This is a genomic window from Neisseria sp. P0024.S006 (genome assembly GCF_051956595.1).
In the GTDB taxonomy this organism is placed as follows: Bacteria; Pseudomonadota; Gammaproteobacteria; order Burkholderiales; family Neisseriaceae; genus Neisseria.
This window is the reverse complement of sequence record NZ_JBQCXH010000001.1, coordinates 687,396-745,066: the sequence shown is the minus strand read 5'-3', so window position 1 is coordinate 745,066 and position 57,671 is coordinate 687,396. Positions and strand designations below refer to the sequence as shown.

The window sequence follows — 57,671 nt, the reverse complement described above, 5'->3', positions numbered from 1 at the left end:
GACGGTTTGTACGAATGTATTTTGTGTGCCTGCTGCTCGACTGCTTGCCCGTCATTCTGGTGGAATCCTGATAAATTCGTCGGTCCGTCTGGTTTGCTGAATGCTTACCGCTTCATTGCGGACAGCCGCGATACCATTACTAATGAACGTTTGGATAATTTGAACGACCCATACCGTTTGTTCCGCTGTCACACCATTATGAACTGCGTAGACGTATGTCCTAAACACTTGAATCCGACCCGAGCCATCGGTAAGATTAAAGAGATTATGTTGAAACGAGCCGTTTAAGAAATGATGGTTTTTGACGATATTGCCAAACGGAAAATCCGTTTTCAAACCCGCCGGGGATTATTGGAATTAGATTTAATCTTCGGTAGGTTCATGGAAAAAGAATTCGAGCACCTGAGTGATCAGGAATTGTCCGAATTTTCCGAAATCCTCGAATTTCAAGACCAAGAGTTGCTTGCCTTGATTAACGGACATTCGGCGACGGACAAGAAGCACCTGATTCCCATGCTTGAAAAAATCAGACAGGCATGATGTGTTATAGAGCTTGTTTGCGATACCGATCCGAACAAGCTCTTTCCATACGGAGGCCGTCTGAAAAAAAGACCATGCCGCTTAGACGGCAACGAAAGCCCCAACCTACAAAGGAGTTTAAGAATGTCTAAATCAGTCAAGCTCACCACCCCAAATCAAGAGACCTTGGAACTGCCAGTATTGGAAGCAAGTATCGGCCATGATGTGGTTGATATCCGTACTTTGACTAAAAATACAGGTCTGTTTTCCTTCGACCCCGGATTCGTATCAACCGCAAGTTGCGAATCCAAAATCACTTATATTGATGGCGATGAAGGTCTGTTGTATTACCGTGGTTATCCTATCGAGCAGCTGGCCGAAAAATCTGATTACTTGGAAGTTTGCTACCTGTTGATTTACGGCGAACTGCCTACCCCTGAACAGAAAAAAGAATTTGATGCCACAGTCAGCCGTCACACTATGGTACATGAACAGCTGACTTGGTTCTTCCGCGGGTTCCGTCGCGATGCGCATCCGATGGCGATGATGGTGGGTGTGGTTGGCGCGCTGTCTGCGTTCTATCAAGACAGCTTGGATATTACCAATCCTGAACACCGCAAAATCGCGATTTACCGCTTAATCTCCAAAATTCCGACCATTGCGGCAATGTGTTACCGTTATTCCAACGGTTTGCCGTTCAATTATCCCAAAAATAACCTTTCCTATGCTGAAAACTTCTTGCACATGATGTTTGCCACACCATGTGAAGAATATAAACCTAATCCAGTATTGGCCCGCGCGCTCGACCGCATCTTTATTTTGCATGCCGATCACGAGCAAAATGCGTCAACTTCAACCGTGCGTTTGGCCGGTTCTTCCGGTGCGAACCCGTTTGCCTGTATCGCAGCCGGTATCGCTTGCCTGTGGGGTGCTTCACACGGCGGTGCAAACGAAGCCGTGTTGAAAATGCTGGATGAAATCGGCGATGTTTCGAATGTAGCCGAATACATGGAAGGTGTGAAACAACGCAAATACCGCCTGATGGGCTTCGGTCACCGCGTATACCGCAATATGGACCCGCGCGCCAGCATCATGCGCGAAACCTGCTATGAAGTCTTGAAAGAGTTGGGTTTGGAAGACAGTCCGAAATTCAAACTGGCAATGGAATTGGAACAAATTGCACTGAAAGACCCATTCTTTGTCGAACGCAAACTGTATCCAAACGTCGATTTCTACTCCGGCATCGTTTTGTCCGCATTAGGTATTCCAACTGAAATGTTTACCGTTATCTTTGCGTTGTCCCGCAGTGTAGGCTGGATTTCACATTGGCATGAAATGATTAGCGATCCGACACTGAAAATCGGCCGCCCACGTCAACTGTATACCGGTGCGGAACGTCGTGATTATGTTCCGGTGGATAAGCGCTAATAGACAATATATTAATATATTGTTGAAAAGTCGTTTGAAAAAATCGAATTGTTGTTTTCAATAAGGTTGACCCGTAATTAATTAAGTTGATAACAGGTAATTTGATTTAAAATAGGGTAGAATAAAGTGTCATTTCAGACGGCCTGAATTCCGTTCGGAGAACACGGGATTCTACCCTTTGTTTATATTTTAAAGAAAAGAGCTCACGCCATGATGGACGAAAAACTCAATTTCTCTTATCTGTTTGGTTCTAATGCGCCATACATCGAGGAGTTGTATGAAAAGTTTCTGGAAAACCCGGAATCTGTCGATGAAAAATGGAAACAGTATTTTACAGATTTGAGTAAACAGCCGGGCGCAGTCGCTGTCGATGTTGCCCACACACCGATTCGTGAATCATTTGCCACTTTGGCTAAAAAGAAAATTGCATCTGCTGTTGCAGGCGGTGTGGATGAGGCAATGATGAAAAAGCAAGTCAGCGTTTTGCGACTGATTTCTGCCTATCGTATTCAAGGCGTGGGTGCGGCCCAACTTGATCCGCTCAAACGTATTCCCCCTCAAAACATCGAAGCACTCGACCCTAAATTCCACGGTCTGTCTGATGCCGACATGGCGCTTCAATTCAATATGGGCGAGGGCGACTTTTCCGGTCAAGGCAAATTGCCCCTTTCCCAAATCATCAGCAATCTAAAACAAACCTACTGCGGCCACATCGCATTGGAATATATCTATATTCCCAATACTGAAGAGCGTCGTTGGGTGCGCAATTATTTTGAAAGCGTATTGTCCACACCGCATTACAATGCCGATCAAAAACGCCGCATTTTGAAAGAAATGACTGCCGCCGAAACTTTGGAACGTTATCTGCATACCAAATATGTCGGTCAAAAACGTTTCGGTGTCGAAGGTGGTGAAAGCGCGATTGCCGGTTTGAACTACCTGATTCAAAACGCCGGTAAAGACGGCGTGGAAGAAGTCATCATCGGTATGGCACACCGTGGCCGTCTGAATGTTTTGGTTAACATCTTGGGCAAAAAACCGGCCGATCTGTTTGCCGAATTTGAAGGCCGTGCCGAAATCAAATTGCCTAGCGGCGACGTGAAATACCACATGGGCTTCAGCTCCGACATTGCTACGCCACACGGTCCAATGCACGTTTCTTTGGCATTTAACCCGTCACACTTGGAAATTGTGAACCCGGTAGTGGAAGGTTCTGCGCGCGCCAAACAAAAACGTTTGGGCGAAAACGGCCGCGACAAAGTTTTGCCGGTATTGATTCACGGTGACTCCGCATTTATCGGTTTGGGTGTTAACCAAGCAACATTCAACCTGTCTAAAACACGCGGTTATACCACTGGCGGTACTGTTCACATCGTGATCAACAACCAAATCGGCTTTACTACTTCCGATACCCGTGATACCCGTTCTACCGTACACTGTACCGATATTGCGAAAATGGTTTCCGCTCCGGTTATCCACGTGAACGGCGATGATCCGGAACGCGTTTGCTTTGCCATTCAAGCCGCTTTGGATTACCGCAAAAAATTCCATAAAGACATCGTGATCGACGTTGTCTGCTACCGTAAATGGGGCCACAACGAGGGCGATGATCCGACCTTGACCCAACCGATGATGTACAAAAAAGTATCGCAACACCCGGGTGCGCGTGCTTTGTACACCGAACAACTGATTGCCGAAGGCGTGGTCACCCAAGCTGAGGCTGACGGTTACATCCAAGCCTACCGTGATGCTTTGGACAAAGGCGAACATGTTGAACAAACAACTTTGAGCAACTTCCAACGCACACAAATCGACTGGAGCAAATACCAAGGCAAAGATTGGCGCGAAAAAATCGAAACCGGTTTGCCTGCTGCCGACATCGAGCGTCTTACCGAGAAATTCACCGCCGTACCGGAAGGCTTTGCCCTGCATCCGACTGCAAAACGTGTGATCGAAGCGCGTAAAGCCATGGCATCCGGCAAACAGCCTATCGACTGGGGTATGGCCGAAACCCTCGCATACGCAAGCCTGCTGACCAAAGGTCATGGTGTGCGTATCTCCGGTGAGGACTCCGGCCGCGGTACATTCTCACACCGTCATGCCGTTCTGCACGATCAAAAACGCGAAAAATGGGACGACGGTACTTATGTTCCTCTGCGCAACATGGGCGAAGGCTTGGGCGAGTTCCTGGTTATCGACTCTATCTTGAACGAAGAAGCCGTGATGGCGTTCGAGTACGGCTTTGCCTGCTCCGCTCCTGACAAGCTGACCATTTGGGAAGCGCAATTCGGTGACTTCGCCAACGGCGCACAAGTAACTATCGACCAATTCCTGTCTTCAGGCGAAACCAAATGGGGTCGTTTGTGCGGCCTGACTACCATCCTGCCGCACGGTTACGACGGTCAAGGCCCTGAGCACTCTTCTGCACGCGTAGAACGTTGGTTGCAACTGTGTTCTGAAAACAATATGCAAGTCATCATGCCGTCTGAAGCGTCGCAAATGTTCCACCTCTTGCAACGCCAAGTCTTGGGTTCATACCGCAAACCGCTGGTGATTTTCATGTCCAAACGCCTGTTGCGCTTCAAAGGTGCAATGAGCCCGTTGGAAAATTTCACCGAAGGTTCGACTTTCCGTCCGGTTATCGGCGATACTGCCGAACGCGCAAGCAACGACAGCGTGAAACGCGTAGTCTTGTGTGCCGGTCAGGTTTACTATGACTTGGAAGCTGGCCGTGTCGAGCGTAAACTGGAAGATGATGTTGCTATCGTCCGCGTTGAGCAGCTGTATCCGTTCCCATACGAAGAGGTTAAAGCTGAACTGGCGAAATATCCGAACGCAAAATCTGTGGTTTGGGCACAAGAAGAGCCGAAAAACCAAGGCGCGTTCTACCAAATCCGCCACCGCATCGAAGGCGTTATCAGCGAAGAGCAAAAACTGTCTTATGCCGGTCGTCCAAGCAGCGCATCGCCTGCAGTGGGCTACTCAAGCAAACACATTGCTCAATTGAAACAATTGGTTGAAGACGCTTTGGCGTTGTAAGCCTGGCGGCATTCCGTTTGAAATTGTTCAGGCGGAATGCCCATATGCAGAATTAAAAACACACAACAGGCCGTCTGAAAGGGCCATTGGAGACACAAAATGATTATTGATGTAAAAGTACCTATGCTGTCTGAAAGCGTATCTGAAGGCACGCTCTTGGAATGGAAGAAAAAAGTTGGCGAAGCAGTTGCCCGTGACGAAATCCTGATCGATATCGAAACTGACAAAGTGGTTTTGGAAGTACCTTCTCCACAAGCCGGCGTATTGGTTGAAATCGTAGCGCAAGACGGTGAAACCGTTGTTGCCGACCAAGTTTTGGCTCGTATCGATACAGCCGCTACCGCCACTGCTGAAGCACCTGCCGCCGCGCCTGCAGAAGCTGCCCCAGCAGCCGCTCCAGCTGCCGCACAAAACAACGCCGCTATGCCTGCCGCTGCCAAACTGGCTGCCGAGACCGGTGTTGACGTGAACGCATTGCAAGGCTCCGGCCGTGACGGTCGCGTCTTGAAAGAAGACGTACAAAATGCCGCTGCCAAACCTGCCGCAGCCGCTGCTCCTGCCGTTGCACTTCCTGCCGGCGCACGTCCTGAAGAACGCGTACCGATGAGTCGCCTGCGTGCCCGTGTTGCAGAACGCCTCTTGGCTTCTCAACAAGAAAACGCTATTCTGACTACATTCAACGAAGTCAACATGAAACCAATCATGGACTTGCGTGCGAAGTACAAAGAAAAATTCGAGAAAGAACACGGAGTAAAACTGGGCTTCATGTCCTTCTTCGTTAAAGCCGCTGTTGCCGCCCTGAAAAAATATCCGGTTGTGAATGCTTCTGTTGACGGCAAAGACATCGTGTACCACGGCTACTTCGACATCGGTATCGCGATTGGCAGCCCACGCGGTTTGGTTGTGCCTATCTTGCGCGATGCCGACCAAATGAGCATTGCCGACATCGAACAAGCAATTGTTGATTACGCGAAAAAAGCTAAAGACGGCAAAATCGCTATCGAAGATCTGACCGGCGGTACATTCAGTATTACCAACGGCGGTACTTTCGGTTCTATGATGTCCACCCCGATCATCAACCCGCCTCAATCTGCGATTTTGGGTATGCACGCCACTAAAGAGCGCGCTGTGGTTGAAAACGGCCAAGTTGTTGTCCGTCCAATGATGTATCTGGCTCTGTCTTACGACCACCGTATCATTGATGGCCGCGAAGCCGTATTGACTTTGGTAGCCATTAAAGACGCGTTGGAAGACCCAGCCCGCCTGTTGTTGGATCTGTAATCGTTTCAGACGGCCTTTTATTTATTAATGAAAAGGCCGTCTGAATTTTTATTTAGATGTAGCGTAATGTAGTATCGTGCTACAATAGGCTCAACGAACGATTGAGGCCGTCTGAAACATTTGATTCGAATGAATCGGCAGATATGGACTTTCAGACGGCCTTTTCTTAAAACCATCAAAACGCAGTCATTCAAAATAAAAAAGAAACAAAAAGTATCGTTTTTATTTTGAGATTCTGCCGAAAGCAAAGGATGACACGATGTCTCAATATGATGTAGTAGTGATTGGTGCAGGCCCGGGCGGATACGTTGCCGCCATCCGTGCCGCGCAACTGGGTTTCAAAACCGCTTGCGTCGATGCAGGCGTCAACAAAGCTGGCGATGCCCCTGCCTTGGGCGGTACTTGTTTGAACGTAGGCTGTATCCCTTCTAAAGCCCTGTTGCAATCCAGCGAACATTTCCACGCAGCGCAACACGAGTTTGCCGAACACGGTATCACTGTCGGCGACGTAAAATTCGACGCGGCCAAAATGATTGAGCGCAAAGATGCCATCGTGACCAAACTGACCGGCGGCGTGAAATTCCTGTTCCAAAAAAACAAAGTAACCAGCCTGTTCGGTACTGCTTCCTTTGCCGGTAAAAATGGCGATGCTTACCAAATCGAAGTCGATAACAAAGGTGAGAAAACCGTTATCGAAGCCAAACACGTCATCGTAGCGACCGGTTCCGTACCGCGTCCGCTGCCACAAGTCTCTATCGACAACGTAAACGTATTGGACAACGAAGGTGCATTAAACCTGATCGAAGTGCCCGCCAAACTCGGCGTGATTGGTTCCGGCGTGATTGGTTTGGAAATGGGTTCCGTATGGAACCGCGTGGGTGCAGAAGTTACCATTCTTGAAGCTGCGCCGACCTTCCTGGCTGCAGCAGACCAACAAATCGCCAAAGAAGCCTTCAAATACTTCACCAAAGAGCAAGGCTTGAGTATCGAATTGGGCGTGAAAATCGGCGACATCAAATCTGAAGGCAAAGGCGTTTCTGTTGCTTACGAAACTGCTGCCGGCGAAGCCAAAACCAAAGTATTCGACAAACTGATCGTTGCCATCGGCCGTATTCCAAACACCAAAGGCCTGAACGCCGAAGCCGTCGGCTTGGAAAAAGACGAACGCGGCTTTATCAAAGTGGACGGCGAATGCCGTACCAACCTGCCTAACGTATGGGCAATCGGCGACGTGGTCCGCGGCCCGATGTTGGCACACAAAGCCAGCGACGAAGGCGTTGCCGTTGCCGAGCGCATTGCCGGTCAAAAACCGCATATCGACTTCAACAACGTTCCGTTTGTTATTTACACCGACCCTGAAATCGCTTGGGTGGGTAAAACCGAAGAGCAACTCAAAGCCGAGGGCGTGGAGTACAAAAAAGGTACTTCAGGTTTCGGCGCAAATGGTCGCGCATTGGCCATGGGCAAAGCCAAAGGTACGGTTAAAGTATTGGCAGATGCCAAAACCGACCGCATCTTGGGCGTGCACATGATCGGCCCGGTTGTCAGCGAATTGGTTACCGAAGGCGTGACTGCGCTCGAATTCTTCGCCAGCAGCGAAGACATCGCCCGCATTATCCATGCCCACCCAACCTTGTCCGAAGTGGTTCACGAAGCTGCCTTGGCGGCCGACAAACGCGCTTTGCACGGTTGATAGACATTAAGGCCGTCTGAAACTTTTCAGACGGCCTTAAGGCCTTCGACAAATTGAATGTTTCGATAGCTTCGTTTTCTGATTTATAATTCCGTCAGACAAACACACAGCATTTACATTCATTATGAACAAAGAAATAGTCGGTATTTTCTTTATACCGGCGGGCATCATCAGCATGTGTATGGCCGCATTGTGGCAGATGTATGTGATGATGACCGAAACTTATACGCTCAACCGTTTCAAAGATAAAGAATTGGTTTGGCGCGTGGCATTGTTGTTTATCAGTTTCAGCCTTGCCGTTTATCTGCTCTGCCCGAATTCGCGTAAAAAAGGCATTGTCTTTTTTATTCTCGGAGGAGGTGGCGCAACCATGTATCTGCTGGCGCGGATGTGGTTGCCCTTCAGTAAATAGTAGGGCCGTCTGAAAATATGGGATTGGCCGCAGGGCGATTCCTAAAACCCACTCACCTTAAGGAGAAATCCATGAATTTACACGAGTATCAGGCTAAAGAACTGCTGGCTAGCTACGGTTTGCCCGTACAAGGCGGTATTTTGGCACACAACGGCGAAGAAGCCGCTGCAGCTTACGACAAATTGGGCGGCAAATTCGCTGTTGTCAAAGCACAAGTACACGCCGGCGGCCGCGGTAAAGCGGGCGGCGTAAAAGTCGTTAAAAGCCGCGAAGAAGCTAAAGAAGTGGCTGAAAGCCTGATTGGCACCAACTTGGTAACTTACCAAACCGATGCCAACGGCCAACCTGTCAACAGCGTTTTGGTTTGCGAAGACATGTATCCGGTTCAAACCGAGCTGTACTTGGGCGCAGTGGTTGACCGTTCTACCCGCCGCGTTACATTCATGGCTTCTACCGAAGGCGGCGTGGAAATCGAAAAAGTTGCTGCCGAAACTCCAGAAAAAATCTTCAAAGTAACCGTTGATCCGCTGGTCGGCCTGCAACCTTGCCAAGCTCGCGAAGTTGCCTTCCAACTGGGCTTGAAAGACAAACAAATCAACGAGTTCGTCAAACTGATGACCGGAGCGTACAAAGCGTTTGTCGAAAACGACTTCGCCCTGTTTGAAGTAAACCCATTGGCAGTTCGCGAAAACGGCGACTTGGCCTGTGTGGACGGCAAAATCGGCATCGACAGCAACGCGCTCTACCGTCTGCCGAAAATTGCCGCTTTGCGCGACAAATCTCAAGAAAACGAACGCGAGCTGAAAGCTTCCGAATTCGACCTGAACTATGTTGCCCTGGAAGGTAACATCGGCTGTATGGTGAACGGTGCCGGTTTGGCGATGGCCACTATGGACATCATCAAACTGAAAGGCGGCCAACCTGCCAACTTCTTGGACGTTGGCGGCGGCGCAACCAAAGACCGCGTGGTTGAAGCGTTCAAACTGATTCTGGAAGACAAATCCGTTAAAGGCGTATTGATCAACATCTTCGGCGGTATCGTACGTTGCGACATGATTGCGGAAGCCATCGTGGCAGCCGTTAAAGAAATCAACGTCAACGTGCCTGTCGTTGTTCGTTTGGAAGGTAACAACGCCGAACTCGGCGCGAAAATCCTGAACGAATCAGGTCTGAAACTGACTTCTGCAGACGGCCTGAATGACGCAGCCGAAAAAATTGTTGCAGCCGTAAACGCCTAAGGAGAAAAGAATGAGCGTATTGATTAATAAAGACACCAAAGTATTGGTTCAAGGTTTCACCGGTAAAAACGGTACTTTCCACTCCGAACAAGCTCTGGCTTACGGCACTAAAGTTGTCGGCGGCGTTACCCCGGGTAAAGGCGGTCAAACCCACCTGAACCTGCCTGTGTTCAACACCATGAAAGAAGCGGTTAAAGAAACCGGCGCGGACGCGTCTGTAATTTACGTTCCAGCTCCGTTTGTTTTGGATTCTATCGTTGAAGCAGTTGATTCAGGCGTAGGCTTGGTCGTTGTGATTACCGAAGGCGTGCCAACTCTGGACATGCTCAAAGCCAAACGTTACTTGGAAACCAACGGCAACGGTACCCGCTTGGTCGGCCCTAACTGCCCTGGCGTGATTACTCCGGGTGAGTGCAAAATCGGTATTATGCCGGGCCACATCCACACTCCGGGCCGCATCGGTATTATTTCCCGTTCCGGTACATTGACTTACGAAGCTGTAGCACAAACCACCAAACTGGGCTTGGGTCAATCAACCTGTATCGGTATCGGCGGCGACCCGATTCCTGGTATGAACCAAATCGACGCACTGAAACTCTTCCAAGAAGACCCAGATACCGACGCCATCATCATGATCGGTGAAATCGGCGGTACTGCGGAAGAAGAAGCAGCCGAATACATCCAATCCAACGTAACCAAACCTGTTGTAGGTTACATCGCTGGTGTTACCGCTCCTAAAGGCAAACGTATGGGCCACGCCGGTGCGATTATCTCCGGTGGTAAAGGTACTGCCGAAGAAAAATTCGCCGCTTTCGAAAAAGCCGGTATCGCTTACACCCGCAGCCCTGCCGAGTTGGGTACTACTATGCTGGAAGTGTTGAAAGCAAAAGGTTTGGCATAAGACTTAAGTCTTTAAGCTGAATTGAAAAGGCCGTCTGAAGTTTTCAGACGGCCTTTAATTTAAGGGATAAATGGCAGATAAGAATTTCTACAAATCAAACCAATATTGGTAAGGACAATGCCGAAAGGGCATATGGATAGAATCCCCTAATTATTAAACTGTTTTACTTCATCAGTTTTTGAACGATTTTCCCAGTTGTATTGTCCATTCGGTATTGGTTAATTGTACCGTTGACAATATATTCAGCGGCTTTTTCAATGACATCCAATCCGACATCAAACCATTCGTTTGGAATGTAACTTTTCCCGTCTTTTCCCATCAAACGGATATTCAGTTTTTGCGCAGCAAAGAAAGCGTGCAATAAACGCTCGAACGTATGCGGATTGATATTGCGACATTCAAAAGACAATACAGGGACAACTTTGCTTTCCAAGAAAGCAGTATCGTTTTCCGCATTAGCGATTCTGTTTTCCACCGTATCCGTCGTGAGGCCTATTTTATAGAGATTTTTATAGGCGGCAAGCTGCGGTTTGGGTTGAAGCAGTTTGACGATGTAAAGATGTCCAGTTACCAAATCCGGTTGATTATCGGCAGTCAAAATATCCGGCAGGGCTTCAGTATCGGCCAGCATGACTTTTTTACCGTTTTCATCTTTATAGACAGCGCGGGCGAGCGAACGGGTCAGGATGTTTGATTCCGTCCCGTTTTCATAAATAACGCGCAACCGTCTGTTTCCTCTTGTACTTTTTCTATCTTCTGTCTCCGCAAAATCAGCGACGTAACACAAAGCCCCGTGTAATAGGAACACATCGCCCGGCTGAAGGAAGGTTTCAGTTTTGAGGCGTTCAAAATGGGCTTTACCGTGTTTGAGCATGTGGTGGATTTGTTTGAACCAAGCTTCAAACCGCCAAAAGTCCGCACAGGGTTGCCGTACCGCATTGTCTTCGTCCGTATAGGGAGCACCATTTATCGTCTTCTGCTGTATGTGTTCTATCCTGAAAATATCCGTATTGCCCACGTCGAGCAGGTTTAAATCATCATTGTTGAAGATATCCTCCAGCGTAACCACATTTTCTGCTTTAGAGCGTTCCGTTTTTTCAGACGGCCTTAGCAGATTGAGCGTATCGTATTGTCGGAGGGTTTCACAATGCTGTTTGTTGTTCAGCAAGGCTTGCCATTTTCTGTCTAAAATTTTCTCATCCAAATTACCGTCTTTATTCGGTAAACGCCCATGCCGTCTGAAAAACGCTTCGACTTCGCCGAATGTTTGTAAAACCATTGCATCGGCATTGGCTTTGGCGGCAATCGGTTTGACATCGGCAAGCAGGCCTAAATCGTCATGATTGAAAATATCGTCCAAGCTGTTGATTTTAGAATCAATGCGCATACCTTTTAGCAACATATTCAGCCCCTTGCCATGCGTTCCGCTTTTTTGTTGCGGATATAGATTAAGGCCTCGCCCATGCGTTTTTCCAAGGGGTCGTCTGAATCTTTGTCAGGTATCCGATTGTTGGTGCGGACAAATTCATTGATACGCGGCCACAGCATAGCGGCCTCATCTTCCGTCATTTGGATGCGGTCAGCCTGTACATAATCCTGAATCGCTTTCAACAGCGGCGCGTCCACATTTTTGGACAAGACTTCATATGCGTCCCTGAAAGGATTGACTTCGCGGATTAAATCCACATTCAACCTATCCACATTGATAAATTTTTCGCCGACTTTGACAAAACGGTTGTCAGCAGTTTTGACTTCGCCTGTTTGCAGATTTTTGATTTTCGCATTGTCAGGCAAATCTCGTTCCCTGACGGTTTCTTCAACAGAATAACTCTGCCCGGCTTCTTGCAACTTAACCGTATCGACAAAAAAATCTCCCTGCCTGATATAGGTTTTTTCGCCTTCGATAAGCGCGTTATCGGGCAAATCCTTGCCGTCTTTGATACCGCCGCCCTGGGTTACTGCCATTTTAGTCAGCGTCCCTTGCACGATTTGGTCTTGCTCTTCTACCGACAGATCGGGATAACGGCAGGCAACAATTTTCGGCAGCGCAGTTTCATTGACGGCAGAAGCAGGCGTGTCTTCCTGAATATAGCGTTTGGCATTTTGCGTATCCTGTACCAACGCAGCGATAAGGTCGTCTGAATCCTTATTCAGAATATCGACGACTTTTTTAGAGGCAGGCAGCGTCGTATCGTCGATAATCACATCGCCCGGATTGGGCTGTTCCTCCGGCCTCATATCAGAGCGGCGGCGGAAAGTGATATTGGGCGCCAACACCTGCTCCATCAGCAGCGACAGCGTAATCGCCTTTAAAAGATTATTAACTGACACTTTGACATCTTCATCTGCCGCATCAGGCTGCGCAATCAGATTGGTAAATTGAGCATGGGTTTTCCCCTCGCAATCCCGGGTGGTGCGACCGATGATTTGGACGACTTCCGTCATCGAGCTGCGATAGCCTATGGTCAGTACATGTTCGCAATAAGGCCAGTCGAAACCCTCCTTCGCCATACCCAGCGCAACAATAATATCCATATCATCGCGCGATTTGATATTGCGTAAATATGCCTGGATTAAAGAACGGTCGGATGTTTTACGGTCGTCCACCAAGTCTGCCAGTTTCAGCAGCCTGCCGTCATGCGCTTTGACCGTGATGATGCCTGTTTCGCGGTCTTTTTTCACAAAATCGCCCAAGGTGCCGATGATGTGGTCGACTGCCGAATATTTATCGACCGCCGCTTCGCCCGAATTGACGTTGGGAATATGGATAATCGTCTTTTTCGACGGATCGAGCACTTCACCCAAAGCATTGAGATAGCGGCCTTGGTAGAAATGGTAGCCCAATCCCAAAGATTTCAAATATCGGTAGCCGTTGAGTTGTTCATAGTAGGTGTAGGTTACTTTTTCAAACTTGGCTTCATCTTCTTCGCTCAAAATCGGTACGGCATCGCCTCGGAAGTACGAGCCGGTCATGGCGATAATATGAGCCGAGGAGTTGCGCATGATTTCGTCCAAGACTGCGCCCAAACGATTGTTTTCTTCCGCCGACACATGATGGAACTCGTCAATCGCCACCAGCGTGTCATTAAATGCCCCGACATCTGCGAGTTTGTCGAAAGCAAAGCGGAAAGTCGCATGGGTGCAGACCAAAACTTGGTCATTGCCGCGCATAAAGCGGATAAAGGCATCCACTTTGCCTTGGTCTTTATCGTCGCCGCTGCCGGTGCAGAGATTGTTTTCCGGCTTGACGCGCCAATCGGCAAAAAAGCCGTGTTTCGCCAATTCGGTATCGGCAAACGAGCCGCCGATGGACATTTCGGGTACGGCGATAATCGCTTTTTTGATGCCTTGATGGGCCAGCTTGTCCAAAGCCAAAAACATCAGCGCGCGGGATTTGCCTGAGGCGGGCGGCGCTTTGAGCAGCAGATATTGCGCGTCGCGTTTGGCAAACGCTTTGGCCTGCATTTCGCGCATACCCATATTGTTTGGTTTGGTGCTGTTGCCGGTTTGTCCGTATTCGACGTGGAGCAGGGGGATAGTCAAGATATTTTCCTTTTAAAGACGGTAATGTCGGGGCAAAGATGCCGTTTTACGGCGTTTTTTGGCCGTTGACGGCTTTTTCGTATAAATCAAACAAAAATTCTACGCGCTCCATGCCGTCTGAAAAGGGTTTGGCGCGGTAGAGGCGGTCAACGGCGACATCAAGGCAGAGATGGGCTTCTTTAAGCGGCAGCGGCATTTTGTCGGGGTCGTAGAGCTGCGCGAGGGTTTGGTCGGGGTAGTCGGCGCGGATAAGCAGGATGTCTTCGGCAAGCGCGGCTATGTGAGATTTTTCAGCTTCGTCGGCTTCGGGCCAAGGAAAATTGTTGTACACAATCGTGCCGGAATAGCGATAACGGCTTTCCAGACGGCCTGCGACGGTACGCATCCAGTCGTTGTGCATGGCTGAAGTGAGGATGCCGAATTCGTAGAGGGTGGCATTGGGGATAGTTTGGTTTAGATTTGTGCTGATAGTTTCGCCATTTAAAAAACCAATAGGGACATATTTTCGGCGTTCGGAGGATACGCTGGGAACAAGGATGTAGTTCGCCGGATTGTTGGTGTCGCGGAACAAATGCGGTGTACCAACCAGTTTGAGGCGGTCTGAGTTTTTATCACCAGCGGCGCGGTAGGCTCGGTTGCGTTCTACTCTTTCTGCAACGAGGGGATGTTTTTCAGGCAGGCTGTCGAGGTCTTCTTGGGTCAGGTCAGTCAGCCAGAGACACCAGCGTTGTTTGCCGTTGAGGAATTCGTCGGAGCCGAGCAGTTTTTTAATCCATTTGGCAGACTGAGGCTCGCGGGCGATGAGGCTGTCTTTTTCTTCTGTGGTCAGGATGAGGTTGCCACCTTCAGTCGGCTGATTACCTCGAATAATTTTGGGAACGTCCCCTAGGGGCTGCTCACGGGCAGCAACCGCAAGATTGTTGCCTGTAATCAGGTAGGGGCTGATGTTGGCAACGCTTTGGCTGTGCCATTCTTTATCGAGAAGCTTGTAGAGCTTGGGCTGCGCGCTATTGGGGCTGAGGCCGTCTGAAAGATGCGTGGCTTCCAGGCCAATGATGACGACGTGGACGGCGGCTTTGTCTTTGGCATTGTTTGCCCACGGGAAGGTTTGGTAGGCAAAGGCGATGCGGTTGCCCAATGAGAAAATAGGGGGCCAGAGGGTGGCGACCTGGTCGCCTTGGCTGATGGAATTGGTGGCGACAAGGGCGAGCCTGGCGCGGCTGGCGCGGATATATTGCGCACCTTTCCAAAACCAACAGGCAACGTAATCCAAGACGCCGTATTTTTTCCAGCCGTCAAAAACCATATCCATATCTTCGTTTTGTTCCGCGTCGCGCGAATTTGAGCCGCCAAACGGGGGATTGCCGACGATATAGACTTCGTCTTCTGTACGGTTGCCGCGGGGGCAGAAGGCCTCCCAGTCTTCGCGCAGGCTGTTGGCGGCCTTAATGTTGCCGCCGCTTTTGAGGGGCAGGGTGGGCAGACTGTTGCCCAGCTCGTTTTCGTGGGCAAGGTTCATTTGGTGTTCGGCCAACCAAAGCGAGAGCATAGCGATTTCGTGGGCGAAGTCGTCCAGCTCGATGCCGTAAAATTGGTCGAGGCGGATTTGGCTGCTGAAGATGGCGTTGCTGTCGATGTCTTTGACGGCTTTGAAGATTTCGATTTCGAGGCGGCGCAGCTCTTTGTAGGCGATAATCAGGAAATTGCCGCTGCCGCAGGCAGGGTCGAAGATTTTGATGTTGCCCAGCCGCATGGAGAGGCTGTATAGGGCTTTCAGACGGCCTTCATTGCTGGGATAGCGTTTAAAGATGTCTTGAAACGCCGTCTGAAGCTCGTCAAGAAAGAGCGGCTTGATGGCCTTCATGATGTTGGGGACGGAGGTGTAGTGCTGCCCCAATCGGCTGCGCTGTTTCGGGTCTATCACGCTTTGAAACATGGAGCCGAAAATGTCGGGATTGATTTCGGACCAGTCGAGTTTGCCGCATTCGAGCAAAAGGCGGCGGGTGCGGGTATCGAAATCGGGGACAGGCTCGTCTGCTTGGAAAAGTCCGCCGTTGACATAGGGGAAACTTGCAAGATGGACGGGCAGGGCTTCGGAACGTTTTTCAGGGGGCGTGTCGAGGGTTTGGAAAAGTGCGGTCAGGACTTCGTCTGCATTTTCGCCGGTTTTGTGCGTATGGCTTTCGATGAGTTTGGTAAAGCTGTCTTTTGGGAAGATTTTGGTGTCTTCGGCAAAAAAGCAGAAGAGCAGGCGGGTCAGGAAGACATTGAGGGCATGGATGTCTTCGGATTTTTCAAGATAGTTGGTGCGGCGGATATGGTCGAAAAGGCGTCCCATTTTTTCGGCGGCTTTGGTGTCGGCGGGATTTTCTTCAAATCCGCTGCTTTTTTCCAAGCCTGCCAGGGGAAGGAAAAAGCCGTAGTTTTGCGCTAAATCGGTGTAGGCGCATTCGAGGTAGTCGTCGGCTTGGCTATCGTAGGCGGCGATGTTTTGAAAATCGGTTACGATAAAGAAGCGGATTTTGTTTTTGTCGGCGGAAGGTGATTGTTTCAGGGTTTGCAGGATGTCGTAAATGTCTGCCCCGGTGTCGGCAGGTTTGAAATAGAGTTTGCGGCTGAGGGCAATTTCGCCATGCAGGGGCATATCGGCAATGTTGGTGCCGGGGGTTTGGTTTTGCAGTTTGGTAATGGTGGCTTTCGGGGTATCGAACAGGCGCAGGAAGCCATAGATGAAGTTTGCTTTGTCTTCCGACTGCACGAGCTTGGCCAGCCCGTCAAAAAGTTTGGTAGGATTGACTGCCATGGTTGCGATACCTTTGTTAAGAAATTGTAATGATATGAAATTATATCTTTTTTTACCAAGAAAGAATATTGGAATAGGCTGTGTAAAAGGTATTTAATAGGCCGTCTGAAGTTTTCAGACGGCCTTTTTTAATTTCATTTGGTTGTTTTCATAATAAGCACTTAATTTTATTTAAATTAACGTTTATTTTAGAATAAACGGTTATAATTTATTAACAGATAAATATTCTGTAACCATATCAACCTATATCAAGGAGAAAGGCATGAAAAAACACGATTTTGAAGCACGTCGCGAGGCTTTGCTGAAAGACATCCGAGAAGTGATGGATGATGTGGAAGAGTTGTACCGCGATGGTGTGGAAGCCGGTTCGGAAGAGGGCGGCAAAGCCCGGGCCAAATTGGAAGAGAAATTGGCCGCGGCCAAAGAGCGTTTGAGCCGTTTTGAAGAAGAGGCCGGCGAACGTTTGCGCCATCATGCCGAGCGTGCGCGTGAGAAATACGAGCAGTTTGAAGAGGCGGCTCAGGAACGTTTTAAAGAAGGCAAAGAGCGTTTTGCCGAATTTGAAGCTGATGCGGGCGAGCGTTTGAAACGCGGTGCCAAACACGCTGATGAAGTGGTGCATGAAAAACCATACTATGCGATGGGTTTTGCCGCATTGGCCGGTTTGGTTGTCGGTGTGTTGTTGAACCGCCGTTAATGTGAATATGTTAAGGCCGTCTGAACAGGTGTGTATATGAAATCATGGATTTCATTGCGCCGTGCAGACGGCCTTAGCCTTATGTTTCCTGAGAAAAAGGATAATCGAGATGGGAATTCGCCAACGTTTTGAACATGGCAAGGCTTTGTTGAATCAGGGCGCGGATTTGCTGCTGCTGCGTTTGCAGGTATTGAGCTTGGATTTGACACGTCAGGCGGAGAATGTGTTCCGGTTGGCGGTTTGGCTGGTGTTGTCCGGCGCGCTGTTGATGGTGGGCTTGGTCGGTTTGCTGTTCGGCTTGAACCGCGTGCTGTCGGATGTGGCGGCGTTGTGGGTGTTTTTCGGCATTTTCTTCTTGAGCCTGCTGATTATTGCCGTATTGTTCCGCAAAGTATCGGCAGATTATCGGGAGCAGGGCAGTCGTGTGGCTGAGACCTTGCAGGATATTCGGACGGATATTGCGTATTTGCGCGGTGAGATAGACAAGGGTGCGGACGATGAAGCAACAGGAGTATGAAGAAGCGCGTGAGCTGCTGCTTTTGGAAGCCAAGCTGGTGCGGCTGCGGATTGAGGCGGAAAATTTGAAACTGCGTAAAGTGGAAGAACGGGAGGCGCGGCAGTCCGATCGTTTGATGATGTTGGCCGATGTGGCGTTTCAGTTGAGCCAAACGCGTTTGCTGTCTCAACGCGCTTTGTTTTCTACATCGCGCCGGCGGCATTGGATTTGGTTGGTATTGGCGGTCGTATTGGGCTTGTCGAGATAATCGGGAGCGGAGGGGTAGTCTAAACATTGTCTGCGGCGCTGTGTTGGATTGTGTGAGCCGCTTGTTGAGGACGCTGCGTTATTGTGTTGCCGAGATTTAAACTTTATCTATGTTGAGTATTTTTTACAAAAGACACCGGCCGTCTGAACATTTCAGACGGCCTCAATGTTTGGAGTTTCAGATATAATGGCGGCAATTTTGAGATTGTTAAATGAAGGATAAGTGATGAACCGTTTGTATCCCCACCCGATTATCGCCCGCGAGGGCTGGCCGATTATCGGCGGCGGTTTGGCTTTGAGCCTGCTGGTGTCGATGTGCTGCGGCTGGTGGTCTTTGCCGTTTTGGGTGTTTACCGTATTTGCCCTGCAGTTTTTCCGCGACCCTGCGCGTGAGATTCCGCAAAATCCTGAAGCGGTGTTGAGCCCGGTTGACGGCCGTATTGTGGTGGTCGAGCGCGCACGCGATCCGTATCGTGATGTCGATGCTTTGAAAATCAGTATTTTTATGAACGTGTTCAACGTGCATTCGCAAAAATCGCCTGCCGATTGTACGGTAACGAAAGTGGTCTATAACAAAGGCAAATTCGTGAATGCGGATTTGGACAAAGCCAGCACGGAAAACGAACGTAACGCGGTGTTGGCGACTACGGCCTCTGGTCGTGAAATTACTTTTGTTCAAGTGGCCGGTTTGGTGGCGCGCCGTATTTTGTGCTACACCCAAGCCGGTGCGAAACTGTCCCGTGGCGAACGCTATGGCTTTATCCGCTTTGGTTCGCGCGTGGATATGTATCTGCCTGTCGATGCGCAGGCGCAAGTGGCGATTGGCGATAAAGTAACCGGCGTCAGCACTGTATTGGCACGTTTGCCGCTGAGTGCGCCGCAAACTGAATCTGAGCCTAAAACTGCAACTTCACAAGCCGCGCCTGCTTCTCAAGCAGCCCCGGTTGAAACAGTGGCAAACCCATCTACCGAACAGCAGCAAATCGAAGCGGCGGCGGCTAAGATTCAAGCGGCTGCGCAAGATGTGTTGAAAGATTAATGGCTGGTTTTAAAACTGGTTTAAAGTAAGAAAAAGGTTTTCAGACGGCCGTCTGAAAACCTTTTTTGTTTATCTATCTGATTTTAAAACTTCACGTTTACGCCGCCGGTAAAGCTGCGGCCCATTTGCGGCGTATCAGAGAGGAAGCTGCTGTGGGCGTAAACGGATTGGTTGAGCAGGTTGTCGGCTTTGACGTACCAATTCCACTCGCCATAGCGCGTATTGCGGCGGTAGTTTGCGCCGAGGTTGAGCATATGGTGTCCGGGCGTGCGCGTTTCGTAGCGGGCGAGTTTGTTTTGGGCGAACACGCGGTAGTAGTCCAAATTGGCATCGATGCGGTCGGTCAGCGCGGCTTTCAGGTGGACGCCGAGGCGAGCGGCCGGAACGCGGGGTGCGTTTTGGTCGTCCTGCGCGATGAAAGGACGGTTGCCGTAGGCATCTTCCCTGCCGGGCAGCGATGGCAGGTTTTTCAGACGACCTCTGACGTAGTCGCCGGAAAGTCCGATGCGGTAGCGCGGCGTGGGCTTGAAGTAGATTTCGCCTTCCGCGCCGTAGAAGTCGGCGCCGGATTGGTTGTAGCGCACGAGCTTCATTTCGCTGTCGTCTTCGATGGATTTGGGGCCACGTCCGTCGTTTAAGGTTTGGGCGTAGATGTAGTTGCCGAAGCGGTTGCGGTAGAGTGCCAGATTGTATTGCCAGCGGTCGCCTTCGTAGGCCAGCGCGAGTTCGATGTTGTTGGAACGCTCTTTGTTGAGGTGTTTGTTGCCGACTTCAAAGGTATTGGTGGCAACGTGTTTGCCGTGTGCGTACAGTTCTTGCGTTGACGGCAGGCGTTCCTGATGGGAGGCGGTCAGACTGAGTTTGTGATGTGGCGTGAAATACCAGTTGCCCGAAAGCGCGAACGAGCGGGCGGTTTGGCGGTGCGCGCCGAGGTCGGGCAGGGGCTGGTTGTAGTAGTTTTCCCGATCAATCAATGCTTTGTCGTATTGGATGGAGGCTTTTTGTTTTTCCACGCGTACGCCACCTTCAAGCGTGAAATTGTCCCAGTTTGCCTGTTCTACTCCGAAAAAGCTGTAATGGCGGACATTGTTGTCAATCAGCATCGGTTGTTGGACGGTTTCGGGAATGGCGGAAAGCGCGCTGGATTTTTGTCCCAAATATTGCACGCCCCAGCTGCCTTTCAGACGGCCTATGGGTTGGTGGCGCAACTCGATACGGGCGTTGTGTGTTTTGTTGTTGAAGAAGTTTTCTACTGCATCGCCTGCTTTTTCGTCGTGGTGGTAGTCGTTGCGGTTCAGGTGTACGCGCAGGGCTTCAAAACCGGGGAATGGCTGCTTCCATTCGGCGCGGAGTTCGTAGCGTTTGTTGCGCAGGTCTATCCACGGTTTGCCGTTGTGGGCATGGGCGTGTGCATTATCGTCGTCGTGGAAGCCGCAGCTCAAGCCCGGGTTGTCGTAATCGATGTCTTCTTCGGTCAGCAGGTGCGGATAAAGCTGCAAATAGCGTTTGTTAATCAAACTTTTCTGCCAGATGATGTCGGCGTGGCAGTCGTCGTAGAGATGGCTGTGGGCAGGCAGGCCGTAGCGGTCGCGACGGTCGCTGTACGCCACGCCGAGAAAACCTTTATCCCCAACCCAAGACAGGCCGATGCTGCCTGTTTTTGAATCGGCATGGCTGTCGGGCAGTCGTTTCAGACGGCCTTCTTCTTTTTGATAGCGCGGTACGGCGTAATCGCCTGATTTGCGGTACAAGTCTTCGGTATGCAGCACGAAGTTTTTGTCCAAGCCGATATTGATGCCTGCGGATGTCAGTTTTTCCAAATTGCCGCTGCTCAAACGCAATCCGGCTTCGCCCGATACGCCGTTTTCAGGCATTTTTTCGGGGATTTTGCCATCGGCAACATCGACCAAACCGGCCACATTGCCCGAGCTGTACAAGAGCGTAACCGGGCCGCGCAGGATTTCGACCTGTTGCGACAAGGCGCTGTCCACCATCAGGGCATGGTCTGGCGAGAAGTCCGCCATGTCACCCGTTTCGCCGTGATGGTTCAATACTTTAATCCGTCTGCCTGTTTGACCGCGAATGACGGGAGCGGACGCGCCGCCGCCGTATTGCGAAGCATGAATGCCCGGTACGCCGTCCAAAGCATCGCCCAAGTTGACGGCTTTTTGGCGCAAGGTATCACCGGAGATGATTTTGTCGGAGGCGGTCGAAGCGTGCAGCAGCCCCGACGTTGCACGCGGACGGCTTTTACCGACGACGGTAACCTCGTCCAAGTCAACCGACTGCTCGGTTTCATGCGCTTGGGAGAGGATGGGGGCGCTGATTAAAAGAATAGATAAAACAATGGGTTTGAGTGTGGTTTGTGTCATTTTAGTTTCTCATCATATTTCGAAAGACTGTTATTATATAACATTGCACCATTCATATGATAAGAATTTTGAGAAAAAAAGGCCGTCTGAAAACGAAGCGTGGTTTTCAGACGGCCTTTAGCTTGTATGCAGGTTTAAATGAAAACGGAACAATCTCTCTGCTGCCTGGTTTTATTAAGACAGAAAAATCACGGCAGATTATTTGTTTTCATTGAAGGTATTACTTGGTTTCGGCGGCTTTAGCGCCAGCGGTTTCTGCAATCAAATCCAAGAATACCAACGGCTTTTTGCCGATATTTTTGAGTGCATGGGACTGGCCGGGGCGGGCGATGGTAATGTCCCCTGCGCCGACTTGGGTCTGTTTGCCCGTGCTGTCAGTAAACAGGCCTTTGCCGGATACGATGATGTAAACGTCTTCATTGCCGGTATGTTTGTGTTGGCCGATGGAAGCGCCCGGCGGCAATGTGAGCCAGCCGATTTCTTTGAATGCGTCTTGGTCGGCGGTTTGATGGCGCGTGAAGGCAAAGCTGCCGAGCAACGGGCCTTGGCCTCCGGCTGCGTTTTCGCGGTTCCATTCTGCTAAGTCGGCTTTTTTGTACACTTGGATGCTGCGGTCGGTGGGGGTGGTTTGCTCGGCAGCTTGGGCGTTTAGAGATGTGCCGAGCAGAAAGGCGACAGATAATGCGGCAAATAGTGGTTTCATGGTGGTTCTCCGTTTGTCAGGTTGAGTCAGATATGCGGATTCCGTTTTCAGACGGCCTGCGGGGTTGAAACGATTAACCCCGCAGGCTTCCCCCAAGATTTATTTCACATTGCGCAGATAGTTCAACAATAAAGGAACAGGGCGGCCGGTCGCGCCTTTTTCACCGCCGGATTTCCATGCGGTACCTGCGATGTCGAGGTGTGCCCATGGATAGTCTTCGGTAAAGTAAGACAGGAATGTTGCGGCGGTAATCGTGCCTGCACCTGGCGTGCCGATGTTCGGAATGTCGGCAAAGTTGGATTTGAGTTGGTCTTTGTAAGTCTCAAAGAGCGGCAGTTGCCATGCTTTGTCGTCCACGTTGCGGGAAGCGGCCAGCAGGCTGTCGACCAAATCCTGATTGTTGCCCATCACGCCGCTGACGTCATGTCCCAAGGCGATGATGCACGCACCGGTCAGGGTGGCGACGTCGATGACGGCTTTAGGTTTGAATTGTTCGGCGTAAGTCAATGCGTCGCACAAAATCAGACGGCCTTCGGCATCGGTGTTCAACACTTCGATGGTCAAGCCTTTCATGCTTTTCACGACGTCGCCCGGTTTGTTGGCCGCGCCGGAAGGCATGTTTTCACAAGTGGCGACGATGGCGATGAGGTTGATCGGCAGTTGCAGTTTGACGGCGGCGCAGAAGGTGCTGATGACGGTTGCCGCGCCACACATGTCGAACTTCATTTCGTCCATGTTCAGGCCGGGTTTGAGGGAAATGCCGCCGGTGTCGAAGGTAATGCCTTTGCCGACCAATACCACAGGTGCGGCTTCTTTGTCGGCCGCTCCGAAATAGCTCAGTTCGACCAAATATGGGTCTTCGACGCTGCCTTTGGCGACAGACCAGAACGAACCCATGTTTTCTTTAATGTAGTCTTTTTCAATGATTTTGGCGTGTGCGCCCAGTTTTTCGGCTTCGGCTTTGGCAGTGCGTGCTAAAAATTCCGGCGTGCATTCGTTGGGCGCGGCATTACCCAAGTCACGGCAGAGGCTTTGTCCGTAAACTTGCGCTTCGGCGACGCGCAGGGCTTCTTTGACGGCGGCTTCGTGTGCGGTGTGGAACACGGCTTCTGTAAATTTGGCGGGCTTGGCTTCTTTTTTGTAGCGGTCGAAACGGTAGGCGGCGTTGCCGAACGCGATGGCAAAAGCTTCGGCAACGGCTGCTGCTTGCGCTTCTTCAAAGGCATGAACGTCCACATTGACCGTTTCTTGGTTTTGCGCCCATTTGGCGGCTTCGGCGGCGGCTTTGTTCAATGCGGCGCGGTCGGTTTTTTCGAGGCGGACGACGGCGACTGCCTGCAAACCGTTGTCCGTCGGGATTTTGGTGTCGGCGAAATTTTGACCTTCTTCAAGGGAAGCGAAGAGGGCGAGGGCAGTCGGGTTGCTCAGTTGCGATGCTTCGGCGCAGACAAATAATTGCGCACCTGCCTGTTGAGCCTGCAAAGTTTCGGCTTTTGTGCTAAATTTCACGTTTATTCTCCTGATTGGAACGGTTGTCGGTTATTCAGACGGCCTGTTGACCAACCGTCCGAACAGATGAAAATCATTGTACTCCATTTGTGTCATGCCGTCTGAAGCCTTATGAATAAATATGGGTTTCCCATAAACCGTAGACCACGCTCAATCTTATGATTTACCAAAGAAACTTTATTAAAGAACTTTCCTTTACCGCCGTCGGCATCTTTGTCGTCCTCTTGGCGGTATTGGTGTCCACGCAGGCCATTAATCTGCTTGGCCGTGCAGCCGACGGGCGTGTCGCCATCGATGCCGTGTTGGCCTTGGTCGGCTTCTGGGTCATCGGCATGACGCCGCTTTTGCTGGTGTTGACCGCATTTATCAGTACGTTGACCGTATTGACCCGTTACTGGCGAGACAGCGAAATGTCGGTTTGGCTCTCCTGCGGATTGGCATTGAAACAATGGATACGCCCGGTTATGCAGTTTGCCGTGCCGTTTGCCATTTTGATTGCCGTCATGCAGCTTTGGGTGATGCCGTGGGCAGAGTTGCGCAGCCGCGAATATGCCGAAATCCTCAAGCAGAAGCAGGAATTGTCTTTGGTGGAAGCCGGCGAGTTCAATAACTTGGGCAAGCGCAACGGCAGGGTTTATTTTGTCGAAACCTTCGATACCGAATCCGGCATCATGAAAAACCTGTTCCTGCGCGAACAGGACAAAAACGGCAACGACAACATCGTTTTTGCCAAAGAGGGCAATTTTTCGCTGACCGACAACAAACGCACGCTTGAATTGCGCGACGGCTACCGTTACAGCGGTACGCCCGGCAAAGCCGATTACAACCGCGTTTCTTTCCAACACCTCAGCCTGATTATCAGCACTACGCCCAAACTCATCGACCCTGTTTCACACCGCCGTACTATTCCGACCGCCCAACTGATTGGCAGCAGCAATCCCCAACACCAAGCGGAATTGATGTGGCGCATTTCGCTGACCGTCAGCGTTTTGTTGCTGTGCCTGCTTGCCGTGCCGCTTTCCTATTTCAATCCGCGCAGCGGCCATACCTACAATATCCTGATTGCCATCGGTTTGTTTTTGGTTTACCAAAACGGGCTGACCTTTCTGCGCAATGCCGTGGAAGACGGCAAAATCCATTTTTGGCTCGGACTGCTGCCCATGCACATCATCATGTTCGTGATTGCCGTTGTCCTGCTGCGCGTGCGCAGTATGCCCAGCCAACCTTTTTGGCAGGCGGTTGCCAAAAGTCTGACATTGAAAGGCGGAAAATGAACCTGATTTCACGTTACATCATCCGTCAAATGGCGGTTATGGCGGTTTACGCCCTTCTTGCCTTCCTCGCTTTGTACAGCTTTTTTGAAATCATCAACGAAGTCGGCGATCTTGGAAAAGGCAGCTATAACGGCGCAAAATTGGGGCAGTATGTTTTAATGCAGATGCCTGCGCGTGCATATGAATTGATGCCGCTTGCCGTTTTGATCGGCGGCCTGATTTCCCTCAGCCAACTGGCTTCCGGCAGCGAGCTGACCGTTATCAAAGCCAGCGGCATGAGCACCAAAAAGCTGCTGTTGATTCTGTCTCAGTTCGGACTGGTTTTCGCCATTGCCACCGTTGCGCTTGGCGAATGGGTTGCACCCACGCTGAGTCAAAAAGCCGAAAACATCAAAGCCGCCGCCATCAACGGCAAAATCAGTACCGGCAATACCGGCCTTTGGCTGAAAGAAAAAAACAGCATCATCAACGTGCGCGAAATGTTGCCCGACCATACGCTTTTGGGCATCAAAATTTGGCAGCGCAACGATAAAAACGAACTGACCCAAGCGGCAGAAGCCGAATCCGCCGTTTTGAATCCCGACGGCAGTTGGCAGCTGAAAAACATCCGCCGCAGCATATTGGGCGAAGATAAAGTCGAGGTTTCTACTGCCGCAGAGGAAAACTGGCCGATTTCCGTCAAGCGCAACCTGATGGACGTATTGCTCGTCAAGCCCGACCAAATGTCTGTCGGCGAATTGACTACCTACATCGACCATCTGGAAAAAAACAACCAAAATACCCAAGTCTATGCCATCGCATGGTGGCGCAAGCTGGTGTATCCCGTTGCCGCATGGGTGATGGCGCTTGTTGCCTTCGCATTTACCCCTCAAACCACGCGCCACGGCAATATGGGCTTGAAACTTTTCGGCGGTATCTGTCTCGGTTTGCTGTTCCACTTTGCCGGACGGCTCTTCGGTTTTACTAGCCAGTTGTACGGCGTGCCGCCGTTTTTGGCGGGTGCATTGCCGACGGTTTTGTTTGCACTGTTGGCGGTGTATCTGATACGCCGTCAGGAAAAAAGATAAGGCAAAATCAACTTCAGGCCGTCTGAAAGGCAATCTTCAGACGGCCTGAGTATTTTGTGTGCAAAAAACAAAATGCTAAAGTAAAATAATACCTTTCCAAACCAATATTGCTATTGAAAATGTCCCAAACCATCTGCTTGAATATGATTGTCAAAAACGAAGCGGCAATCATCGAAGAAACACTGGCCAACATCACCGACCACATCAAACTTGACTACTACGTCATCAGCGATACCGGCTCGACCGATGATACCGTCGGCGTGATCCGCCGCTTTTTCGATGCAAAGGGCGTCGCGGGCGAGATTCATCATGATGGTTGGCAAAATTTTGCATACAACCGCAATCAGGCTTTGAAACACGCAAAAGGTAAAACCGATTACGTGTTGATTTTTGATGCGGACGACCGCTTTGAAGGCAAATTGGAATTGCCCGAGCTGACCGCCGACCGTTACCGCCTCCGCATGAGAAATGCTACGGGCAGCGTGATTTATTACCGTCCGCTGTTGTTGCGCAATGACGGCACATTCTACTGGCGCGGCGTGTTGCACGAGTTTATCGAAACCGATAAACAAGATACCAGCGAAGCCACGCTTCATGGCGACTATATGGTCCTCAGCGGCCGTTTCGGCGCGCGCAGCAACATGGCGAACAAATACCTGCTTGATGCCGTTTCTTTGGAAAAAGCGTTTTACAGCCCCGAAGATGAAGACCTAAAACCGCGTTACGCCTTTTATGCGGCGCGTTCTTATTGGGACTCCGATATGCCCGAGCGCGCGAGCGAATGGTTTAAAAAACGCATCGAGTTGGGCGGTTGGGTCGAAGAAGTAACGGTTTCTTACCAACAGCTGGGCGAGTGCTACAAATTAATGGGCAAACGCGATGAAGCTTTGGCAACTTGGCTGGCAGGCTACGATTACAACCCGCGCCGTGCCGAGTGTCTCTACCTTGCGCAAACCATGCTGCGTCAGGAAGGGAAATACCGCATTTCCCATGCGATCGGCCTGATGGCGAAACGCATTCCGTTCCCGAACGACGATATTCTTTTTGTCCAAAACAATGTTTATCAGTTGGACATCGACTATGAATTGTCGGTTACCGCCTATGCGGCCGGCGATTTGCGCCAAGGCTATGAGTCTTGCCGCCACTTGCTCTTGCTGAATGTACGCGAGGCATTGACCACGGTGACCATGCAAAATATGTGGCTCTACCGCGAACATGCGCAAACCGAAACGCGCGAAGTGTTGGAGCAGCTGGTGGCCGTCATGCAGCCTTATGCCGCGCAGGGCGGACGTTTGGCGGAAGTGACCGAATATTTTGCCGATATTTTGAAAAACCGTTAATCAGGACTTTGACCCAGCCATAAGGCCGTCTGAAAGGAAATTTTTTGAGCAAGCGCAATCTGTTTTCCGTCGATAAATCTTTGGAAAAGCCCGAACGCGTCCTCTTGGTCGGCGTGATGCTGACGGCGGACTATTCCGGCGCAAACGAAACGCGCGAGCGCGGCTTTCAGACGGCCTTGGCCGAAGCGGCAGAATTGGTGGGCGCGGCCGGCGGCGATTTGGTTTCTATCGAAACTTCGCGTCGCGATAAACCGCATCCGGCTTTGTTTGTCGGTACGGGCAAGGCGGAAGAATTGGCGGCAGCAGTCAAGCAGCATGATGTCGGGTTGGTTGTGTTCAACCACGAACTCACGCCGACACAAGAGCGTAATCTGGAAAAAGAGCTTCAATGCCGCGTCCTCGACAGAGTGGGTTTGATTTTGGCGATTTTTGCCAAACGCGCCCAGTCGCAGGAAGGTAAGTTGCAGGTGGAGCTGGCCCAGCTGAACCACTTGAGCGGACGGCTGGTGCGCGGTTATGGACACCTGCAAAGTCAGAAGGGCGGCATCGGCTTGAAAGGGCCGGGCGAAACCCAGTTGGAAACCGACCGCCGTTTAATCGGACAAAAAATTACGGCATTGAAAAAACAGCTTACCGATGTCCGAAAACAACGTGCCACGCGCCGCAAATCACGCATGAGCGGCCGTCTGAAAACTTTTGCCATTGTCGGCTATACCAATGCCGGAAAATCCAGCCTGTTTAACCGTTTGACTAAAGCGGACGTATTGGCGAAAGACCAGTTGTTCGCCACTTTGGATACCACTGCGCGCAGGCTTTTCCTGTCGCATGAGGCGAGCGTGATTTTGACCGATACTGTCGGTTTCGTCCGCGATTTGCCGCACAAGCTGGTGTCGGCGTTTTCCGCTACTTTGGAAGAGACAGCGATGGCGGATGTGCTGCTGCACGTCGTTGATGCGTCCAATCCCGATTTTGAACGGCAGATGGATGATGTCAACGAAGTCTTGGAAGAAATCGGCGCGCATAAAATTCCGCAATTGGTGGTGTACAACAAAATCGATTTGCTGTCGTCGGGTATGCGTGAAGCAGGCATTTTGCGCGACAATTCCGGACAGGCTGTCGGCGTGAATATTTCCGTTGCCGAAAGTTTGGGTCTGGACGGTTTGCGCGAAGCGATGATTGAATTGGCCGTACAGCCAAATGCTTGATGTTTAAATGAAACAAGGCCGTCTGAATCTTCAGACGGCCTTACCGTAAAATTCTAAATCTGAGGATTATGCCGACAGAGGGCTTTTCTTTTTGAACACGCTTTCGTAAAGCATCCAAGCGGCGAGGCTCAGGTATACGGTGCTGGACAAAATGCCGATAACGGCAAAAATAGGCATAAGGCGATCAATCATGGTGAGGTTTCCCAATAAGTTAGTTTTATAAGTAAATGTGTGTTTTTTTGATTTCCGTCTTCGCGGAATGCCTAAAGTATGCTGCTTAAATGGATTGAGGTCAACAAAGAATGTATCGGGATTTTTAAAAAAGTTCCATTTTTACATTAAAATAATCGGAAGTTTTTAAAGACAAACGGTATTTATATATTACCGTTCATCGTTTGATAAACGGTCAATACTTTGTTTTCCATATTTTTTATAAAGTCCGACAGCCTGTTAATTCAAAATTGAATGAAAAGAGGCGGAAAAATGCTTTTTGCTAAAATGTAACACCCTGGGACGGTTGTTTCAGGCCGTCTGAAAAATAAATCGAACACATGATGACATCTCCCACACATCCCCAAAAAAACTGTTTCCATTGCGGACTTGAAGTCCCTGAACATCTGCATCTGACGGTTCGTTTTGAAGACGAAGAACACGAAACCTGCTGCGCAGGCTGTCAAGCGGTGGCGCAGAGCATTATTGATGCCGGTTTGGGTAATTATTACAAACAGCGTACCGCCGACGCAGAAAAATCCGAATTGCCGCCGCCGGAAGTGTTGTCGCAATTAAAGCTGTACGATTTGCCCGAAGTGCAGGCAGATTTTGTCGAGGTCGGCGTAGGGGATGAACGCGAGGCGGTATTGATGCTGGGCGGCATTACCTGCGCCGCGTGTGTGTGGCTGATTGAGCAGCAGTTGCTGCGCATGAAGGGCGTAGTGCGCGTGGATTTGAATTACAGCACACACCGCTGCCGCGTGGTGTGGGACAGCGCCCACATCGAATTGTCGGATATTTTGCTGAAAATCCGCCAAACCGGTTATACCGCCGCGCCTTATGATGCGCAAAAAATCGAAGCGCAGGCGCAGAAAGAGCGCAAGCAGTTTATCGTCAGATTGGCCGTGGCCGGTCTGGGCATGATGCAGACGATGATGTTTGCCCTGCCGACTTATTTTTACGGCGGCGACATCGAGCCGCTTTATTTGGAAATCCTGCATTGGGGCGGCTTTTTGATGGTGTTGCCCGTTGTGTTTTACAGCGCGTTGCCGTTTTACCGCGGCGCATGGCGCGACTGGAAAAACCGCCGTGTCGGCATGGATACGCCGATTGCCATTGCCATTGTGATGACCTTTATCGCGGGTATTTACAGCCTGGTCACCAACGCAGGGCAGGGCATGTATTTTGAATCCATCGCCATGCTGTTGTTTTTCCTGTTGGGTGGGCGTTTTATGGAACAGATTGCCCGACGCAAAGCAGGCGATGCGGCGGAGCGGTTGGTCAAACTGGTTCCGGCATTCTGCCACCGTTTGCCGTCTTATCCGGAAAGCGAAGCCATCGAGGAAGCAGCAGTTGTTCGCCTCAATATCGGCGATACGATTGTTGTGAAGCCCGGCGAAGTCATTCCGGTGGACGGTACGGTTTTGTCCGGCGAGAGCGAAGTCAACGAAGCCATGTTGACCGGCGAAAGCCTGCCCATCGTGAAAAGGCCGTCTGAAAAAGTAACCGCCGGCACGCTCAACACCAGCAGCCCTTTAATCATCCGCACCGACCATACCGGCGGCAACACGCGCCTGTCCCATATCGTCAAACTGCTCGACCGTGCGCTGGCGCAAAAACCGCGTGCCGCCGAGTTGGCCGAAAAATACGCGTCCAGTTTTGTGTTTGGCGAACTCTTGCTTGCGGTTCCCGTTTTTATCGGCTGGGCTTGGTATGCAGACGCTCATACTGCCTTGTGGATTACCGTCGCCCTGCTGGTCATTACCTGCCCGTGTGCCTTGTCGCTTGCCACTCCGACCGCGCTGGCCGCTTCGACCGGTGCGCTGGCCAAAGACGGCATTCTCATCAGCGGCAAACAAAGCCTGGAAACGCTTGCCCAAATTGACGATGTCGTGTTCGACAAAACCGGTACGCTGACCAAAGGGCAGCTTTCCGTCAGCCGGATGTTGTCCGCAGGCCGTCTGAACGAAGCCCAAGCCCTTGCCGTTGCCCAAGCATTGGAGCAGCAATCCGAACACCCCATCGCCCGTGCCATTTTAAACCATACGCTTTCAGACGGCCCTGTATCCGCGTTTGATGTGAAAGTGCAGCAACGGGTCAACCGTATCGGACACGGTGTCAGCGCGCAAATCGAATTGGATGGCGAAACCCAAGTGTGGGCTTTGGGCAAAGCGGCGTTTGTTGCGGAAATTGCCGGAAATCTGCCTGAAACATTTGCCCATATCGACCACACGGGCGGCATTATTTTCTTGGGCAATCAAAGCGGTTTTCAGACGGCCTTTTTACTGGAAGACCAAATCAAAGACAGCGCCGCTGAAATGCTGCAAAACCTGAAGCAACACGGCATCCGTCTGCACCTTTTAAGCGGCGACCGACAGGCTGCCGTCGCCCAAGTTGCGAAAGAGCTGGGCTTGGATGCCTATCGTGCCGAAGCCACGCCGGAAGACAAGCTGGCTTATGTGGAAAATCTGCAAAAACAAGGACGTAAAGTCATGATGATCGGCGACGGTATCAACGATGCCCCCGTCCTTGCCCAAGCCGACGTGTCGGCCGCCGTGGCCACAAGTGCCGATGTGGCGCGCGATGGTGCCGATGTGGTTTTGCTCAATGACGATTTGAACGTTTTGCCCGTGATGATGGAACAGGCACGCCGTACCCATCAAATCATCCGCCAAAACCTGACTTGGGCGAGCGCATACAATCTGGTTGCCGTTCCGCTGGCCGTGTTTGGTTATGTGACCCCGTGGATCGCCGCGCTCGGCATGAGTTTCAGCTCGCTGCTGGTGTTGGGCAATGCCTTGAGATTGTTGAAAACCAAAAAGGCCGTCTGAAAACGGCAGATCCATTGCCTAAACGAAAGAATACGCCATGCCTAAAGCCACTTTTTATACACACGTCGCCCGACCGGCCGCCTTTGCCTACCGCCTGATTGCGCGCGCCATACGCGATGGCGGGCAGATTTTGGTGTGGTCGGATTCTGCTGCGGCAGTGCAGCAACTAGACGTTGATTTGTGGCAGCAGATTCCCGAAAGCTTTATTCCGCATGAGGTATGGCTGCCTACCGACCCCATGCCGTCTGAAACGCCGGTATTGCTTGCATTTGGAAATGCATTGCCGAATATTCCGCAGGATTGCACGGTTTTAAACCTGTCTGCCGATTTCTGGAGCCAAGCCCCGGCCATTCCAAACCGTATCCTTGAAATTGTGGGAAATAGCTTAGAAGATTTGGTCGAAGCCCGAGACCGTTTCCGAGCTTATCGTCAGAGCGGATTTGAGATTGAGCATTTTTCGAGAGAAGGGAAGGATTGAGGATTAAAACAGCAAAGTTTTAATCAAAAGGCCGTCTGAAACAATAAAGTTTCAGACGGCCTTTTAACAGGCTGGAATTAGTTGCCCAAGTCGAATGCTTTATGCAGAACGCGGGTGGCCAGTTCCATGTATTTTTCGTCAATCAGGACGGATACTTTGATTTCGGAAGTTGAAATCATTTGGATGTTGATGCCTTCTTCTGCGAGGGTGCGGAAGATTTTGGCGGCTACGCCGACGTGTGAACGCATGCCCAAGCCGACTGCGGAGACTTTGCATACGGTGTCGTCGCCGTCGATGTAGGCTGCGCCGATGCTGTCTTGACGTTGTTGCAGGATTTCGATGGTTTGTTTGTAGTCGCTGCGCGGTACGGTGAAGGAGAAATCGGTTGTGCCTTCGCTGCCGACATTTTGGATGATCATGTCGACTTCGATGTTGGCATCGGCAACTGCGCCGAGGATTTGGTAGGCAACGCCGGGTTTGTCGGGTACGCCGCGTACGTTGATACGGGCTTGGTTTTTGTCGAATGCGATACCGGTTACGGCTGCTCTTTCCATGTTGTCGTCCTCTTCAAAGGTAATCAGGGTGCCGTCGCCGCCTTCTTGCAGGCTGCTGAGTACGCGCAGGCGCACTTTGTATTTTCCGGCGAATTCTACGGAGCGGATTTGTAAAACTTTTGAGCCGAGGCTGGCCAATTCGATCATTTCTTCGAATGTGATCGTGTCCATGCGGCGTGCTTCGGGTACGACGCGCGGATCGGTTGTGTAAACGCCGTCTACGTCGGTATAAATTTGGCATTCATCGGCTTTGAGGGCTGCGGCAAGTGCAACGGCGGAGGTATCGGAGCCGCCGCGGCCGAGGGTTGAGATATTGCCTTCGCTGCTGATGCCTTGGAAACCGGCTACGATAACGACTTTGCCCTCGGCGAGGTCGGCACGCATTCTTTCGTCGTCGATGCTTTCGATGCGGGCTTTGGTGTGGGAAGTGTCGGTTTTGAGGGCAACCTGCCAGCCGGTGTAGCTCTTGGCGTCAACGCCGATGTCTTTCAGGGCCATGGCCAGCAGGCCGATGGTTACTTGTTCGCCGGTGGCAAGGACGACGTCCAGCTCGCGCGGATCGGGATGTTCTTGCATTTCGTGCGCCAGGGCGACCAGTCGGTTGGTTTCGCCGCTCATGGCGGATACGACGACTACGATGTCGTGTCCTTCGGCGCGGGCTTTGGCGACACGTTTGGCTACGTTTTTGATGCGTTCGGGCGAGCCTACTGATGTGCCGCCGTATTTATGTACGATTAACGCCATGTTTCGTGCTTTCTTGTGGGGTTTGTCGGGCAGCTTGGTTTGCTGGAAAAAGGGTTATTATTACTATTTTTTACATGAAATTCAAGGATGGGCCGCGCTTTTTTGAGTAAATGCGCATAAATGGACGGGGTTAAAAAAGGCCGTCTGAAATTTTTCAGACGGCCTTGCTGCTTATCGGGACAAAAGGACGGCCTTTTGGTGTTGGACCAATTCGACAATGCCTTTATGCGCGAGGGCGATGAGTTTGCCCAATTCTTCGATGCTGAACGGTGCGCCTTCGGCCGTACCTTGGATTTCGATGATTTTGCCGGATGCGGTCATGATGATGTTGACGTCGCTGTCGCAGCCTGAATCTTCGGGATAGTCTAAGTCCAAAAGCGGTACGCCGCCCACCACGCCGGCGGAAACGGCGGCAACGGCTTCGCGGATGGGGTTTTCGCTGATGAGGCCGTCTGAAAGGAGTTTGTCCACGGCGATTTGCAGGGCAACGTAGGCGCCGGTAATGGAGGCGGTACGCGTGCCGCCGTCGGCTTGGATGACGTCGCAGTCAATCAGGATTTGGCGTTCGCCGAGTTTTTCCATATCGACGACGGCGCGCAGCGAGCGGCCGATCAGGCGTTGGATTTCTTGTGTGCGGCCGGACTGTTTGCCTGCGGCGGCCTCGCGGCGCATACGGGAGGCAGTGGAAGCAGGCAGCATACCGTATTCGGCCGTTACCCAGCCTTGCTCTTTACCGCGCAGGAACGGTGGAACATTTTCGTCGATGGAGGCGGTGCAAATTACTTTGGTGTTGCCGCACTCGATGAGGCAGGAGCCGTCGGCGTGGGGAAGAAAGTTTGGGGTAATTTTGATATTGCGCAGGCTGTCGGCGGCGCGGCCGGTGCGTGTGTAGTCGCTCATGATGGTCCTTTGGGGAAATAAAAAACAGGTTGCCTTGAATTATAGAGGAATTTGGCGGCAAAGGCCGTCTGAAAATCGTCGGTCGGGTGTGTTATAGTATCCGTACTTTCACTCGTATTTGGAAACGGAGTAAAACCATGGCTACAAGACGAAATATTCAAATCCACAGCATGACCGGCTTTGCCAATGCCGCAGGCGAATGCGGCGGCAAGCGGATTAATTTGGAAATCCGCGCGGTCAATCATCGTTATTTGGATGTCCAATTCCGTATGCCGGAAGAGTTGCGCTATTTGGAAGGCGCGTTGCGCGAACAGATTGCCGCGGCCGTGGCGCGCGGTAAATTGGAATGCCGCATCCAGCTGCAGGATGCCTCTTCGGGCGGACAGACTTTGGAGGTCAATCAGGATTTGGTTGCCCAACTGGCGCATTTGAACAAAGAATGGCGCAAGGAACACAATTTCGGTAAGCTGAGCGTGGCCGATGTTTTGCGTTTCCCCGGCGTTTTGGCAGGTCAGGGCGAAGACTCCGAGGCTTTGGCGAAAGGTGTCAAAGATTTATTGACCAGCGCGTTGAAAGAGTTTACAGCCGCCCGCAAACGCGAGGGCAAAAAACTGGGCGAACATTTGCTGCAACGTCTGACCGCTATGGAAGAGATTGTGGATGCTTTGAATGAGCTGTTCCCAAGCCTTTTGCAGGCGCATATGGACAAAGTCAAAGCCCGTTTGTCAGAAGCCGTCGACAATATCGACAACGACCGCCTGCAACAGGAATTTGCTTTGTTCATCCAGAAATCTGACGTTGATGAGGAATTCAGCCGTTTGCGCACCCATATCGCCGAAGTGCGCCGCATCGTTACCGAAGGCAAGGGCAGCGCAGGCAAACGCTTAGATTTCTTGATGCAAGAGTTAAACCGCGAGGCCAACACATTGGGCAGCAAAGCTATTGCCGCCGAATGCACGCAAGCGTCGGTTGAACTGAAAGTTTTGATCGAGCAAATGCGCGAACAGGTTCAAAATATCGAATAAATCGATAACTACCAGATAAATCAAGGCCGTCTGAAAAGTTTCAGACGGCCTTTGTGTTGATATTGGGTGGAATCGTTGTGGTGTGTTTTTAAACATTATTGGATGGCGGATTTCCTGTTTCGTGACTGTAATTGCACACAAGAGTTAACATGTGTTAAATTATGGCAATTATTGTCATGATAAGAACATACAAAGGAGTAAAAACATGAACTTTCTAACCGCAGTCAGTCGGCAAATGACCCGCTTCACCGCCCTGATCATCATTCTTGCCTCCATTATCGCCTTTATCGAACCTGCCACTTTTTCGTGGGTGAAAGGCGATACGCAAGTCGTCGTACTCGGCATCATCATGCTCGGCATGGGCATGACTTTGGGTAAGGAGGATTATCAAATTCTGGCGCAGCGTCCACTCGATATTTTTATCGGCGCAATCGCCCAATACACGATTATGCCCCTGCTCGCCATCGGTATTGCCAAAGCCTTCAATCTTTCGCCCGGATTGACGCTGGGTTTGGTTTTGGTCGGTACCTGCCCGGGCGGCGTTTCGTCCAATATCATGAGTTTTTTGGCTAAAGGCGATGTTGCTTTTTCAGTCGGCATGACCACGGTTTCCACCGTCCTCGCGCCTGTGATGACGCCGCTGTGGATGACTTATTTGGTTGGACAAACCGTCGAAATGGACGGCTGGGGCATGTTCAAATTTATGCTGCTTGTAACGCTTTTGCCTGTTGTCATTGGTTCGGTGGCCAATATTTTGCTGCACAAAAAACACTGGTTTGAAGACGTGCGCGCGATTATGCCGGCTGTTGCCGTTGCTGCATTCGCGTGTATTGTCGGCGGCGTTGCGGCCGTCCACGGCCACCGCTTCGCCGAATCCGCCTTGGTCATGATACTCGCCATCGCCGCACACAACATCGGCGGCTATATCCTTGGCTATTACAGCGGCGCGTTAACCGGCATGAATACTGCTAAAAAACGCACCCTTGCCATCGAAGTCGGCGTACAAAATGCCGGACTTGCCACCGGTTTGAGCGCCAAATTTTTCCCCGGCAATGCCGAGTCTGCCGTTGCCGCCGCCGTTGCCTGCGTTTGGCACTCCGTATCGGGAACGATTTTGGGCAATTTGTTTGCCTGGTGGGACAAGCGTCAGCAATAAGCCGGTAAACATTGCCAAACAATCAAAAGGCCGTCTGAAACATTTCAGACGGCCTTTTGATTGTTTTTAAAATCAATGCGCTTTATGTGTCGTGCCGTACACGATTTTGTCCGTTAACGCCATGGCGAGGGCGGAAATCAGGAAGCAGATGTGGGTAATGCACTGCCACATGATTTGTTTTTCGGTCAGGTTGGCGGCGTTGAGGAAGGTTTGCAGCAGATGGATGGAGGAAATGCTGATGATGGACATCGACAGCTTAACCTTCAAAACCGATGCGTTAACATGGCTGAGCCATTCGGGCTGGTCGGGGTGTTCGTTAACGTGGAGGCGGGAAACGAAGGTTTCGTAGCCGCCGATAATGACCATGGTCAGCAGATTGGCAATCATCACAACGTCAATCAGGTTTAACACGGCCATCATGATGGTGTTTTCATCCATGATGCCGAGATTGGTGACCAAATGCCATAAGGATTTGAGGAATTTGTAGGCGTAAATGCCTTGGGCGACAATCAAGCCCAGATAAATCGGCAGTTGCAACCAGCGGCTGGCGAAGATGAAATGCGCGAAGATGCCCATTCGGTCGCGGGGCGTGTGTTTGGTCGGGGTAGAATGTTCCATAATATGTTGTGTTTGGGAAAGACAGGGGGCGGCATTTTAATGGAAAAATTTTCAAGCTGCAATCTTATTAGTGGCTGAATTTAAAAAGAAAGGCCGTCTGAAAACAGGATGTCGGCTTCTTGTTTTCAGACGGCCTTGTAGGTTGTCAGGTTGGGCAAACACGCGCAAAATCGCTTTGCTTTTTAGAGATGGAAATTATGCTTGCAGATTCGTTTTTTTATTATCTGGTGTTGGTCGGTTTTGCCGCCGGGTTGATGGACGCGGCGGTTGGCGGCGGCGGGCTGTTGCAGATTCCCGGATTGTTCAACCTATTGCCAAACGCTACGCCTGTGGCCTCGGTGATGGGTGTCAATAAATTCGCTTCTTGCTGCGGCACGCTGACTGCGACGGGGCAATATCTGCGCCGAATCCCCGTGCCGTGGAAAATGCTGCTGCCTGCCGCGGCGTTGGCGTTTGTCGCTTCATATTTGGGCGCGAAAACGGTGGTGTATTTCCCCGTGCAATACATGAAACCGGCAATGTTGGTCATCATGATTGCCATGTGTCTGTACACTTTTTTGAAAAAAGACTTGGGGCAGACGGTGCGCACTGAAAAGCTGACGCGTCGCGAAACTTTATGGGGCTTATTTTTCGGTGCATTAATCGGGTTTTACGACGGCGTGTTCGGGCCGGGAACGGGCAGCTTGTTGGCTTTTGTATTCGTCCGCTTTTACGGCTATGATTTTTTAGCGGCGAACGCTTCGTCAAAGGTCATCAATTGGACGATTAAAAATGGAATGTTATTACGGTAAATGATTTGAGACGTTCTAACAACTGGAAAAAACGATTCATGAGTACATTCATTATTACAACCATGAGCGCATTCAGGGGAAACTAAAAGGACTGAGCTCTGTGAATTACAGAACTCAGTCCTTGAACTAAATCAGTCTAACTTTTGGGGTCAGATCATTTTACGGAGCTTTTTTTGTTGTGTGCTTTAAGCCATTTTTGCATTTGTTCAATTTCCGCTTGTTGTGCGTTAATAATATCCTCAGCAAGCTTACGCATCTCAGGATCCTTTCCGTATTTTAATTCAACTTCCGCCATTTTTACTGCGCCAATATGGTGTGGCAACATACCTGCTGCAAAAGCAACATCAGGATCTTTATATTGCGCAGCTGCCATCATGTCTTGATTCATTTGATTCATACCTTGCATTAATTCTTGTTGCATTGCAGAATCTGTCGACATTGGCATATTCATGTGTGCTTGATGCGGTTGTTCATTAGCTTGGGCATAATTTGAAATTGCAACAGCGCTAAGTGTGATAAAAGTCATAAGTTTTTTCATGTTTTTCGCCTATGTGATAACTGAAGGAGCACAAAATATAAACTTTGACCTAAGGTTAAAGTCAACATTTATTCCGAAAATGTTTGGTAAGGTGCTAAAAGCTAAAATAAGACAATATTTGAGCTGCGTTACGGATTTATGTTGCTGCTGTGCCTGACCATTGGAAAGTTTGCTTGGGATTTATTGGGTTGATATCGAATGAAAAAAAGGCCGTTTGAAAGTTTCAGACGGCCTTTGCATTTTACAGTTTAACCGAATGCTCGCGCGTTTCGTGGAACACGATGTCCGGCCAGCGTTCCTGCGTCAGATTTAAGTTGACGCGGTTAGGGGCGAGGTAGGCGAGGTTGCCGCCTGCGTCGATGGCCAGATTGCCTGCGTTGGCTTTTTCAAACTCCGCCAGCTTTTTCTTGTCTTCGCACGATACCCAGCGCGCCGACCAGATGGATGCGTTGTCGAACACGGCTTCTACGCCGTATTCGTTGGCCAGCCGCGAGGTAACGACTTCAAACTGCAACACGCCGACCGCGCCCAAAATCAAATCCGCGCCGCTCATCGGTTTGAAAACCTGTACCGCGCCTTCTTCGCCAAGCTGTTGCAAACCTTTTTGCAGTTGCTTGATTTTCAGCGGATTTTTGATACGGACGCTGCGGAACAGTTCGGGCGCGAAGAAGGGAATGCCGGTGAACGCCAGTTGTTCGCCTTCGGAGAAGCTGTCGCCGATTTGGATGTTGCCGTGGTTCGGGATGCCGATGATGTCGCCCGCGTAGGCTTCTTCCACCAGCTCGCGGTCGTGCGACATGAATGTAACCACGCTGGAGGCGGCGATTTCGCGGTTGATGCGCAGATGTTTTATCTTCATGCCGCGCTCGAATTTGCCGGAGCAGACGCGCAAGAAGGCGATACGGTCGCGGTGTTTCGGGTCCATATTGGCTTGGATTTTAAAGATAAATCCGGAGAATTTCGGCTCGTCCGGCTCGACCATGCGTACGGTCGCATCGCGCGGTTTCGGTGCGGGCGCCCATTCAATCAATGAATTGAGGATTTCTTGAATACCGAAGTTGTTAATCGCCGAGCCGAAGAACACGGGTGTGAGTTCGCCGGCGAGGAATTCGTCGAGACTAAATTCGTTGGAAGCCGCCTGCACCAATTCGATTTCGTCGCGCAACTGTTGGATTTCCAGCGGAAAGCGTTGTTCCAATTCGGGATTGTCGATGCCTTTGATGATGTCGAACTCATGCGGCAGGCGCTCACCACCTGCGTCGAAGAGATAGATTTCATCGTTCAGGATGTGGTACACGCCTTTGAAGTTTTTGCCCATACCGATCGGCCAGGTGACGGGCGCGCAGCGGATTTGCAGGATGTTTTCCACTTCGTCCAGCAATTCCAAAGAGTCGCGCACTTCGCGGTCGTATTTGTTCATGAACGTCACAATCGGCGTGTTGCGCAGGCGGCAGACGTTCAAGAGTTTGATGGTTTGCGCTTCCACACCTTTTGCCGCGTCGATGACCATCAAGGCGCTGTCCACGGCGGTCAAAACGCGGTAGGTGTCTTCGGAAAAGTCTTGGTGTCCCGGCGTGTCCAAGAGGTTGACGGTGTGGTCTTTATAGTCGAACTGCATCACGCTGGATGCCACGGAAATGCCGCGCTGCTTCTCGATTTCCATCCAGTCGGAAGTAGCAAATTTGCCGGTTTTCTTGCCTTTTACCGTACCTGCGCTCTGAATCGCACCTGAAAACAGCAGCAGTTTTTCGGTCAGCGTGGTTTTACCCGCGTCAGGGTGGGAGATGATGGCAAACGTGCGGCGGCGGCGCACTTGGTCGAGGATTTCTTGGGACATGGTTTTCTTTGCAAAAAGTTTCAGGCCGCTTTTTCAGACGGCCTGAAGGATATGGGTGTTGGAAAACAGGCTAAAATAAGGGCGTGTGCGACACGCCCTGCAATAGATTGAAAGATGCGGAATTGTACAAAAAAATGCTTGATAATTCAATGTTTGCACCAAACCAAAGGCCGTCTGAAAAGTTTCAGACGGCCTTTGTTTATGAATCGATGATTAAATATCCATCGGTTTCCATTCTGCGCCTTTTACCGGCGGCAGCCATGATTGCGTACCGCTGGAGGCAAATCCCCACAAGGTGTCGGGGAGGCCGTAATGGTCGGCGCGCGTCGGGTCGAGTTGCGTTTCGATTTCAGCTTCGCGGCCTTCACGGATTTGCGTGGCGATGTGCGGATTAATCATTACAGTTTTGCCCAATGCGATAAATTCTGCCCAACCGGTTTCATAGGCGGCCAAAATTTGATCGGCGGTAAACAGGTTGCCCACGCCGATAAGCGGCAGTTTGCCGTTGATGCGTTCGTGGATAAACTGCATACGGGTTTGGGCGGTATCGCCGCCGCGACGGATTTTTTTATCAAATTCCCACAGGGAAACGTGCAGATATTGCAGCGGTTTTTGTACCAATGCGTCAATCAGTGCGCCGGTTTCGGTCATGGTTAAGCCGTCGTCGCCAGGCTCTTCGGGGGAGAAGCGGTAGCCGATAATGAAATCGTCGCGCTGGTGTTTTTCACGGACGGCAACCACGGCATCGACAACGGCCAGAGGGAAGCGCATTCTGTTTTCCAAGCTGCCGCCCCATTGGTCGTTGCGGCGGTTGCTTTGGGCAGAGTAAAACTGTTGGATTAAATAGCCGTTCGCGCCGTGGATTTCCACGCCGTCAAAACCGGCACGAAGCGCCAAATCGGCGGCTTGCGCATAAGAGGCGATGAGTGCTTCGACTTCTTCTGCGGTCGCTTCGCGTGCGTGTTCGGCTTCGTTGGCGGAAGCGCTGATTTTGTCGAGACCGTCCAAAAGGTCATCAATGGCTTTGGAACCGCCGTGATGGATTTGCAAAATCGCTTTTGCGCCTTGTCGTTGCAGGATTTGTGCGGTTTCTTTCAGGCTGTCGAGGCAGTGCTCGCCTGTGGCTTCAGGTTGGCCGTGAAAGGCTTTGCCGTCTTTTTGAACCAAAGTGGCGGCCGTGATAAACATGCCCATATCGCCTGCGCGGTTGCTGAGGAAGGTGCGCTCTTGGTCGCTGATCAAACCGTCGGCTTGTGAGCCGAAATGGGTCATGGGGGCGACGGCAAGGCGGTTTTTGATGGTTACGCCGTTATTGAGGGTGTATGTTTGAAAGAGTGGGGCGTATTTTGGATTCATGAGATTTTGCTCTTGATAAGTGAATGGTTGGCAGAGGATTGGGCCATTCGGGAAATTATCAAGTAAACAGGCCGTCTGAAAAGTTTCAGACGGCCTGTTTATTCTTTAAGCCTTAGGATTAAAGATTAGGATTGACAATGATTTTTACTGCGGATTCGTTGTTGTGGATCAGACGCTCAAAGCCTTCGGAAATCAATTCGTCCAGTTTAATGCGTTGGGTGATGAAAGGCTCAAGGTTGATTTTGCCTTCTTCAACCAATTTGATGGTTTCGGCGTGGTCGTTGCAGTAGGCGATGGTGCCGCGCACGTCCAGCTCTTTCATCACGACGCTGTGGACGTTGATGGTAGCGGGGTGGCTCCAAATGGATACGATGACGACTTTTGCAGTCGGACGGCAGGCTTCGACCATGGTGTCCAGCACTTTGTTCACGCTGGTGCATTCGAATGCGACATCTACGCCTTCGCCGTTGGTCAGTTTTTTCACTTCTTCAACGACGTCGACTTCGGACGGGTCGAGGATGTAGTCGGCCACACCGGCTTCGCGTGCTTTGTCTTTACGTGCTTTGCTCAATTCGGTGATGATGACTTTGATGCCTTTGGCTTTCAGTACGGCAGCCAACAGCAAACCGATTGGGCCTGCACCGCCGACCAATGCGACGTCGCCTTCTTTCGCGCCACTGCGTACATAAGCATGGTGGCCGACAGACAGAGGCTCAATCAAAGCAGCTTGGTCCAATGGGATTTTGTCGGAAATAGGGTGTACCCAACGGCGTTTGACGGCGATTTTTTCAGACAAGCCGCCACCGCAGCCGCCCAAGCCGATGAAGTTCATGTCTTTGGAGAGGTGGTAGTTGCTGCCTTCGCCGGTCGGTACGTCGTCGCGGATGATGTAGGGTTCGACAACAACGTGTTGGCCGACTTTGATGTCGTCCACGCCTTCGCCTACGGCATAAACCACGCCGGAGAACTCGTGACCCATGGTAACTGGCGCAGACTCGCCGGAGATTGGGTGTGGGTGGCCGCAAGGCGGAATGAAAATCGGGCCTTCCATGAATTCGTGCAGGTCGGTACCGCAGATACCGCACCAAGCAACATTGATACCGACAGTACCCGGAGCGACGGTTGGCTCGGGAATGTCTTCGATGCGGATGTCGCCTTTGTTGTAAAAACGTGCTGCTTTCATTGTAACGCTCCTTTTTTAAAGTGGAGGCCGTCTGAAAAAGACGGTCAATTAGGGAAAGGGAAGCAGTGTGGCGTGTGAAGTATTTTTATTGATATGTTTTATGTTTGTTATTTTACTACTGATAATATGGAAATGGTTTGTCTTTGCTCAAATTAAAGTTTGTAAATGAAGAAAAGGCCGTCTGAAACGGATAATATATTTCCAGACGGCCTGAGATCGATAGTTTAAATGCGCTATTGAGTAGGATTGTTACTTTTGCCGCGCTTCAGATGCTTTTGGTAGGCGACGACGTAATCGGCCTTGCTCAAGCCCGCCAATACACGGATGTGGGCGGCGGCGGATTTGGACATGGATTCCAAGGTATAGCCGCCTTCCAGTACGGAAACGACGCGTCCCTGACAGCTTGCCGTTGCTTGGACGATTTTGTGCGTCAGCCAGGCAAAGTCGGCTTCATGCAGGTTCAGACGGCCTGTTTCGTCTTGTTTGTGCCCGTCAAAACCGGCCGAAAGCAACACCAACTCGGGGCGGAAGACCGTGAGCTTGGGCAGCCATTGTTCGCGGATGGTCGTGCGGAAGATACGGCTGCCTGTGCCCGGTTTGAGGGGCGTATGCAGCATATTTTTATTGCCGGCGTATTGTTCCGCCTGAGGGAAGGGGAAGATGTCGGTTTCAAACAGGTTGAAAAACATCACGCGCGGATCGTCTTGGAGAATCTCCGCCGTACCGTCGCCGAAGTGGACGTCAAAATCGATGACGGCGATGCGTTGCAGGCGGTATTGGGCAATGGCGTGCATCACGCCGGCGGCAACGTTGTTGATCAGGCAAAAGCCGCCGGCGCTGTTGCTGTGGGCATGGTGGCCTGGCGGGCGGATGGCGCAAAAAGCATGCCAGGCCTTTTTGTTCATCACCATATCGACTGCCTTGACGACGGCGCCGGCCGCAAAACGGGCAGCTTGGAGGGAGTCGTGGCAGATGACGGTATCGTCGTCGATGCGGTGGATTTTACCGGGGAGCGGCTGGGCGGCTTCCAACTCGTGCAGATAGTTGCGTGAGTGGACCAATGCCAGCTGCGCATCTTTGATTTCCGGTGCTTCGGCGGTTTGCAGGCGACGCCAAATGCCTTCTTGTTTTAAGGCGGTTTGAATGGCGCTGATGCGTTCGGGCCTGTCGGGATGGTTGGGCCCCGGCTGGTGCTGTAGGAATATCGGATGCGAAATCCATACGGTGCGGGCGTTTTTGCCAAACAAACGGCGCAGGCGGGTGCTGATGCGCCAAAGGATTTTTTTGAACATGGAACAGTATGTGTCGGACAAGTCGTAAAGACTGCTAAATATGGTTAATAAATACGGAAATACTTGGAAATTTTTCAGACGGCCTTTAGAATAGCTCAATTTTGCAGTCCAACCAATGTGTTTGATTGCAGTGTGCAGTTTTTTACTTAATCTAAAACTTGAAAGAACGGATATATTATGAATCAAGCAGTGGCTCAATTTGCCCCTTTAGTGCTGATCATGGTGGTGTTTTACTTCCTGATTATGCGTCCTCAACAAAAGAAATTCAAAGCGCACCAAGCGATGTTGGCCGCTTTGAAAGTCGGCGATAAGGTCGTTTTGGCGGCAGGTTTCAAAGGCCGCGTGACCAAAGTCGGCGAGCAATTCTACACTGTCGACATCGGTCAAGGTGCGAAAATCGAAGTGGAAGTTGAGCGCAACGCGATTGCCGCGAAAGCCGAATAATCCGTTTTTTTGCAAAAAGCCGCCTCATTTTCCGAGCGCGGCTGTTTGCCTTTATAAATAAAGCAAAGGTTTACCATGAACCGTTATCCTTTATGGAAATACCTGCTGATTGCGTTCACGATTGTGGTTGCGGCTGTTTACTCGCTGCCCAACCTTTTCGGTGAAACGCCTGCCGTACAGGTATCGACCAACCGACAAGCCATCGTGATCAACGATCAAACCCAGTCTAAAGTGGATGCCGCGCTGAAGCAGGCAGGTATTCAGACTGATGGTATGTTCATCGTCGACAACTCGCTGAAAGTGCGTTTCAAAGATACCGAAACGCAATTGAAAGCGCGCGACGTCATCGAAAATACTTTGGGCGAGGGCTATATTACCGCGCTCAACCTGTTGGCAGACAGCCCTGAGTGGATGGCGAAAATCAAAGCCAATCCGATGTTCCTGGGTCTGGACTTGCGCGGCGGCGTGCATTTCACCATGCAGGTGGACATGAAGGCCGCGATGCAGAAAACGTTTGAACGTTATTCCGGCGACATCCGCCGCGAATTGCGCCGCGAAAAAATCCGTACCGGCACGGTGCATCAGACTGAAAACGGTCTGACCGTGCCTTTGCAAGATGCTGCCGATGTACAAAAAGCCTTGCCTCAGTTGCAAAAATTGTTCCCTGAAGCCACGCTGCTGCCGGACGGTAACAATATCGTGCTGACTTTGTCTGAAGAGGCGATCAATAAAGTACGTTCTGATGCGGTTAAACAAAACATCAATACGTTGCACAACCGTGTGAACGAATTGGGCGTAGCCGAACCAGTTATCCAACAATCCGGCCTTGACCGTATTGTCGTACAGCTGCCGGGCGTGCAAGATACTGCCAAAGCCAAAGACATTATCGGCCGTACCGCGACTTTGGAAGTGCGCATGGTGGAAGATGATCCGATCAAACTGCAAGAAGCTTTGAACGGCAATGTGCCGACCGGTTACGAATTGCTGTCAAGCGGTGGCGATCATCCGGAAACTATTTTAGTCAACAAACAAGTTGAACTGACCGGCGACAACATCAACGATGCGCAACCTAGCTTTGACCAAATGGGCGCACCTGCCGTGAGCCTGAGCCTGGATAGTGCGGGCGGCAGCATTTTTGGCGAATTGACTTCAGCCAATGTGGGTAAACGTATGGCTATGGTGTTGATCGACCAAGGTAAATCCGAAGTCGTTACCGCGCCTGTCATCCGTGCCGCCATTACCGGTGGCCGCGTGGAGATTTCCGGTAGCATGACGACAGCCGAAGCCAACGATACTTCATTGTTGCTGCGCGCCGGTTCGCTGGCCGCACCGATGCAGATTGTCGAAGAACGTACCATCGGCCCGTCTTTGGGTAAAGAAAACATTGAAAAAGGTTTCCACTCTACCTTGTGGGGCTTTGCCGCTGTTGCTGCATTCATGGTGATTTACTACCGCTTGATGGGTTTCTTCTCTACCATTGCCTTGAGTACCAATATCTTGTTTTTGGTGGGTATTTTGTCTGCCATGCAGGCAACGCTGACCTTGCCGGGTATTGCCGCCTTGGCCTTGACCTTGGGTATGGCGATTGACTCTAACGTGTTGATTAATGAACGTATCCGTGAGGAACTGCGTGCCGGTGTCGCACCGCAGCAGGCCATCAACCTCGGTTTCCAACACGCTTGGGCAACCATTGTCGACTCCAACTTGACCTCCCTGATTGCCGGTATCGCTTTGTTGGTATTCGGTTCCGGCCCGGTACGCGGTTTTGCGGTTGTACACTGTATCGGTATTCTGACTTCGATGTATTCATCCGTGGTCGTGTTCCGTGCTTTGGTCAACCTGTGGTACGGCCGCCGTCGCAAATTGCAAAATATTTCCATCGGTTCGGTATGGAAGCCGAAAGCTGAAATGGCAGAAGGCAAGGAGTAAAACATGGAATTATTTAAAATCAAACGCGATATTCCGTTTATGAGCTACGGCAAACTGACGACCTTTATTTCGTTGGTTACGTTTATCGCCGCCGTGTTCTTTTTGGTAACCAAAGGCCTGAATTTCTCCGTCGAATTTACCGGCGGTACGGTAATGGAAGTCCAATATCAGCAGGGCGTTGATGTGAATAAAACACGCGATCGCCTCGATACGCTGAAAATGGGCGATGTACAGGTTCAGGCATTGGGTACGAACAAGCACATCATGATCCGCCTGCCGAACAAAGAAGGCGTAACGTCTGCCCAGCTGTCCAACCAAGTGATGGATTTGCTGAAAAAAGACAATCCTGACGTTACCTTGCGCCAAGTCGAATTCATCGGCCCTCAAGTCGGCGAAGAATTGGTCACCAACGGTTTGATGGCGTTAGGCTTCGTGGTGGCAGGTATTATTATTTATTTGTCCATGCGTTTTGAGTGGCGTTTTGCAGTATCGGCGATTATTGCGAATATGCACGATATTGTGATTATTCTCGGCTGTTTCGCCTTCTTCCAATGGGAATTCTCACTGACTGTCTTGGCAGGTATTTTGGCAGTTTTGGGTTATTCCGTGAACGAATCCGTGGTGGTGTTTGACCGTATTCGTGAAAACTTCCGCAAGCCGCATATGCGCGGCCATACTGTGCCGGAAGTCATTGACAATGCGATTACCGCCACTATGAGCCGTACCATCATTACCCACGGTTCGACCGAGGCAATGGTTGTTTCTATGCTGGTGTTCGGCGGTGCGGCCTTGCATGGTTTCTCTATGGCGCTGACCATCGGTATCGTGTTCGGTATTTACTCTTCCGTATTGGTTGCCAGCCCGCTCTTGCTGATGTTTGGTTTGAGCCGCGAGAACATTGCCAAAGAAGTGAAGAAAAAAGAAGAAGTGGTAGTTTAATCGCTGTAATGCTTCGATAAAGGCCGTCTGAAAATTGATTGAATCAGTTTTCAGACGGCCTTTTGTATTTAAATTTCAAAATATTTTGTTTTAATGAAATAGGAGGGGATAAATGTGAAAGAAAAAGAAAAAATAGGAACAATATAATTTTGTGATGAATCAAGTTTATTGTCTGATATGCCCTTAATTGCTTGTCAGTCCCAACATTTTAAAACATAATACTTTTGCCCCCGATGCTGGAGTTTTACTACAAGTACATGATTTGCAAAAAATCTGTCGGGAGTGCAGACCCTGCCAATCAACCTCAAATAAGGAAGGTTAAGAATGAAAGTAACCAGTTTCGGCGAAGTGCTGTGGGACGATTTTCCAAACGGAAAGGTATTGGGTGGCGCCCCCTTGAATGTTGCTGTCCGTTTGCAGTCTTTGGGTATCGATGCTGCCATCATCAGCCGTCGCGGTGATGATGCCGACGGCGAGGAATTGCTGCGCCAGGTCCAAAGCAAAAACGTCAATACTGATTATTTGCAGATTTGCCACGAATGCGCGACCAGTTTGGTAAAAGTACACTTGGACAAGTCTGGCAGTGCGTCTTATGAGATTGTCTATCCTTGCGCGTGGGATAGGATTGCGAATAATAATGCGGCAATCAAGCGAGTGGCGGAATCCGATGCGTTCGTTTTCGGCAGCTTGGCAACCCGTGACGAGGTTTCGCGTAAAAGCTTGGACGCTTTATTGAAAGAAGCTAAATTCAAAATTTTTGACGTTAATCTGCGCAAGCCGCATTACGATATTGACCGCTTGTTGGAGACCATGAAACAGTCCGATATGGTCAAACTCAATGATGATGAGTTGTATGAATTGGCCGCGGCTTACGGCTCTCCTTATCACAGTATCGAGCAAAATATCGGCTACCTTGTTAAGCTGACCGGTGTCAAAATCTTGTGTGTGACTTTGGGCAGTCATGGCGCGGTTTTATATAAGGACGGCGAGGTGTACCGCCATTGCGGTTTCCGCGTTAAAGTGGTGGATACTGTCGGCTCTGGCGACAGCTTTCTTGGCGGTTTGACTTACAAATTGTTGAACAATGCGCCTCCTCAAGAAGCCATTACTTTTGCTTGTGCGTTGGGCGCGTTGGTTGCTTCACGTCATGGCGCGACGGCGGATATTTCTTTGGAAGAAATTGAAGCGTTTATGAATCCGGCTTGATATTTTGACAAGAGACATAAAAAGGCCGTCTGAAAACCATTAAATCAGGTTTCCAGACGGCCTGAGTGTTTTTAGGCTTTACCAATAAGTGGTAAAGCATTCCAGGTTGGTATTTTTCGGGCCGCTGCCTTCTTCGGTCGGCGAACCAATCATCATCAGGCCGATGATTTTGTCTTTGTCGGTACACTCAAATGCTTCGCGCAACAATGGGCTGTTGACCCACATGCCTGTAATCCAAACGTTGTCGAAGCCCTGGGCTGATGCGGCCAGTTGCAATGCGTAGGCGGCGCATCCGGCAGTCAGCATTTGCTCCCATTCGGGTTTGGGTTTTGCCACTTCACGGTTTGGCACGAATGTAACGCCGATAATCATGGGCGCCATGTTGCCGACGCGTTCGGCCTTTTTCATGGCGTCATCGCCGAAGTTGAGTTCGGTAACGGTCTTGCTCAAAAGTCTGCGGAAACGTTCCAAGCCGGCCTCGCTTTGAATAACGGTAAAGCGGTAAGGGCGCATATTGCCGTGATCGGGCACTTGGGTTGCCGCTTGCAGCATTTGTTCCAGTTGCTCGGCATTGGGTGCCGGAGCCGTCAGTTTTTTGGAAGAGCGACGTGTGGTCAGGAGATTTAAGGCATCCATGTTTTATTCTTTCTTGTGAACTTGAATGAGAATAATTATATAGCGGAAAGATAAATAAATCAGCAAAAGACTGAGGCCGTCTGAATTAAGGTTTCAGACGGCCTTTGGGTTTTACAGGATACCGTTGTTTTGCGTATTTTCAGTAATCAGTGCTTTGCTGATTTCGTCGGCAGTGTAGCTCTTACCGCTTTCAAATACAAAGCTGTCGATATTATTGTTGGCAATATCATGGATGGTTAGGGTTTCGCCTGTATCTTTGATGGTTAAGACCCAATCATCGCCGGTTTTCAACTGTAAATCTTTCAGCGTCAGCCCTTCTTTGAAACGGACTTGGGTATCGCTGCCTCCGTATGGGTTGAAGGTGTCGTTGCCGCTGTTTCTGCCAAACATGATGACGGTGTTGTCGGCACCCGGGTCGGTAATGGTATCGTTGCCGCCGGCCGTATCGACGATGTTGATGCCTCGGCCCAAAGTAATGGTTTCATCGCTGCGGTTGCCCCTGTATTCGACAACAGAAGTGTAACGCGACAAATCTAAATCGCTGTTGTCGCTATCGGCATGGATGGTGTGGTTGAAGTTGTTGTACACATCCCGGTTGAGTTCTTCAACGGGTTGGCCGGTGTATTGGACGATGTTTTTGTTGCCGATCATGTGCGGAATAGACAGTTTGAAGTGGTTGATCAGCTCGCCCGTGCTGAATGAGGCATTGCCGTCAAACTGAAACTCGGAAATCGCCCCATAGATACCGCTTTGGTTTTTGATGGTCAAAACATCGTCTGTGCCTTTGATGCGGATATGCCAAGTGTCGCCATCCAGCAGGGGAGGAGATACAAATTGGTTGCTGTCGGGCAGGTCGGCAATCCCGGTTTTGTCGTAACCTTTTTCAACGGTAATTTCAAGGTCGTCAAGGGTAATGCCGCCGCTAAATTTCACGGTGTTGGCGTTGAGCGTATGCAGGCCGGCCTCGTTGTCGAAGCCGAAGTTGTAGTCGAAAATGGTGTCGTGTCCGTAACCTTTTCCGAAAATATAGGTGTCGTTGTGTTCGCCGCCTTCCAGATAATCATTGCCTGCGCCGCCGTCGAGTAAGTCTGCGCCTACATGGGCATAGAGTTTGTCGTTACCGTTGCCGCCGTAGAGTTTATCGTCGGAAGCGGGTTCGTTGCCGTAATAGGTTTCGCTGTGTTCGCGCAAGATGTCATCGCCGTCGTGGCCATAGAGGATGTCGCGGCCGTCATTGCCACCGTCGATTTCATTGTTGCCTGCATCGCCATGCAAGGTATCGTCGCCGTTTGTACCGACAAATTTGATGGTTTCGGCTTTCAGGGCTTGGAAGGCTTGTTGGAACTGCGCGGCAGTGTAGGTTTTGTCGTTAAACTGGAAACGGTCGATGGAAACGCTGCCATCTGCGCCGATTTGGTTTTGGATCAGGGCTGAACCTTGCTCCGAAGTAATTTCCCAGCTTTGGCTACCGTCGTCGTTATGAATGGTCTTCAGGTTGAGCTTGGTATTGTTCAGGCCGTCTGAAAACTTGAGGGTATTGATGCCTTGGTTGTCGATAATGGTATCGTTGTCGCCGTAGATATAGGTATCGTTTCCGGCACCGCCTTTCAGGATGTCTTTGCCGTTGCCGCCCACCAAAACATCATCGCCAGCATCGCCATTGATGGCATCGTTACCATCGCCGCCATCCAGATAATCGTTGCCGTCGCCGCCATTGAGGTTGTCGTTGCCGCCCATGCCGTAAACGGTATCATCACCGCGTCCGCTATTGAGGCGGTTGCGGCCTTCGTTGCCGGTCAGGATGTTATTGCTATTGTTGCCGGCGGCAAAAATATTGGCCGAGCCGGTCAAGATAACATTTTCGACGTGGGTGGCGGCAGTATATGAAATGCTGCTGAATACGGTGTCTTCGCCGCCGCCAGCTTGTTCGATAACCACGTCTTTTGCGTTATCAACATAGTAAGTGTCATTGCCGTCCCTGCCTTCCATGATGTCGGCACCGGCTTTGCCGTTGATAATATCGTCGCCGGATGTGCCGATCAGGTGGTCATTGCCGTCGCTACCATCGATGGTCCGGCCGCTTTCAGTATGACCTGTCAGGGAAAGGTCAAAATATTTGGCAAAGCTGTTTACATCCAGTTTTTGTGTGCCGATGATGAATTGGGAGACTGCCGGCGTTGTGCCGTTTTGCGTGTATTGGTTTTGGATGGTTAAAACGGCATTGCTGTTTTTCACGGCAATCAGCCAGTCTTGACCGCCGGTTTCGTTGTTTCGGACTTCGACGGTTAAATTGTTAAGGCTCAGGTCGGTATGGAAGCGGATGCTGTTGTGACCTTGGTCGTCGATGATGGTGTCTTGTTCGCTTTGGGCAGAGAAAAGGTAGGTGTCGTCGCCTTCGCCACCCTCAAGCACATCGTTGCCTGCTTCGCCGTTGAGGGTGTCATTGCCTGTTTCGCCGAAAAGACGGTCGTTGCCTTCGCCGCCGTTGATGAAATCGTTGCCGCCGCCGCCGTAAACGATGTCGTCGCCGCGCCCGCTGTTAAGGCGGTTGCGGCCTTCATTGCCGATGAGGATGTTGTTGCTGTTGTTGCCTGCGCCGAAGATGTTGGCCGTACCGGTCAAAACAAGGTTTTCAACGTAGTTGGGGAGGGTATAGCTGACGCTGCTGTAAACCGTATCATCGCCGCCGTTTGGGTCTTCAATGATTGTATCGTCGCTGCGGGTGACATAATAAACGTCATCCCCGGGCGTGCCTGTGGTTGTTTGGGCAAGGGAGGGAGGTTGTAATTGCTCTGCATGTCGTAATTCAAATTGCGCATTGCGGATGCGGGTTGCTTTTTCGGTTGTCATGATATTTTCTTTAGATATTGATGAGAGTAACAAGGAAGTAAACGTATCCGGCATATGGCCGGTATTGCTTAATTTGTATTGTGTTTAGGCTATATATACTAGTGCCGAAATTTGATAAAAACAACAAAAACATTAAGATATGACAATAATTAGAGGGCCTTGTCGGGCCGTGTTTGCCGTCCCTTCTTTTACTAAATGGTTTTGCCTTGTTTGATTGTTTTGTGCCTTCTATACCACACATTGATTTCTATAGTTTCAAACTATGAAGAGTATAAAAAGGCCGTCTGAAAAAAAGAAGCAGGTTTCGCATTGCAAAACCTGCTTCTGATTTTTCAGACGGCCTGTCTGATTACAGCGTACGGGCAACTTCGACGATGTCGAAACATTCGAGTTGGTCGCCTTCCATAATCTCGTTGTAGCCTTTGATCATCAGACCACATTCGAAGCCCATGCGGACTTCTTTGACGTCGTCTTTGTAGCGTTTCAAAGAAGACAGCTCGCCGGTATGGATGACCACGTTGTTGCGGATGAGGCGGACATGGGAATCGCGTTTAACCACGCCGTCGGTAACCATACAACCTGCAATATTGCCGACTTTGGAAACGGAGATAACCTGACGGATTTCGACCGTACCGGTGACTTGCTCTTTCTCTTCCGGAGAGAGCATACCGCTCATGGCGGCTTTCACGTCGTCGATGGCATCGTAAATGATGTTGTAGTAACGGATTTCCACGTTTTCATTTTCAGCCAGTTTGCGTGCGGAAGCATCTGCACGCACGTTAAAGCCGATGATGAATGCGCCGGAAGCGATGGCCAAGTTGACATCCGATTCGGTAATGCCGCCCACGCCGCTGTGCAACACGTTCACTTTCACTTCGTCGGTGGACAGTTTTTTCAGGCTGCCCGCCAAAGCTTCGTAAGAACCTTGTACGTCTGCTTTGATGATGACAGACAAGGATTGGGCTTGGTTTTCACCCATGTTGTTGAACATGTTTTCCAGTTTCGCGGCCTGTTGTTTGGCCAAGCGTACATCGCGGTATTTGCCTTGACGGAAGAGGGCGATTTCGCGCGCTTTTTTCTCGTCGGCCAATACCATTGCATCTTCGCCTGCGTTCGGTACGTCGGACAAGCCGAGGATTTCGACAGGGATAGACGGACCGGCTTCATTGATGGCTTTGCCGTTTTCGTCAACCATCGCACGGATTTTACCGAATGCAGTACCGGCCAGCAGCATATCGCCTTTTTTCAGCGTACCGCTTTGCACCAAGAGGGTGGCAACCGCACCGCGGCCTTTGTCCAGACGTGCCTCAACGATGATGCCTTTGGCTGGTGCATCGACAGGGGCGGTCAGTTCCAATACCTCGGCTTCGAGCAAGACGGCTTCGAGCAAGGCATCGATATTGATGCCTTTTTTGGCGGAAACGTCGATAAATTGTACATCGCCGCCCCATTCGTCCGGCACGACTTCGTGCGCGGTCAACTCTTGGCGGATGCGCTCTGGGTTGGCAGCTTCTTTATCGATTTTGTTGACGGCAACCACCATCGGTACGCCTGCAGCTTTAGCATGGGCAATCGCCTCGATGGTTTGCGGCATCACGCCGTCGTCGGCTGCAACCACGAGAATCACGATGTCGGTTGCTTTTGCACCACGCGCACGCATGGCGGTAAACGCTTCGTGACCCGGAGTATCCAAGAAGGTAATCACGCCGCGCGGGGTTTCAACGTGGTATGCACCGATGTGTTGGGTAATGCCGCCCGCTTCGCCTTGTACCACTTTGGCACGGCGGATGTAGTCCAGCAGGGAAGTTTTACCGTGGTCAACGTGACCCATGACGGTAACCACCGGCGGACGCGGCAATGCTTCGGCTTCCACAGCTTCCACGCCTTCATCCAAGAATGCTTCAGGATCGTCGGCGGCGGCAGGTTTGCCGATGTGGCCGAGTTCTTCCACCACAATCAGAGCGGTATCTTGGTCGATGGATTGGTTGATGGTGACCATCATGCCCATTTTCATCAGGGCTTTGACCACTTCCACGCCTTTGACTGCCATTTTGTGCGCCAAATCGGCAACGGTAATGGTTTCAGGTACCAAAACTTCGTGTACGACGGGTTCGGTCGGTGCTTGGAAGGCGTGTTGGTTCGGCTCGAGTTTGAGTTTCTTGCCTTTTTTGCCGCTGCGTACGCGCTCGTCGTCACCGTTGCGTGCATTGTTGCGGTCGCGACCGCCTTTGCCGCCTTTGCCTTTGGCGTTGCGGCCTTGGTTCTCTTCGTCACGATCGCGGCGGTCGTCTTTTTTATTGCGCGCGTTGTGTTCGGATTTGCCTTCGCCGGCTGAGGCTTTGGTTTTCTCGGCAGGTTTGTTGCGTTCGCCTGATTTGGATTTGGTTTCTTTGGCAGATTTTGCTTCTTGCTCGGCCTGTTGTTTCATGGCTTCGCGGCGCGCTTGACGCTCTTGTTTTTCTTTCAACAAGGCTTCTTGATGCGCACGCAGGGCAGCGGCACGGCGCGCTTCTTCATCGCGTTGAGCCTGTTCTTCCTCGCTGACGACAGGTTGCGGTACGGCAGGCGCGGCAGGTTTGGCTGCCTTTTTCGCTTCTTTGCCTTTACCGCCTTTGTCTTGTTTGGCTTTGGCAGGTTTTTTGGCTTCGGCCGGTTTTTCAGCTTCAACGGATTTTTCAGACGGCTTGGTGTCTACTTTGGCTTCTACTTTAGCTTCTGCGGCTTCAACCGGTTTGGCTTCTTCTTTTTTGTCTTCGGCAGGCTTGCTTTCTGCTTTTGGTGCGGCTTTGGCTGCTTTCAGTCTGGCTGCTTCGGCCTCTGCTTTGGCGCGGGCTTCGGCTTTTGCGGCTGCTTCTGCTTCAGCTTTGGCTTTTTCTTCAGCAGCTTTTGCGGCTGCTTTTTCTGCTTCGGCTTTTTGGTTTTCCGCTGCTACTTTGGCTTTGGCTTCTGCTGCCAATTCTTCGGAAGAAGGAATGGTAACGGCACGGCTGCGGCGGCGTGTTTCCACTTTTACGCCGTCAACGGTGCTGACTTCGGTTTTTTTGCGGCGGATGCTGATGGTGCCGCTGTTGCTGCCGTTTTTCTTTTGCAGGTAAGCAGTCAACAGTTGTTTGTCGTCAGTGGTCAGGCTGTCATTACCGCTGTTTTTGTTGACGCCGGCTTCTTTCAATTGTTTAAGCAAATCATCGACGGGGCGGTTTAGTTCGGCGGCAAATTGTGCTACGGTTGTATTACTCATTCAGTACCCCCTTAGTTGTTTTCTTCAGTAAACCAGTGTTCGCGTGCAGCCAAAATCACTTTTTTGGCTTCTTCTTCGTCAACACCGGTAATTTCGACCAATTCGTCAACAGACAATTCGGCCAGATCGTCGCGTTGGGTCACGCCTGCTTCGGCAAGCTTGCGCAACATATCGGAATCTACGCCGTCCAGATTGCGCATGTCTTCAGACACTTCGCCCAGTTTTTCTTCTGCCGCGATGGTCATGGTCAGGATGGCGTCGCGTGCGCGGTTGCGCAGGGTTTCAACGATTTCTTCGTCAAAGCCTTCGATGGCGAGCAATTCTGCCGCTGGAACGTAAGCCACTTCTTCCAATGTGGCAAAACCTTCTTCAACCAAAATATCGGCGGTTTCGTCGTCGATGTTCAAGTGGGTAGTGAAGAGGTTGCGGATAACGGCGTCTTCAGCGGCATTGCGCTCGTCGGCTTCTTCAACGGTCATGATGTTCAGCTGCCAGCCGGTCAGAATGGAGGCCAGACGGACGTTTTGACCGCCGCGGCCGATGGCCAGCGCCAGTTGGTTTTCATCAACAATCACGTCAACGGCGTGTTTGTCTTCGTCAATCACGATGCGGCTCACTTCGGCAGGAGACAGCGCGTTCATCACGAATTGGGCTGGCTCAGGAGACCATAAAACGATGTCGATGCGTTCGCCGGACAATTCGTTGCTCACAGCGTTAACACGGGAACCGCGCACGCCGATACAAGTACCTTGCGGATCGATGCGTTGGTCGTTGGCTTTAACGGCAACTTTGGCGCGTTGGCCGGGGTCGCGTGCTACTTCGCGGATTTCCAACAGGCCGTCTGCAATTTCAGGCACTTCGTTGGCGTAGAGTTTGGCCAAGAAGTCGCCGCTGGTACGGCTCAAAATAACTTGTTTGCGGCCGGTATTGCCGATTTCGTCCACACGCAGGAAGAGGGCGCGGATGCGGTCGCCGCTGCGGAAGTTTTCACGCGGAATCATTTCTTCGCGTGGAATCAGTGCATCAAGTTTGCCCGCGACGACTTCAACGATGATGCCGTGGCGCTCAACGCGTTTTACGCTGCCGGAAACGATGTCTTCTTTAGAAGCAAGGAACTCGTTCAGGTTTTGCTCGCGCTCCGCATCACGGATGCGTTGCAGGATGATTTGTTTGGCGGTTTGCGCTGCTTGGCGGCCGAAGCCTTCGTTTGGCAGCTGCTCTTCGTAGTATTCGCCGATTTGGATGGTGGTGCCGGGGATTTCTTCTTGGATTTCCTCGATGGTTTTTTCTACGTCGGGGTAGGTGTAGTCTTCATCGGCAACAATCAGCCAGCGGCGGAAGGTTTGGTATTCGCCGGTATCGCGGTCGATTTCGACGCGCACGTCCATGTGCTCGCGGTCGGCTTTTTTCTTGGCGGCAGTAGAGAGGGCGAATTCAAGGGCTTTGAATACGACTTCCGTTTCAACGTTTTTTTCACTTGCCAGCGCTTCGGCCAGCTGTAACATTTCGCGACTCATTTTCTAGAATCTCCAAGTAATCGGTTTTTAAAATTTAAATTCGGGGCGCAAACGGGCTTTGTCGATGTTGCTCAATTCGATTTGGGCAGTTTTGCCGTCGAAAGAGACGGTAACGATGTCGTTTTCGCAAGATTCGATGCGGCCGATGAAGTTTTTCTGACCGTCAATCGGCAGGCGTGTTTTGATTTTGGCGTTCTGGCCGGCAAAGCGCACGAAGTCGGCGGCTTTTTTCAACGGCCGGTCAAGGCCCGGGCTGGAGATTTCCAAGCGTTTGTAGTCGATGTCTTCAACCATGAATACGCGGCTCAGATGGTTGCTGACAGTGGCGCAGTCTTCGACGGTGATGCCGCCTTCTTTATCAATGAAAATGCGCAAATCGCCTTGCGCGGTCAGTTCGAAATCGACCAGCTCGTAGCCCAAGCCGGGCAGGGTTTTATCAAGAATGCTTTGAATATCCATGCTTCTCCAGAAGTACATAAACAAAAAAATGGCCGCGCGGCCATTTTTCGTGTGATTTGAAAAATTGGCCTATTATAACTGTTTTCCAGATAAAAGAAAAGCGTTGATTTGGCG

At 50.9% G+C, this 57,671-nt stretch carries 45 protein-coding genes and 2 pseudogenes (1 of these 47 only partly in view); 27 read left to right on the top strand and 20 right to left on the bottom strand.

From position 1 onward, the window contains the following. The 9 genes from ACTHUF_RS03530 to sucD form a co-directional block, all read left to right on the top strand. Positions 1-288 carry the final stretch of a succinate dehydrogenase iron-sulfur subunit gene (locus ACTHUF_RS03530; protein WP_003678833.1) on the top strand. The gene continues 420 nt to the left of window position 1, outside the view, so only the last 288 of its 708 coding nucleotides appear in the window; its start codon lies off the left edge, out of view; the stop codon is at positions 286-288. Positions 289-291: 3 nt separating this feature from the next. After that, on the top strand, positions 292-540 hold the full coding sequence (locus ACTHUF_RS03525; protein WP_003678830.1) for an FAD assembly factor SdhE: 249 nt from the start codon (positions 292-294) through the stop codon (positions 538-540). A 123-nt stretch (positions 541-663) separates the two neighbouring features. Continuing rightward, entirely contained in the window at positions 664-1,947 is a 1,284-nt protein-coding gene (gene gltA / locus ACTHUF_RS03520; RefSeq protein ID WP_440407085.1) for a citrate synthase, read from the top strand. A 210-nt stretch (positions 1,948-2,157) separates the two neighbouring features. After that, positions 2,158-4,986: a 2-oxoglutarate dehydrogenase E1 component gene (locus ACTHUF_RS03515; RefSeq protein WP_440407083.1), complete on the top strand. Its 2,829-nt coding sequence runs from the start codon at positions 2,158-2,160 to the stop codon at positions 4,984-4,986. Between the two features lie 99 nt (positions 4,987-5,085). Further along, on the top strand, positions 5,086-6,267 hold the full coding sequence (gene odhB / locus ACTHUF_RS03510; protein ID WP_440407081.1) for a 2-oxoglutarate dehydrogenase complex dihydrolipoyllysine-residue succinyltransferase: 1,182 nt from the start codon (positions 5,086-5,088) through the stop codon (positions 6,265-6,267). A 259-nt stretch (positions 6,268-6,526) separates the two neighbouring features. Then, positions 6,527-7,960, top strand: a complete 1,434-nt coding sequence (gene lpdA / locus ACTHUF_RS03505) for a dihydrolipoyl dehydrogenase (protein ID WP_440407079.1) — start codon at positions 6,527-6,529, stop codon at positions 7,958-7,960. A 124-nt stretch (positions 7,961-8,084) separates the two neighbouring features. Next, positions 8,085-8,372, top strand: coding sequence for a hypothetical protein (locus ACTHUF_RS03500; protein WP_002242554.1), 288 nt, complete (start codon positions 8,085-8,087; stop codon positions 8,370-8,372). A 71-nt stretch (positions 8,373-8,443) separates the two neighbouring features. Continuing rightward, positions 8,444-9,610 carry an ADP-forming succinate--CoA ligase subunit beta gene (sucC, locus tag ACTHUF_RS03495; RefSeq protein WP_049352726.1) on the top strand — a complete coding sequence of 389 codons (1,167 nt, stop codon included), beginning with the start codon at positions 8,444-8,446 and terminating at the stop codon, positions 9,608-9,610. A 10-nt stretch (positions 9,611-9,620) separates the two neighbouring features. Then, positions 9,621-10,511, top strand: a complete 891-nt coding sequence (gene sucD, locus ACTHUF_RS03490) for a succinate--CoA ligase subunit alpha (RefSeq protein ID WP_002221113.1) — start codon at positions 9,621-9,623, stop codon at positions 10,509-10,511. A 163-nt stretch (positions 10,512-10,674) separates the two neighbouring features. On the opposite strand, the gene ACTHUF_RS03485 is transcribed toward sucD, so the two are convergent. The 3 genes from ACTHUF_RS03485 to ACTHUF_RS03475 are packed head-to-tail and all read right to left on the bottom strand — an operon-like array spanning position 10,675 to position 16,857. Beyond that, the gene (locus ACTHUF_RS03485) at positions 10,675-11,913 is read right to left on the bottom strand and encodes a GIY-YIG nuclease family protein (protein WP_440407077.1); all 1,239 of its coding nucleotides are present in this window, start codon (positions 11,911-11,913) and stop codon (positions 10,675-10,677) included. Between the two features lie 2 nt (positions 11,914-11,915). Beyond that, a complete protein-coding gene (locus ACTHUF_RS03480; protein ID WP_440407075.1) occupies positions 11,916-14,054 on the bottom strand; it encodes a helicase-related protein in 2,139 nt (712 codons plus the stop codon). Positions 14,055-14,100: 46 nt separating this feature from the next. Beyond that, the gene (locus ACTHUF_RS03475; protein ID WP_440407073.1) at positions 14,101-16,857 is read right to left on the bottom strand and encodes a class I SAM-dependent DNA methyltransferase; all 2,757 of its coding nucleotides are present in this window, start codon (positions 16,855-16,857) and stop codon (positions 14,101-14,103) included. A 262-nt stretch (positions 16,858-17,119) separates the two neighbouring features. On the opposite strand from ACTHUF_RS03475, the gene ACTHUF_RS03470 reads away from it, so the two are divergent. From ACTHUF_RS03470 to ACTHUF_RS03455, 4 genes are all read left to right on the top strand, one after another. After that, the gene (locus tag ACTHUF_RS03470) at positions 17,120-17,554 is read left to right on the top strand and encodes a DUF883 family protein (RefSeq protein ID WP_070843376.1); all 435 of its coding nucleotides are present in this window, start codon (positions 17,120-17,122) and stop codon (positions 17,552-17,554) included. Positions 17,555-17,663: 109 nt separating this feature from the next. Further along, positions 17,664-18,071: a phage holin family protein gene (locus tag ACTHUF_RS03465; RefSeq protein ID WP_315094705.1), complete on the top strand. Its 408-nt coding sequence runs from the start codon at positions 17,664-17,666 to the stop codon at positions 18,069-18,071. After that, positions 18,052-18,318, top strand: a complete 267-nt coding sequence (locus tag ACTHUF_RS03460) for a hypothetical protein (protein WP_314060945.1) — start codon at positions 18,052-18,054, stop codon at positions 18,316-18,318. Before ACTHUF_RS03465 ends, ACTHUF_RS03460 begins: the two co-directional genes overlap by 20 nt. A gap of 225 nt (positions 18,319-18,543) precedes the next feature. Further along, positions 18,544-19,356: a phosphatidylserine decarboxylase gene (locus tag ACTHUF_RS03455; protein ID WP_315094709.1), complete on the top strand. Its 813-nt coding sequence runs from the start codon at positions 18,544-18,546 to the stop codon at positions 19,354-19,356. Between the two features lie 83 nt (positions 19,357-19,439). Here ACTHUF_RS03455 and znuD read toward each other — a convergent pair whose 3' ends face one another. The 3 genes from znuD to ACTHUF_RS03440 all read right to left on the bottom strand — a co-directional run bounded on the left by znuD (position 19,440) and on the right by ACTHUF_RS03440 (position 23,940). Next, the gene (gene znuD / locus ACTHUF_RS03450) at positions 19,440-21,728 is read right to left on the bottom strand and encodes a TonB-dependent zinc receptor ZnuD (protein WP_440407070.1); all 2,289 of its coding nucleotides are present in this window, start codon (positions 21,726-21,728) and stop codon (positions 19,440-19,442) included. 220 nt (positions 21,729-21,948) lie between these two features. Beyond that, positions 21,949-22,431: a cupin domain-containing protein gene (locus ACTHUF_RS03445; RefSeq protein WP_315094713.1), complete on the bottom strand. Its 483-nt coding sequence runs from the start codon at positions 22,429-22,431 to the stop codon at positions 21,949-21,951. Between the two features lie 99 nt (positions 22,432-22,530). Then, on the bottom strand, positions 22,531-23,940 hold the full coding sequence (locus ACTHUF_RS03440) for a leucyl aminopeptidase (protein WP_049349045.1): 1,410 nt from the start codon (positions 23,938-23,940) through the stop codon (positions 22,531-22,533). A gap of 158 nt (positions 23,941-24,098) precedes the next feature. Here ACTHUF_RS03440 and lptF point away from each other — a divergent pair, with 158 nt between their 5' ends. From lptF to hflX, 4 genes are all read left to right on the top strand, one after another. Then, positions 24,099-25,214, top strand: coding sequence for an LPS export ABC transporter permease LptF (lptF, locus tag ACTHUF_RS03435; RefSeq protein ID WP_003686055.1), 1,116 nt, complete (start codon positions 24,099-24,101; stop codon positions 25,212-25,214). Beyond that, positions 25,211-26,281 carry an LPS export ABC transporter permease LptG gene (gene lptG, locus ACTHUF_RS03430; RefSeq protein ID WP_315094718.1) on the top strand — a complete coding sequence of 357 codons (1,071 nt, stop codon included), beginning with the start codon at positions 25,211-25,213 and terminating at the stop codon, positions 26,279-26,281. The genes lptF and lptG overlap by 4 nt, the downstream gene beginning before the upstream one ends. Before the next feature lie 119 nt (positions 26,282-26,400). Continuing rightward, positions 26,401-27,621 carry a glycosyltransferase gene (locus ACTHUF_RS03425; protein WP_440407067.1) on the top strand — a complete coding sequence of 407 codons (1,221 nt, stop codon included), beginning with the start codon at positions 26,401-26,403 and terminating at the stop codon, positions 27,619-27,621. Positions 27,622-27,665: 44 nt separating this feature from the next. After that, positions 27,666-28,826 (top strand): GTPase HflX, encoded by a 1,161-nt coding sequence (gene hflX, locus ACTHUF_RS03420; RefSeq protein WP_440407065.1) that lies wholly within the window; start codon positions 27,666-27,668, stop codon positions 28,824-28,826. A 66-nt stretch (positions 28,827-28,892) separates the two neighbouring features. Here the strand turns inward: hflX and ACTHUF_RS03415 are convergent, their stop codons facing one another. Beyond that, complete coding sequence (locus ACTHUF_RS03415) at positions 28,893-29,018, bottom strand: hypothetical protein (RefSeq protein ID WP_003678791.1); 126 nt, start codon at positions 29,016-29,018, stop codon at positions 28,893-28,895. Between the two features lie 362 nt (positions 29,019-29,380). Between ACTHUF_RS03415 and ACTHUF_RS03410 the strand changes: the two genes are divergently transcribed. Both ACTHUF_RS03410 and ACTHUF_RS03405 read left to right on the top strand, forming a co-directional pair. Then, positions 29,381-31,867 (top strand): heavy metal translocating P-type ATPase, encoded by a 2,487-nt coding sequence (locus tag ACTHUF_RS03410; protein ID WP_440407120.1) that lies wholly within the window; start codon positions 29,381-29,383, stop codon positions 31,865-31,867. A 37-nt stretch (positions 31,868-31,904) separates the two neighbouring features. Then, positions 31,905-32,345, top strand: coding sequence for a DNA polymerase III subunit chi (locus ACTHUF_RS03405; protein ID WP_440407063.1), 441 nt, complete (start codon positions 31,905-31,907; stop codon positions 32,343-32,345). A 77-nt stretch (positions 32,346-32,422) separates the two neighbouring features. Here ACTHUF_RS03405 and ACTHUF_RS03400 read toward each other — a convergent pair whose 3' ends face one another. Both ACTHUF_RS03400 and rph read right to left on the bottom strand, forming a co-directional pair. Beyond that, positions 32,423-33,643 (bottom strand): aspartate kinase, encoded by a 1,221-nt coding sequence (locus ACTHUF_RS03400; protein ID WP_296115785.1) that lies wholly within the window; start codon positions 33,641-33,643, stop codon positions 32,423-32,425. A gap of 171 nt (positions 33,644-33,814) precedes the next feature. Then, positions 33,815-34,543, bottom strand: coding sequence for a ribonuclease PH (gene rph / locus ACTHUF_RS03395; RefSeq protein ID WP_440407061.1), 729 nt, complete (start codon positions 34,541-34,543; stop codon positions 33,815-33,817). A gap of 137 nt (positions 34,544-34,680) precedes the next feature. Between rph and ACTHUF_RS03390 the strand changes: the two genes are divergently transcribed. Then, complete coding sequence (locus tag ACTHUF_RS03390) at positions 34,681-35,568, top strand: YicC/YloC family endoribonuclease (protein ID WP_440407059.1); 888 nt, start codon at positions 34,681-34,683, stop codon at positions 35,566-35,568. Between the two features lie 205 nt (positions 35,569-35,773). Further along, a complete protein-coding gene (locus ACTHUF_RS03385; protein ID WP_036491547.1) occupies positions 35,774-36,724 on the top strand; it encodes a bile acid:sodium symporter family protein in 951 nt (316 codons plus the stop codon). Between the two features lie 72 nt (positions 36,725-36,796). Here ACTHUF_RS03385 and ACTHUF_RS03380 read toward each other — a convergent pair whose 3' ends face one another. Then, positions 36,797-37,342, bottom strand: coding sequence for a TIGR00645 family protein (locus tag ACTHUF_RS03380; protein ID WP_070823916.1), 546 nt, complete (start codon positions 37,340-37,342; stop codon positions 36,797-36,799). A gap of 197 nt (positions 37,343-37,539) precedes the next feature. Here ACTHUF_RS03380 and ACTHUF_RS03375 point away from each other — a divergent pair. Continuing rightward, a pseudogene (locus ACTHUF_RS03375) lies at positions 37,540-38,106 on the top strand (sulfite exporter TauE/SafE family protein); the annotation flags it as partial. Beyond that, a pseudogene (locus tag ACTHUF_RS03370) lies at positions 38,093-38,263 on the top strand (IS3 family transposase); the annotation flags it as partial. The pseudogenes ACTHUF_RS03375 and ACTHUF_RS03370, both read left to right, overlap by 14 nt. A gap of 24 nt (positions 38,264-38,287) precedes the next feature. On the opposite strand, the gene copM reads toward ACTHUF_RS03370, so the two are convergent. The 5 genes from copM to ACTHUF_RS03345 all read right to left on the bottom strand — a co-directional run bounded on the left by copM (position 38,288) and on the right by ACTHUF_RS03345 (position 44,339). Then, positions 38,288-38,671, bottom strand: a complete 384-nt coding sequence (copM, locus tag ACTHUF_RS03365; protein ID WP_036491551.1) for a CopM family metallochaperone — start codon at positions 38,669-38,671, stop codon at positions 38,288-38,290. 241 nt (positions 38,672-38,912) lie between these two features. Beyond that, complete coding sequence (locus ACTHUF_RS03360; RefSeq protein ID WP_440407056.1) at positions 38,913-40,508, bottom strand: peptide chain release factor 3; 1,596 nt, start codon at positions 40,506-40,508, stop codon at positions 38,913-38,915. 213 nt (positions 40,509-40,721) lie between these two features. Continuing rightward, positions 40,722-41,864 carry an NADH-dependent flavin oxidoreductase gene (locus ACTHUF_RS03355; protein WP_440407054.1) on the bottom strand — a complete coding sequence of 381 codons (1,143 nt, stop codon included), beginning with the start codon at positions 41,862-41,864 and terminating at the stop codon, positions 40,722-40,724. A gap of 118 nt (positions 41,865-41,982) precedes the next feature. Further along, a complete protein-coding gene (locus tag ACTHUF_RS03350) occupies positions 41,983-43,047 on the bottom strand; it encodes a 2,3-butanediol dehydrogenase (protein ID WP_003745670.1) in 1,065 nt (354 codons plus the stop codon). Positions 43,048-43,280: 233 nt separating this feature from the next. Continuing rightward, positions 43,281-44,339, bottom strand: coding sequence for a histone deacetylase family protein (locus ACTHUF_RS03345; protein WP_440407052.1), 1,059 nt, complete (start codon positions 44,337-44,339; stop codon positions 43,281-43,283). A 177-nt stretch (positions 44,340-44,516) separates the two neighbouring features. Between ACTHUF_RS03345 and yajC the strand changes: the two genes are divergently transcribed. The 4 genes from yajC to ACTHUF_RS03325 all read left to right on the top strand — a co-directional run bounded on the left by yajC (position 44,517) and on the right by ACTHUF_RS03325 (position 48,857). Beyond that, positions 44,517-44,783: a preprotein translocase subunit YajC gene (gene yajC, locus ACTHUF_RS03340; protein WP_003675720.1), complete on the top strand. Its 267-nt coding sequence runs from the start codon at positions 44,517-44,519 to the stop codon at positions 44,781-44,783. Positions 44,784-44,858: 75 nt separating this feature from the next. Further along, positions 44,859-46,712, top strand: coding sequence for a protein translocase subunit SecD (gene secD / locus ACTHUF_RS03335; protein ID WP_003745673.1), 1,854 nt, complete (start codon positions 44,859-44,861; stop codon positions 46,710-46,712). A 3-nt stretch (positions 46,713-46,715) separates the two neighbouring features. Continuing rightward, positions 46,716-47,651 (top strand): protein translocase subunit SecF, encoded by a 936-nt coding sequence (secF, locus tag ACTHUF_RS03330; RefSeq protein ID WP_070849280.1) that lies wholly within the window; start codon positions 46,716-46,718, stop codon positions 47,649-47,651. A 324-nt stretch (positions 47,652-47,975) separates the two neighbouring features. Further along, positions 47,976-48,857 (top strand): carbohydrate kinase family protein, encoded by an 882-nt coding sequence (locus ACTHUF_RS03325; RefSeq protein ID WP_440407049.1) that lies wholly within the window; start codon positions 47,976-47,978, stop codon positions 48,855-48,857. A gap of 78 nt (positions 48,858-48,935) precedes the next feature. On the opposite strand, the gene ACTHUF_RS03320 is transcribed toward ACTHUF_RS03325, so the two are convergent. The 5 genes from ACTHUF_RS03320 to rimP all read right to left on the bottom strand — a co-directional run bounded on the left by ACTHUF_RS03320 (position 48,936) and on the right by rimP (position 57,557). Next, entirely contained in the window at positions 48,936-49,493 is a 558-nt protein-coding gene (locus tag ACTHUF_RS03320) for a nitroreductase family protein (protein WP_440407047.1), read from the bottom strand. 111 nt (positions 49,494-49,604) lie between these two features. After that, positions 49,605-52,343 (bottom strand): calcium-binding protein, encoded by a 2,739-nt coding sequence (locus ACTHUF_RS03315; protein WP_440407045.1) that lies wholly within the window; start codon positions 52,341-52,343, stop codon positions 49,605-49,607. A 349-nt stretch (positions 52,344-52,692) separates the two neighbouring features. Then, a complete protein-coding gene (gene infB / locus ACTHUF_RS03310; RefSeq protein ID WP_440407043.1) occupies positions 52,693-55,581 on the bottom strand; it encodes a translation initiation factor IF-2 in 2,889 nt (962 codons plus the stop codon). A gap of 11 nt (positions 55,582-55,592) precedes the next feature. Then, positions 55,593-57,098, bottom strand: a complete 1,506-nt coding sequence (gene nusA, locus ACTHUF_RS03305; protein WP_440407041.1) for a transcription termination factor NusA — start codon at positions 57,096-57,098, stop codon at positions 55,593-55,595. 27 nt (positions 57,099-57,125) lie between these two features. Further along, positions 57,126-57,557 carry a ribosome maturation factor RimP gene (gene rimP, locus ACTHUF_RS03300; protein ID WP_003745685.1) on the bottom strand — a complete coding sequence of 144 codons (432 nt, stop codon included), beginning with the start codon at positions 57,555-57,557 and terminating at the stop codon, positions 57,126-57,128. Positions 57,558-57,671: the final 114 nt, after the last annotated feature.

Excerpts from the sequence above, each read along its gene's own strand:
- ACTHUF_RS03525 (WP_003678830.1), top strand. The coding sequence starts at position 292 with ATGATGGTTTTTGACGATATTGCCAAACGGAAAATCCGTTTTCAAACC.
- gltA (WP_440407085.1), top strand. The coding sequence starts at position 664 with ATGTCTAAATCAGTCAAGCTCACCACCCCAAATCAAGAGACCTTGGAA.
- ACTHUF_RS03515 (WP_440407083.1), top strand. The coding sequence starts at position 2,158 with ATGATGGACGAAAAACTCAATTTCTCTTATCTGTTTGGTTCTAATGCG.
- odhB (WP_440407081.1), top strand. The coding sequence starts at position 5,086 with ATGATTATTGATGTAAAAGTACCTATGCTGTCTGAAAGCGTATCTGAA.
- lpdA (WP_440407079.1), top strand. The coding sequence starts at position 6,527 with ATGTCTCAATATGATGTAGTAGTGATTGGTGCAGGCCCGGGCGGATAC.
- ACTHUF_RS03500 (WP_002242554.1), top strand. The coding sequence starts at position 8,085 with ATGAACAAAGAAATAGTCGGTATTTTCTTTATACCGGCGGGCATCATC.
- sucC (WP_049352726.1), top strand. The coding sequence starts at position 8,444 with ATGAATTTACACGAGTATCAGGCTAAAGAACTGCTGGCTAGCTACGGT.
- sucD (WP_002221113.1), top strand. The coding sequence starts at position 9,621 with ATGAGCGTATTGATTAATAAAGACACCAAAGTATTGGTTCAAGGTTTC.
- ACTHUF_RS03485 (WP_440407077.1), bottom strand. The coding sequence starts at position 11,913 with ATGTTGCTAAAAGGTATGCGCATTGATTCTAAAATCAACAGCTTGGAC.
- ACTHUF_RS03475 (WP_440407073.1), bottom strand. The coding sequence starts at position 16,857 with ATGGCAGTCAATCCTACCAAACTTTTTGACGGGCTGGCCAAGCTCGTG.
- ACTHUF_RS03470 (WP_070843376.1), top strand. The coding sequence starts at position 17,120 with ATGAAAAAACACGATTTTGAAGCACGTCGCGAGGCTTTGCTGAAAGAC.
- ACTHUF_RS03465 (WP_315094705.1), top strand. The coding sequence starts at position 17,664 with ATGGGAATTCGCCAACGTTTTGAACATGGCAAGGCTTTGTTGAATCAG.
- ACTHUF_RS03460 (WP_314060945.1), top strand. The coding sequence starts at position 18,052 with ATGAAGCAACAGGAGTATGAAGAAGCGCGTGAGCTGCTGCTTTTGGAA.
- ACTHUF_RS03455 (WP_315094709.1), top strand. The coding sequence starts at position 18,544 with ATGAACCGTTTGTATCCCCACCCGATTATCGCCCGCGAGGGCTGGCCG.
- znuD (WP_440407070.1), bottom strand. The coding sequence starts at position 21,728 with ATGACACAAACCACACTCAAACCCATTGTTTTATCTATTCTTTTAATC.
- ACTHUF_RS03445 (WP_315094713.1), bottom strand. The coding sequence starts at position 22,431 with ATGAAACCACTATTTGCCGCATTATCTGTCGCCTTTCTGCTCGGCACA.
- lptF (WP_003686055.1), top strand. The coding sequence starts at position 24,099 with ATGATTTACCAAAGAAACTTTATTAAAGAACTTTCCTTTACCGCCGTC.
- lptG (WP_315094718.1), top strand. The coding sequence starts at position 25,211 with ATGAACCTGATTTCACGTTACATCATCCGTCAAATGGCGGTTATGGCG.
- ACTHUF_RS03425 (WP_440407067.1), top strand. The coding sequence starts at position 26,401 with ATGTCCCAAACCATCTGCTTGAATATGATTGTCAAAAACGAAGCGGCA.
- ACTHUF_RS03415 (WP_003678791.1), bottom strand. The coding sequence starts at position 29,018 with ATGATTGATCGCCTTATGCCTATTTTTGCCGTTATCGGCATTTTGTCC.
- ACTHUF_RS03410 (WP_440407120.1), top strand. The coding sequence starts at position 29,381 with ATGACATCTCCCACACATCCCCAAAAAAACTGTTTCCATTGCGGACTT.
- ACTHUF_RS03405 (WP_440407063.1), top strand. The coding sequence starts at position 31,905 with ATGCCTAAAGCCACTTTTTATACACACGTCGCCCGACCGGCCGCCTTT.
- ACTHUF_RS03400 (WP_296115785.1), bottom strand. The coding sequence starts at position 33,643 with ATGGCGTTAATCGTACATAAATACGGCGGCACATCAGTAGGCTCGCCC.
- rph (WP_440407061.1), bottom strand. The coding sequence starts at position 34,543 with ATGAGCGACTACACACGCACCGGCCGCGCCGCCGACAGCCTGCGCAAT.
- ACTHUF_RS03390 (WP_440407059.1), top strand. The coding sequence starts at position 34,681 with ATGGCTACAAGACGAAATATTCAAATCCACAGCATGACCGGCTTTGCC.
- ACTHUF_RS03385 (WP_036491547.1), top strand. The coding sequence starts at position 35,774 with ATGAACTTTCTAACCGCAGTCAGTCGGCAAATGACCCGCTTCACCGCC.
- ACTHUF_RS03380 (WP_070823916.1), bottom strand. The coding sequence starts at position 37,342 with ATGGAACATTCTACCCCGACCAAACACACGCCCCGCGACCGAATGGGC.
- copM (WP_036491551.1), bottom strand. The coding sequence starts at position 38,671 with ATGAAAAAACTTATGACTTTTATCACACTTAGCGCTGTTGCAATTTCA.
- ACTHUF_RS03360 (WP_440407056.1), bottom strand. The coding sequence starts at position 40,508 with ATGTCCCAAGAAATCCTCGACCAAGTGCGCCGCCGCCGCACGTTTGCC.
- ACTHUF_RS03355 (WP_440407054.1), bottom strand. The coding sequence starts at position 41,864 with ATGAATCCAAAATACGCCCCACTCTTTCAAACATACACCCTCAATAAC.
- ACTHUF_RS03350 (WP_003745670.1), bottom strand. The coding sequence starts at position 43,047 with ATGAAAGCAGCACGTTTTTACAACAAAGGCGACATCCGCATCGAAGAC.
- ACTHUF_RS03345 (WP_440407052.1), bottom strand. The coding sequence starts at position 44,339 with ATGTTCAAAAAAATCCTTTGGCGCATCAGCACCCGCCTGCGCCGTTTG.
- yajC (WP_003675720.1), top strand. The coding sequence starts at position 44,517 with ATGAATCAAGCAGTGGCTCAATTTGCCCCTTTAGTGCTGATCATGGTG.
- secD (WP_003745673.1), top strand. The coding sequence starts at position 44,859 with ATGAACCGTTATCCTTTATGGAAATACCTGCTGATTGCGTTCACGATT.
- secF (WP_070849280.1), top strand. The coding sequence starts at position 46,716 with ATGGAATTATTTAAAATCAAACGCGATATTCCGTTTATGAGCTACGGC.
- ACTHUF_RS03325 (WP_440407049.1), top strand. The coding sequence starts at position 47,976 with ATGAAAGTAACCAGTTTCGGCGAAGTGCTGTGGGACGATTTTCCAAAC.
- ACTHUF_RS03320 (WP_440407047.1), bottom strand. The coding sequence starts at position 49,493 with ATGGATGCCTTAAATCTCCTGACCACACGTCGCTCTTCCAAAAAACTG.
- ACTHUF_RS03315 (WP_440407045.1), bottom strand. The coding sequence starts at position 52,343 with ATGACAACCGAAAAAGCAACCCGCATCCGCAATGCGCAATTTGAATTA.
- infB (WP_440407043.1), bottom strand. The coding sequence starts at position 55,581 with ATGAGTAATACAACCGTAGCACAATTTGCCGCCGAACTAAACCGCCCC.
- nusA (WP_440407041.1), bottom strand. The coding sequence starts at position 57,098 with ATGAGTCGCGAAATGTTACAGCTGGCCGAAGCGCTGGCAAGTGAAAAA.
- rimP (WP_003745685.1), bottom strand. The coding sequence starts at position 57,557 with ATGGATATTCAAAGCATTCTTGATAAAACCCTGCCCGGCTTGGGCTAC.